Source organism: Prosthecobacter dejongeii (assembly GCF_014203045.1).
GTDB lineage: Bacteria > Verrucomicrobiota > Verrucomicrobiia > Verrucomicrobiales > Verrucomicrobiaceae > Prosthecobacter > Prosthecobacter dejongeii.
This window is the reverse complement of sequence record NZ_JACHIF010000003.1, coordinates 1-57,671: the sequence shown is the minus strand read 5'-3', so window position 1 is coordinate 57,671 and position 57,671 is coordinate 1. Positions and strand designations below refer to the sequence as shown.

48 protein-coding genes (1 of these 48 running past the window's edge) are annotated in these 57,671 nt (G+C 61.4%); 12 read left to right on the top strand and 36 right to left on the bottom strand.

Annotation, left to right across the window (positions count from 1 at the left end):
* From HNQ64_RS08230 to HNQ64_RS08215, 4 genes are all read left to right on the top strand, one after another.
* On the top strand, nt 1-513 hold the end of the coding sequence (locus HNQ64_RS08230; RefSeq protein ID WP_184207391.1) for a serine hydrolase domain-containing protein. 711 nt of this gene lie to the left of the window's left edge; only the last 513 of its 1,224 coding nucleotides appear in the window; its start codon lies off the left edge, out of view; it ends in the stop codon at nt 511-513.
* 939 nt (nt 514-1,452) lie between these two features.
* Nucleotides 1,453-1,635 carry a YezD family protein gene (locus HNQ64_RS08225; RefSeq protein WP_184207388.1) on the top strand — a complete coding sequence of 61 codons (183 nt, stop codon included), beginning with the start codon at nt 1,453-1,455 and terminating at the stop codon, nt 1,633-1,635.
* Between the two features lie 21 nt (nt 1,636-1,656).
* Nucleotides 1,657-2,424, top strand: coding sequence for a M14 family zinc carboxypeptidase (locus tag HNQ64_RS08220; RefSeq protein WP_184207386.1), 768 nt, complete (start codon nt 1,657-1,659; stop codon nt 2,422-2,424).
* Between the two features lie 220 nt (nt 2,425-2,644).
* Nucleotides 2,645-3,616 carry a CNNM domain-containing protein gene (locus HNQ64_RS08215; RefSeq protein WP_184207384.1) on the top strand — a complete coding sequence of 324 codons (972 nt, stop codon included), beginning with the start codon at nt 2,645-2,647 and terminating at the stop codon, nt 3,614-3,616.
* A 414-nt stretch (nt 3,617-4,030) separates the two neighbouring features.
* Here the strand turns inward: HNQ64_RS08215 and HNQ64_RS08210 are convergent, their stop codons facing one another.
* Complete coding sequence (locus HNQ64_RS08210) at nt 4,031-5,281, bottom strand: MgtC/SapB family protein (protein WP_184207376.1); 1,251 nt, start codon at nt 5,279-5,281, stop codon at nt 4,031-4,033.
* A gap of 895 nt (nt 5,282-6,176) precedes the next feature.
* On the opposite strand from HNQ64_RS08210, the gene HNQ64_RS08205 reads away from it, so the two are divergent.
* Complete coding sequence (locus tag HNQ64_RS08205; protein ID WP_184207374.1) at nt 6,177-6,863, top strand: FadR/GntR family transcriptional regulator; 687 nt, start codon at nt 6,177-6,179, stop codon at nt 6,861-6,863.
* Between the two features lie 17 nt (nt 6,864-6,880).
* Entirely contained in the window at nt 6,881-8,281 is a 1,401-nt protein-coding gene (locus tag HNQ64_RS08200; protein WP_184207372.1) for a DUF1501 domain-containing protein, read from the top strand.
* A 525-nt stretch (nt 8,282-8,806) separates the two neighbouring features.
* Here the strand turns inward: HNQ64_RS08200 and HNQ64_RS08195 are convergent.
* Nucleotides 8,807-9,145, bottom strand: a complete 339-nt coding sequence (locus HNQ64_RS08195; protein WP_184207370.1) for a type II toxin-antitoxin system RelE/ParE family toxin — start codon at nt 9,143-9,145, stop codon at nt 8,807-8,809.
* Complete coding sequence (locus tag HNQ64_RS08190; RefSeq protein ID WP_184207359.1) at nt 9,142-9,468, bottom strand: type II toxin-antitoxin system Phd/YefM family antitoxin; 327 nt, start codon at nt 9,466-9,468, stop codon at nt 9,142-9,144. Before HNQ64_RS08190 ends, HNQ64_RS08195 begins: the two co-directional genes overlap by 4 nt.
* A 37-nt stretch (nt 9,469-9,505) precedes the next feature.
* On the opposite strand from HNQ64_RS08190, the gene HNQ64_RS08185 reads away from it, so the two are divergent.
* The gene (locus HNQ64_RS08185; protein WP_184207357.1) at nt 9,506-12,376 is read left to right on the top strand and encodes a DUF1553 domain-containing protein; all 2,871 of its coding nucleotides are present in this window, start codon (nt 9,506-9,508) and stop codon (nt 12,374-12,376) included.
* Between the two features lie 1,117 nt (nt 12,377-13,493).
* The gene (locus HNQ64_RS08180; protein WP_221305389.1) at nt 13,494-14,471 is read left to right on the top strand and encodes a Gfo/Idh/MocA family protein; all 978 of its coding nucleotides are present in this window, start codon (nt 13,494-13,496) and stop codon (nt 14,469-14,471) included.
* Between the two features lie 251 nt (nt 14,472-14,722).
* Here the strand turns inward: HNQ64_RS08180 and HNQ64_RS08175 are convergent, their stop codons facing one another.
* The 17 genes from HNQ64_RS08175 to HNQ64_RS08095 form a co-directional block, all read right to left on the bottom strand.
* Complete coding sequence (locus HNQ64_RS08175; protein ID WP_184207355.1) at nt 14,723-15,523, bottom strand: FkbM family methyltransferase; 801 nt, start codon at nt 15,521-15,523, stop codon at nt 14,723-14,725.
* A 239-nt stretch (nt 15,524-15,762) separates the two neighbouring features.
* Complete coding sequence (gene tnpA, locus HNQ64_RS08170; RefSeq protein WP_184207353.1) at nt 15,763-16,209, bottom strand: IS200/IS605 family transposase; 447 nt, start codon at nt 16,207-16,209, stop codon at nt 15,763-15,765.
* Between the two features lie 327 nt (nt 16,210-16,536).
* Nucleotides 16,537-17,031, bottom strand: coding sequence for a CHAP domain-containing protein (locus tag HNQ64_RS08165; protein ID WP_184207351.1), 495 nt, complete (start codon nt 17,029-17,031; stop codon nt 16,537-16,539).
* Nucleotides 17,032-17,306: 275 nt separating this feature from the next.
* The gene (locus HNQ64_RS08160; protein WP_184207342.1) at nt 17,307-18,341 is read right to left on the bottom strand and encodes a hypothetical protein; all 1,035 of its coding nucleotides are present in this window, start codon (nt 18,339-18,341) and stop codon (nt 17,307-17,309) included.
* A gap of 30 nt (nt 18,342-18,371) precedes the next feature.
* Entirely contained in the window at nt 18,372-18,641 is a 270-nt protein-coding gene (locus HNQ64_RS08155) for a hypothetical protein (RefSeq protein WP_184207340.1), read from the bottom strand.
* 53 nt (nt 18,642-18,694) lie between these two features.
* Nucleotides 18,695-20,149, bottom strand: a complete 1,455-nt coding sequence (locus tag HNQ64_RS08150; protein ID WP_184207339.1) for a fibronectin type III domain-containing protein — start codon at nt 20,147-20,149, stop codon at nt 18,695-18,697.
* Between the two features lie 14 nt (nt 20,150-20,163).
* Nucleotides 20,164-20,547 (bottom strand): DUF1353 domain-containing protein, encoded by a 384-nt coding sequence (locus HNQ64_RS08145; protein WP_184207337.1) that lies wholly within the window; start codon nt 20,545-20,547, stop codon nt 20,164-20,166.
* A gap of 243 nt (nt 20,548-20,790) precedes the next feature.
* On the bottom strand, nt 20,791-20,979 hold the full coding sequence (locus HNQ64_RS08140; protein WP_184207335.1) for a hypothetical protein: 189 nt from the start codon (nt 20,977-20,979) through the stop codon (nt 20,791-20,793).
* The gene (locus HNQ64_RS08135; RefSeq protein WP_184207333.1) at nt 20,976-21,542 is read right to left on the bottom strand and encodes a 2OG-Fe(II) oxygenase; all 567 of its coding nucleotides are present in this window, start codon (nt 21,540-21,542) and stop codon (nt 20,976-20,978) included. Before HNQ64_RS08135 ends, HNQ64_RS08140 begins: the two co-directional genes overlap by 4 nt.
* Nucleotides 21,539-22,876: a hypothetical protein gene (locus HNQ64_RS08130; RefSeq protein ID WP_184207331.1), complete on the bottom strand. Its 1,338-nt coding sequence runs from the start codon at nt 22,874-22,876 to the stop codon at nt 21,539-21,541. The genes HNQ64_RS08135 and HNQ64_RS08130 overlap by 4 nt, the downstream gene beginning before the upstream one ends.
* Before the next feature lie 41 nt (nt 22,877-22,917).
* A complete protein-coding gene (locus tag HNQ64_RS08125; RefSeq protein WP_184207329.1) occupies nt 22,918-23,814 on the bottom strand; it encodes a hypothetical protein in 897 nt (298 codons plus the stop codon).
* 231 nt (nt 23,815-24,045) lie between these two features.
* Complete coding sequence (locus HNQ64_RS08120) at nt 24,046-24,285, bottom strand: hypothetical protein (protein ID WP_184207327.1); 240 nt, start codon at nt 24,283-24,285, stop codon at nt 24,046-24,048.
* Nucleotides 24,282-25,970, bottom strand: coding sequence for a portal protein (locus tag HNQ64_RS08115; protein WP_184207325.1), 1,689 nt, complete (start codon nt 25,968-25,970; stop codon nt 24,282-24,284). The genes HNQ64_RS08120 and HNQ64_RS08115 overlap by 4 nt, the downstream gene beginning before the upstream one ends.
* Entirely contained in the window at nt 25,967-26,314 is a 348-nt protein-coding gene (locus HNQ64_RS08110) for a hypothetical protein (protein WP_184207323.1), read from the bottom strand. Before HNQ64_RS08110 ends, HNQ64_RS08115 begins: the two co-directional genes overlap by 4 nt.
* Nucleotides 26,286-26,651: a hypothetical protein gene (locus HNQ64_RS08105; RefSeq protein WP_184207322.1), complete on the bottom strand. Its 366-nt coding sequence runs from the start codon at nt 26,649-26,651 to the stop codon at nt 26,286-26,288. Before HNQ64_RS08105 ends, HNQ64_RS08110 begins: the two co-directional genes overlap by 29 nt.
* A gap of 390 nt (nt 26,652-27,041) precedes the next feature.
* Nucleotides 27,042-28,703, bottom strand: coding sequence for an amidohydrolase family protein (locus HNQ64_RS08100; protein WP_184207320.1), 1,662 nt, complete (start codon nt 28,701-28,703; stop codon nt 27,042-27,044).
* Nucleotides 28,704-29,144: 441 nt separating this feature from the next.
* Nucleotides 29,145-30,122 (bottom strand): MBL fold metallo-hydrolase, encoded by a 978-nt coding sequence (locus HNQ64_RS08095; protein WP_184207318.1) that lies wholly within the window; start codon nt 30,120-30,122, stop codon nt 29,145-29,147.
* A gap of 968 nt (nt 30,123-31,090) precedes the next feature.
* Here HNQ64_RS08095 and tnpA (HNQ64_RS08090) point away from each other — a divergent pair.
* Nucleotides 31,091-31,537 (top strand): IS200/IS605 family transposase, encoded by a 447-nt coding sequence (tnpA, locus tag HNQ64_RS08090; RefSeq protein WP_184207316.1) that lies wholly within the window; start codon nt 31,091-31,093, stop codon nt 31,535-31,537.
* Nucleotides 31,538-32,612: 1,075 nt separating this feature from the next.
* Here the strand turns inward: tnpA (HNQ64_RS08090) and HNQ64_RS08085 are convergent.
* The 4 genes from HNQ64_RS08085 to HNQ64_RS08070 are packed head-to-tail and all read right to left on the bottom strand — an operon-like array spanning nt 32,613 to nt 38,135.
* Nucleotides 32,613-34,289 (bottom strand): ABC transporter permease, encoded by a 1,677-nt coding sequence (locus HNQ64_RS08085; protein ID WP_184207314.1) that lies wholly within the window; start codon nt 34,287-34,289, stop codon nt 32,613-32,615.
* On the bottom strand, nt 34,286-36,853 hold the full coding sequence (locus HNQ64_RS08080; protein ID WP_184207312.1) for a hypothetical protein: 2,568 nt from the start codon (nt 36,851-36,853) through the stop codon (nt 34,286-34,288). Before HNQ64_RS08080 ends, HNQ64_RS08085 begins: the two co-directional genes overlap by 4 nt.
* Complete coding sequence (locus HNQ64_RS08075) at nt 36,850-37,755, bottom strand: ABC transporter ATP-binding protein (protein WP_184207310.1); 906 nt, start codon at nt 37,753-37,755, stop codon at nt 36,850-36,852. Before HNQ64_RS08075 ends, HNQ64_RS08080 begins: the two co-directional genes overlap by 4 nt.
* Nucleotides 37,752-38,135, bottom strand: coding sequence for a GntR family transcriptional regulator (locus tag HNQ64_RS08070; protein ID WP_184207308.1), 384 nt, complete (start codon nt 38,133-38,135; stop codon nt 37,752-37,754). Before HNQ64_RS08070 ends, HNQ64_RS08075 begins: the two co-directional genes overlap by 4 nt.
* Before the next feature lie 1,614 nt (nt 38,136-39,749).
* On the opposite strand from HNQ64_RS08070, the gene HNQ64_RS08065 reads away from it, so the two are divergent.
* Nucleotides 39,750-43,601, top strand: coding sequence for a DEAD/DEAH box helicase (locus HNQ64_RS08065; RefSeq protein ID WP_184207306.1), 3,852 nt, complete (start codon nt 39,750-39,752; stop codon nt 43,599-43,601).
* A gap of 836 nt (nt 43,602-44,437) precedes the next feature.
* On the opposite strand, the gene HNQ64_RS24150 is transcribed toward HNQ64_RS08065, so the two are convergent.
* The 3 genes from HNQ64_RS24150 to HNQ64_RS08050 form a co-directional block, all read right to left on the bottom strand.
* Complete coding sequence (locus tag HNQ64_RS24150; protein WP_184207304.1) at nt 44,438-45,217, bottom strand: hypothetical protein; 780 nt, start codon at nt 45,215-45,217, stop codon at nt 44,438-44,440.
* Nucleotides 45,218-45,275: 58 nt separating this feature from the next.
* Nucleotides 45,276-45,890, bottom strand: coding sequence for a hypothetical protein (locus tag HNQ64_RS08055; protein ID WP_184207302.1), 615 nt, complete (start codon nt 45,888-45,890; stop codon nt 45,276-45,278).
* A 1,669-nt stretch (nt 45,891-47,559) separates the two neighbouring features.
* Nucleotides 47,560-48,582, bottom strand: a complete 1,023-nt coding sequence (locus tag HNQ64_RS08050) for a DUF4760 domain-containing protein (RefSeq protein ID WP_184207300.1) — start codon at nt 48,580-48,582, stop codon at nt 47,560-47,562.
* Nucleotides 48,583-48,741: 159 nt separating this feature from the next.
* On the opposite strand from HNQ64_RS08050, the gene HNQ64_RS08045 reads away from it, so the two are divergent.
* Nucleotides 48,742-49,761 carry a hypothetical protein gene (locus HNQ64_RS08045; protein ID WP_184207298.1) on the top strand — a complete coding sequence of 340 codons (1,020 nt, stop codon included), beginning with the start codon at nt 48,742-48,744 and terminating at the stop codon, nt 49,759-49,761.
* 394 nt (nt 49,762-50,155) lie between these two features.
* On the opposite strand, the gene HNQ64_RS23895 is transcribed toward HNQ64_RS08045, so the two are convergent.
* A complete protein-coding gene (locus HNQ64_RS23895; RefSeq protein WP_221305388.1) occupies nt 50,156-50,458 on the bottom strand; it encodes a dienelactone hydrolase family protein in 303 nt (100 codons plus the stop codon).
* A gap of 12 nt (nt 50,459-50,470) precedes the next feature.
* Between HNQ64_RS23895 and HNQ64_RS23790 the strand changes: the two genes are divergently transcribed.
* Entirely contained in the window at nt 50,471-51,193 is a 723-nt protein-coding gene (locus tag HNQ64_RS23790) for a leucine-rich repeat domain-containing protein (RefSeq protein WP_221305387.1), read from the top strand.
* Between the two features lie 193 nt (nt 51,194-51,386).
* On the opposite strand, the gene HNQ64_RS08030 is transcribed toward HNQ64_RS23790, so the two are convergent.
* From HNQ64_RS08030 to HNQ64_RS07995, 8 genes are all read right to left on the bottom strand, one after another.
* Nucleotides 51,387-51,602, bottom strand: a complete 216-nt coding sequence (locus tag HNQ64_RS08030; protein WP_184207295.1) for a DUF4926 domain-containing protein — start codon at nt 51,600-51,602, stop codon at nt 51,387-51,389.
* 404 nt (nt 51,603-52,006) lie between these two features.
* Nucleotides 52,007-52,216, bottom strand: a complete 210-nt coding sequence (locus tag HNQ64_RS08025) for a hypothetical protein (RefSeq protein ID WP_221305386.1) — start codon at nt 52,214-52,216, stop codon at nt 52,007-52,009.
* 39 nt (nt 52,217-52,255) lie between these two features.
* On the bottom strand, nt 52,256-54,436 hold the full coding sequence (locus tag HNQ64_RS08020; protein ID WP_184207292.1) for a hypothetical protein: 2,181 nt from the start codon (nt 54,434-54,436) through the stop codon (nt 52,256-52,258).
* A gap of 134 nt (nt 54,437-54,570) precedes the next feature.
* Nucleotides 54,571-54,834 (bottom strand): hypothetical protein, encoded by a 264-nt coding sequence (locus HNQ64_RS08015; protein WP_184207290.1) that lies wholly within the window; start codon nt 54,832-54,834, stop codon nt 54,571-54,573.
* Between the two features lie 116 nt (nt 54,835-54,950).
* A complete protein-coding gene (locus HNQ64_RS08010; protein WP_343075888.1) occupies nt 54,951-55,412 on the bottom strand; it encodes a zeta toxin family protein in 462 nt (153 codons plus the stop codon).
* Between the two features lie 13 nt (nt 55,413-55,425).
* Nucleotides 55,426-55,656, bottom strand: a complete 231-nt coding sequence (locus HNQ64_RS08005) for a DUF4926 domain-containing protein (RefSeq protein WP_184207286.1) — start codon at nt 55,654-55,656, stop codon at nt 55,426-55,428.
* 106 nt (nt 55,657-55,762) lie between these two features.
* Nucleotides 55,763-55,993 carry a DUF4926 domain-containing protein gene (locus HNQ64_RS08000; RefSeq protein ID WP_184207284.1) on the bottom strand — a complete coding sequence of 77 codons (231 nt, stop codon included), beginning with the start codon at nt 55,991-55,993 and terminating at the stop codon, nt 55,763-55,765.
* On the bottom strand, nt 55,986-57,671 hold a 1,686-nt coding region (locus HNQ64_RS07995; protein WP_221305385.1), incomplete at its 5' end, for a DUF6883 domain-containing protein. The genes HNQ64_RS07995 and HNQ64_RS08000, both read right to left, overlap by 8 nt.

Sequence of the window (57,671 nt, the reverse complement as noted above, 5' to 3'; positions counted from 1 at the left end):
CAGGGCTGGGGTGCGTGGAACTACTGCCTCTACCGGGGAGATACTGTCATGGCGCATGCCAATGGCGCGGGCAGCACCGCGCTGCATGCCACGGATGTCATGCGTTTTGGCTACTGCCTCGCGCAGAAAGGCCAGTGGCAGGGCCAACAGCTCGTGCCCGCCAGCTACATCGAAAAATGCCAGACCTGGAGCCCGTACAACCCCCACACCCCCTTCAGCCTCCAGTGGGAGCACAATGCCGATGGCCACGTGGCCGGGGCCCCGCGCGATGCCTTTTGGAAATCCGGTGCGGGCGGCTTTTGCCTGTATGTGGTGCCCTCGCTGGACCTGGTGGTGTACAAACTGGGCGGCAAAGACGGCCAGTATGATGAAAAGCTGACCCGCCTCCCCCAGCCCCCACCCACTAGCGACCGCACTGGCTGGCAGCCACCCGTGACGAATGCCTTCTTCGAAGGTCCCGGCGGCCTCGGTCGCCTGCTGGAAATGGTCTGCGCTGCCGTGCGCGTGGACTGAGGAGAAAACGTTTTTTTTAAGAGGATGGACAGGGTAGGGGCACGGCCCGCTGGCCGGAGGTTCGTGCCTTGTCGTCCCGTCCCGCATGCGGAACGGTCTGGGCAGCAGGGCGGACGGGAAGTGCGGGATATTGAGAGCGGGAGGGCGTTTCTCGCGCCCTTCCAGGGCGCATCTGGTGGGGGTGCGTTGTTGGTTAGGCGGGGGACCGGGGGTTTTCGGTGCTGCGCACCTTCACCCCCGGCTATGATTCTTTCGCCCCTCCAGGGCGGGGTGCAAGGGGCAAAGGTGGGGCGCAGGGTCCCCATACGCAGCGGGGTGAGGGGAAGGGCCAGGTCCGCAGGTACAGTATCCATCACTCTCCGAGTGATGCCGTCCGCCCCAGACAGGCCACGTCCGCCCCCTGGCACCGGCAAGGTGTGAGCACTTCCAGCCCTCTTCTTCCCCGCTCGATGAGGCCAGGATGGCCTCACTCCTTGAGCCTGCACACGTCCGCCAGTACAGTATCCATCACTCTCCGAGTGATGCCGTCCGCCCCAGAACGCATCGTCCGCCCCCTCAGTCCCCCGATGCCGGAGGCATCGCAGCGGGTAGCCCGGGGTCAAGTGAGTCCCGCCTGCGGGACGAACGCACCCCTGGTTGGGCAAAGACGTCGCCCCACCCAAGGTCGCATCCTGGAAGGCTGCCAGCGGTGTGGCCATCTCCGCCGACCTCGAAAGGGTGCAAGCGACCTTTCTCGCGCCCCTCCGGGACGAGGGGGAGGTGCTTTGGGGAGATCGGAATGAAGGAGCGAACGAAGTGGTTCGGTCCAGGAGGAACGAGGGCTGATTGAGAGCCGATGAAGGGGGGGCTGGGTCTGAGAGCGCGATGCTACGAATATTCGATTTTTGGTTTATATCCTACTTGACGGGTGTAGATATGAAAGATAGGAATTGGGCGTCTATGAGTCAAAACACCGCCGAAACAGAATCCGAAGCCTGGTTGGAAATCGTCCGTCAAAAGGTCGGCGCCATGCGTTTTGGCTCGGTGCAGATCATCGTCCATGAGGGGCGGGTGACGCAGGTGGAGAGCACGGAGAAGACCCGCCTTTCCTCTGAGACCACGCAGATCCCTGTGAAGAAGTAGTCCCTTGCCGCTCACGCTATCATGCCTACCTTTCCCCCTGTTCACCTCTCCCGCAGCCGTCACACGCCGCTGCGGCCAGCCCCTTCACGCCTCATTTTGGAAAGCCTGCCACCAGACCAGGGGATCTACATCCCTAAGATCATCAGCAAACCGCTGAAGAAGGGCCAGGGCTATAAGTTTGGCATCTTCGGCGGGATCCATGGCGATGAGGAAGCGGGCACGCTGGCCATCCAGGAGCTGATCCAGTGGGCGGCGGAAAAGCCGGAGGAGCTGCATGACTTTGAGCTGCACTTTTTCCCCATCTGCAATCCGACAGGCCGGAACCTGGGCATCCGCCACAATCAGAATGGGCTGGATCTGAATCGCGAATTTTGGTACGGGTCCATCGAGCCTGAAATCATCTACCTGGAAAGCGAGCTGCGCCGCGAGCGCTACGATGGCATCGTCTCTCTGCATGCCGATGACGACTCTGATGGCTGCTACGGCTTTGTCAGTGGGGCCCTCCTCAGTGAGCACCTGCTGGAGCCTGCGCTGACGGCGGCGGCGGAATCTCTGCCACGCAATGAGCTGCCCATCATTGATGGTTTCCTCGCCTCCCGCGGCATCATCAAAGAAGGGTATCACGGCATCCTCAGCGCGCCGCCGGAGCAGCATCCGAAGCCGCTGGAGATCGTCTTTGAAACGCCCGCGCTGGCCCCCATGCACCATCAGGTCAGCGCCACGGTGGCAGCGGTGAAGACCATCCTGGCGGAATACCGCCAGCTCCAGGCCTACGCGGCGAACTTGTAATCTTTCTCTCCCCCCCCCGGGGCGCGCCCTCGGCCGCCACTTTCGGTCTCGGGCCCGTTTTCTCGGTGCCCGCAAAAGGTCTTTCCCAGCCGAAGTGACTGAGGGCGCATGCCCTGCCTATGGGCGAGTCTGCACCTGAGCTCAGGCGTGCTTTTTTTAAGCGAGCATGCTGGGCGGGGTTTCTGCTCGTCTTGGGCTTCATCCCTCGTCCCCTCCCCCGATGCTGCTGCTGCTCCTCGCCATCTCTGCCACCGTTCTCGTCGTGTCCTTCACCTGCTCTTTGACGGAGGCGGTGCTGCTGAGCCTGAATCCTCTGGAGCTGAAGTTGCAGGAGAAAAAGGGCATCCGCAGTGCGGGGCGCTGGCTGGAGATGAAGAACGCCATCGAGCGGCCCATCTCCGCCATCCTGGTCTTTAATACCCTGGCAAATACGGGCCTGGCCACGCTGGCGGGTGCGCTTTTCACGGGCCTCTATGGGGCGGAGTGGCTGTGGGTCTTTTCCATCCTCATGTCCATCCTGGTTCTCTTCGGTGGGGAGATGGCGCCGAAGATCATCGGTGTGCATCATGCGGCGCGTTTTGCCCCCCGGCTCATCGGGCCGCTGACTCTCATGCTGCGCCTGTGCTACCCGCTGGTGCTGCTGATGGAAAAATTTTGCGAACGGCTGAAGAGCCGCACGTCCGATGGCCGCAGCCAGAGTGACCACATCATGGACATCATCACCCTGGTGCAGGCGGCGAAGGCGGAGCAACTGCTGCATAACCAGGAAGAGATCATCATGATCCACGCCGCCACCCTCAGCGCACGGCGGGTGAAGACGGCCATGGTGCCGAAGGAGGCGGTGCGTGTCTTCGATGCGCGCCTGTCTCTGCTGGAAAACGTCCAGGCGGTAGGGCCGAAGCTGCATCGCAGTTACCCCGTCAGCCTGGATGGCAGCCCGGACAGCTTGATCGGCTACATTCGCGTGCGCGAGCTGTTTGTGCAGAACCTCACCACGCCGGCCACGGCTGACTGGACGAAGCTGATCCGCCCGGCCCTGCACATGAATGGCCAGGCCTCCCTCACGCAGCTACTGGCACTGTTTTTGGAAAAGCAGGAAGTGGCTGCGCTGGTGGACGCCCCCGGTGGCCGCATGGCCGGGTGGATCACCCTGGATGACGTGATGAAAGTGCTGATGGGTGCGCGTGTGTAGCCGTGGGGTGGGAGGAGCAAGGGGGAAAGGTCGGGCGCAGGGTCCCCAGGCGCAGCGGGGTGGGGAAAGGGTCACGTTCGCAGGTACAGGATGAATCACTCTCCGAGTGATGCGTCCGCCCCAGCCAGGCTTCGTTCGCGAGGGGGCGAACGGCGGCGTGAGGGACTCCGGGCGCACCGGGAAAGTCAGGCGAATAGGATATTCGCGCTCCGTCGGCGGGCCTGCGATGTCGGAGGTGTGGAGGTGTGGAGGGGCGGATGGCTCGGTGCGAGCACCTTTCTCGCGCCCCTCCAGGGCGCTTTGGATTTGCCGCGTTTTTTGTTAGGCGTAGGTCCGGGGGTTATCGCTCGCCGAGCCTCGCTCCACCCCCGGCTACCGGCTTTCGCCCCTCCGGGGCGGGGGCGCAGCCCCCTTTTACCAAGGCCACAGCAGCAGCAAGGCCGTGCCCGCCGCCAGTGCCAAGCTAAAGGCCACCGCTGTGCGCAGCAGCAAAGCGCGTGAGCCCAACACCGCGACGGTGCCCAGTTTAAAAACAAAATTCGCCATGGCCGCAATCAGGATGGAGTGCCAGGCCAGGCGCGTGGTGATGCTGCCACTGGCCGCCATCTGCGTGGTGGAAAGCGTGATGGCATCCATGTCCGTGAGGCCAGAAATGGCGCTGATGGCGTAGAGCCCCGTTTCGCCAAAGCGCGCCTTCGCCTCTGCCACGCCATAGATCACCAGCGCATACAGGAGACCAAAAAACAGCGCTGACTTAAACTCTGCCGGGTTCTTTTGCTCCGCCATTTCCCCAGGGTGCCGACGACTGATGAGATACAGTGTGCCCGCGATGAGCAGGCAGGCCCCCAGCATGATCCCCAGCGGTGCAGCCAGCGCCTGCAAGATGCCGGGCGCCACCACTGCCACCTCCACCAAGACGCGCACCAGAGAGATGCACGAGGCCATCATGATGATGAACGCGCCCAGCGGGGCCAGATTCGCCTCCGCCGCGCAACGCCGGGCAAAGCTCACCGTCGTTGCCGTACTGGAAACCAGGCCGCCGATGAGTCCGCCCAGCAGTGCCCCCGCCTTTGCCCCAAAGAGTTTGTAGAGCACGTAACCGCTGAGGCTGATGCCGACGATGAAGACGACCATGAGCCAGATTTTAAAAGGATTCCACACCCCATACGGGCCGTAGGCTTCATTCGGCAGCACGGGTAAAATGATGATGCTGATGAGCACCAGTTGCATGATCGCGCGCATGTCATGTGGCCCCATGGCTGTGACGGCGCGGTGCATCGGCTCCTTGAGATGCAGCAAGATGACCATGATGCCGCCCAGCACCAGCGCAGGCCCGATGCTGCCGAGGACGATGTAGGCACCGACGGCATAGAGGAGCAGCGCAGCAAACTCAGTGGTCGTCCCCGCATCCGTCTCGCCACTGCGGATCTTCGTGTAGTTGGCAAAGACAACGATGGCCGTCACCGCTAGCAGGCCAGCCGCTAGCACCCACGCCGTGGTCACGCTGGAAAGCTGCGCACACACCGTGCCCAGCAGGGCGATGAAAGGAAACGTGCGGATGCCCGCGATGATGCTTTCAGATCTCTCCCTCTCCAGCCCCAGCAGCAAGCCCAACCCGAGGGAAATGACGAGTTGCTGCAGGCTGAGGAGTTCATTCGGATTCATGAGGGCAGGGAGGCGAGGTTATACAAGAGCGCTTTTGGTTAGGCGAGGATGCATTATGGAGGCGGGTGCACGGTGAGGCTCAAAGGATTCGGATGAGAGAGGGATTTTGAAGGTATGCCGTGTCTTCAAAAGGGGCCATCGCGAGACCAAGCACGTGAGGGGCATGGGATCGTCGCTAAGAGCCGGTGGCAGCAGGCCCGTAGCTGCCTGCGCCAGCAGGTGGAATGGGAAAAGGTGGCGTGGTGGATGACAACCGGAGGCCAAACGGTTCAAGGGGACGGGTGGGCCGTTAAAACGAAGTTCCGCGAGACGCGAAACTCAGCACGCAAGATGTCTGCGCGCCCCTCGCGAACGTGGCTTGGCTGGGGCGGACGCATCACTCGGAGAGTGATTCATCCTGTACCTGCGGACGTGGCCTTTCCCCCGCCCCGGAGGGGCGAAAGCGGGTAGCCGGGGGTGGAGCGAGGCTTGGCGAGCGGGAACCCCCGGACCTACGCCTAACAACACACGCGTCAAAGCCAAAGCGCCCTGGAGGGGCGCGAGAAGCGCACACGGAGCGAGACATCCACACCTCCGCCACCGAAGGCCCACCGACGGAGCGCGAATATCCTATTCGCCTCACCCTCCCAGCACGCCCGGAGTCCTCCACACCGCCGTTCGCCGTGCAGTATGCATCACTCTCCGAGTGATGCGTCCGCCCCCTGCCATCCTCGTCCGCTATCGAAGGTCTTCACCCCAGCATTCCCGCTTTTCCCCAAGACCGTCCCGCGAGCGTGACATGACGACCAGGCACGGGGTCCCAGCGGCGGGCTTATCCCCTACTCTATAAATTCCTTGAAATACTATTACCAAGGATTCCGTTCTAACCGTGGTCTGACCACCTGATCACCCTGCCATGATCCTTGATACCATCGCCCGCCCACCTTCTCTGGTGGAAAAAGTCTGTCAAAGCCTGGCTGCCATCGCGCGGCGGGATGTGGCGGAGGATGAAAACTGGCTGCCGACGGAGCGCGAACTGGCCACGCAACTGGGCGTGAGCCGCAGCGTGGTGCGCGAGGCGACAAAACGCCTGGAGCAGCAGGGTCTGCTGGAGATCCGCCAGGGGCTGGGCATCCGCACGGTGAATCACCTGCACAAGCCGCTCACCGGCGCGCTGGAACTGCTGGTGCCGGAGGCCACGGAAAGGCTGCGGCAACTCATCGAAGTGCGGCTGATGGTGGAGCCTGAGAATGCGCGACTGGCAGCGGAGCGTGCGACGCCGAAGCAGGTGAAGGCGCTGCGAGCGGTGCATGAGAAACTGGCGCTAGCGACCACGTTTGAGGAATCGGTCATGGCTGACATGGAGTTTCATCGCACACTGGCCGTGCTTTCGGGAAACCAGATCGCGGGGCTACTGATGCACTCACTTTCAGACCTGCTGCAGGCCAGCCTGAAGCATGGTTACCAGCGCGTGACGCCCGCCACCGCCATCCGCCAGCATGGGGCGGTGGTGAAGGCCATCGAGCAGGGGGATGGCGCTGCGGCTGCCCGCGCCATGCACAAGCACCTGGTCACTGCCCGTGAGGACCTGGGACTGAACTGAACCCATCCCGCCTAACCATGAATGCAACTTTTCTTTCTCGCCGTGCTTTTTTAGATCGCATGAGCACCGGACTCACGGGGGTGGCGCTGACACGCCTGATGGATGGTGCGCCTGTGCAGCAGCCCCACTTTGCGCCAAAGGCGAAGCAGGTGCTGCAGATCTTTTGCCCTGGCGCAGCCTCTCATGTGGATCTTTGGGATCACAAACCGCTGCTGGAAAAGTACCACGGCACCCCCATGCCCGGGGGTGAGGCCGAGGTGAGTTTCCAGGGAAAAAATGGCAACCTCATGCGCTCGCCCTGGGACTTTGTGCCTGCGGGCCAGAGTGGGAAGATGATCACCTCCCTGCTGCCGCACATGGCGCGGCATGTGGATGACATCGCCTTTATCCACAGCATGGCCTCCCGCACGAACACGCACGGGCCGGGCTGTGTGGCGATGAACTCCTGCTTCACCCGCGATGGTTTCCCCAGCGCGGGCTCCTGGGTGAGCTACGGCCTGGGCAGCCTGAATGAAAACCTGCCCACGTATGTTTCCATCCAGGATCTGCGTGGGGAGCCGCCTAACGGCAAGTCTAACTGGAGCCATGGCTTTCTCCCGGCGCAGCACCAGGCCGTGAGCATGGCCGCACAGCAGCCGCTGCGGAATCTGGCGCGTCCGGCAGCCATCTCGCCCACGGAGGAAAAGGCCACGCGGGAGTACCTGCACTTTCTCAATCAACAGCATGCCCAGGCCCACCCCGGCCAGGAGGAACTGCGGGCGCGCATGGCGGCCTATGAACTGGCGGCAAAGATGCAGCTCACCGCGCCGGAAGTGAGTGACCTTTCCCGCGAGCCGCAGCACATCCAGGATCTTTATGGGACCCATGATGCGAATCACCTGAAGGCCGCCTACGCACGCAACTGTTTGTTAGCCCGGCGCTTTCTAGAGCAGGGCGTGCGCTACGTAAGCCTGTACTGTGCCTCGCGCGCGAGCGCGGTGGATGGCCTGCTGAACTGGGATGCGCACAAGACGCTGAAGGCCGACTATGAACGCCACGGCCCCATCTTTGACCAACCCACCGCCGCCCTGCTCACAGACCTGAAACAGCGCGGCATGCTGAATGATGTGCTCATCATCTGGTGCACGGAGTTTGGCCGCATGCCCACCCACCAGCAGGGCACCTCTGGCCGCGACCATAACCCGGATGCCTACACGACCTGGATGATGGGCGCAGGCATCAAAGGCGGCGTGAGCCACGGGGCCACGGATGACTTTGGCCGCCGCAGCGTGCAGGACGTGACCAGCGTGTATGATTTTTACGCCACCATCCTTCACCTGTTAGGCCTGGATCACGAAAAACTCACCTATTACCACAACGGCACGAATCGCCGCCTCACGGATGTGCACGGGCACGTGCTGGCACCGATCTTAGCGTGAAGGGGCGGTTTTTTCAGGTCATGAGATCGCAAAACCAGCCTTTGAAAATCGTCTCTAAGCGGGAGATGGAGCGCGCCGAGGTTTTTCTCAGTGAGGCTTCACCGCGTCCCGGAGGGACGAAAGCCCTTAGCCGGGGGTGGAGGCGGCGTAGCCACCGGGAACCCCCGGATGAACAAGATGAGGGAGTCTCCCGTCAGCGGGGCCTCCTGAAGGGAGGCGAGAAAGATCCGATTCTAGAAGACCCCTTGTCCCTTCTCGCGTCCCTCCAGGACGCTTGGCGAACGAACACAATGGGCGTGTGCATCTCCGGGGGTTTTGCTCGTGCCTCGCGTTACCCCCGGCTAGGGTCTCTCGTCCTTCCAGGACGAAAGGCAGCGTATGACGAGGGAGGTTCTTATTTTCGAATGTGTTTACGGAGTACCCTCTCCGTTAGGCCAATGCCACACGATCAAATCTACCCGATGGATTTCACCCGCAGCCCCGGCGTAGATGAAGTTCGTTTCATAGCCACACGAGGAATGTCCTCTATTCAACCAGCCACGGGCGTTTTTCATGACGGACCTGCAAAAGCGTTAGCTGCTTGCGGTCTTCATCTAGCACGTACAGGAGACGCCAACCGGGCTTTGATTTCCAGGGGACGAAGCGCATCTGGCGCAGCTCTAGGTGAGGCTGCCAGCGGCCATTTTCTGGGGCGAATCCGTGCCGTTCAGGGTGCAGACTTAGTTTCAACAGAGCCTCCTCCAGCTTGCCTAACCAACGATCTGCCAGGCCTGACCCACCACGCTGGTCATCCTCCTCATACCAGAGCATCTGGTCTTCGATGCAGCGCACGGCCTCAGGTGCAAGGTGCAGAGTCCAGCTCATGGGACAGGCTGGCGGCGTGTGGCAGCACGACGGCGGATGCCCTCAAAAGCCTGGGTTGCTGGCTGGGTAGGGCGGCCTTTGGCATAGTCGTTCAGGGCAGTCTGCAAGCGCACATCCAGGCGGTGTTCCTCCGCCTCATGGGACAGTGCCTCAAAAGCGGCGACCGACATCACCACCACGGCGGCTTTGCCATTGTGCGTCAGCACCCGAGGGCGGTGGTTCTTTGCCAAGGCACGGGTGTGCTTCCGCGTGTTTCGCGAAAAATCCGTGAGGCTCACCACATCATCTTTCAAGGAAATCTCCATGCCCAGAAGTAAACACATGATTCTGTGTTTTAGCAATCAAATCCTCCCCTCCTTCATGAAGCATTCTTACCTCTTGGTCCTGGCTTTTCTGGGCAGCGCAGCACTCCCTCTAGGGGCAGCGGCAGATGTAGCCTTCTTTGAGCAGAAAGTCCGCCCGGTCTTGGTGGAGCACTGCTACGCCTGCCACAGCGCGGAGGCGAAGAAGCTGAAGGGGAATCTTTACCTGGACTCGAAGGCTGGCTGGGAAAAGGGCGGTGACAGTGGCCAGCCCGTGATCATCCCTGGCAAACCAGAAGCGAGCCTGCTGATCCGCACGCTGCAACATCTGGAGCCGGACCTGGAGATGCCGCCGAAGAAACCGAAGCTGCCAGAGGCGGTCATCGCGGATCTGATCACCTGGGTGAAAATGGGCGCGCCAGACCCGCGCACGGGCGTGAAGATGGAGGCGAAGCGGGCGGATAAAACCTGGTGGTCCCTGCAACCGCTGCGCGATGTTTCGAGCGACCTAACCAAGTTTAAAACAGGGGCGATTGACGGCTTCATCACTCAGGCCCTGGCGGAGAAAAAGCTGGTGCTGAATGGCCCGGCGGAGGCACGGGTACTGATCCGCCGCATGAGCTACGATGTCACGGGCCTGCCGCCCACGGCGGCTGAGGTGGCGGCTTTTGAGATGGCGTACACGGCCGATGCGGAGGCGGCCACGACGGCGCTGGTGGATCGCCTGCTAGCCAGCCCGCGCTATGGGGAGCAGTGGGGCCGCCACTGGCTGGACGTGGTGCGTTTTGGCGAGAGCAATGGCTTTGAACGAAACTTCGTCATTGATGATCTGTGGCCGTTTCGGGATTACGTCATTCGATCGCTCAATGCGGACAAGCCATTCAATCAATTCATCACCGAGCATCTGGCGGGCGATGTCATCGGCAAGGATGAACCGGAGGTGGAGGTGGGCAGCGCCTTCCTGGTGGCGGGGGCCTATGACGATGTGGGGAATCAAGACCCGGTGGCGCAGAAGAACATCCGCGCGGCCACGCTGGATGACATGATCACGGCCACGGGCGGGGCTTTCCTGGGCCTAACCATCAATTGCGCACGCTGTCACCATCACAAATTCGACCCCATCCCCACGGAGGATTATTACCGCCTTCGTGCGGCCTTTGAGGGGGTGACCCATGGGCGGCGAGTCATCGCCAGTGCGGAGCAGCGCGCGGCCCATGCAGCCGCGATGAAACCCCTAACCGCAAGGATGGCAAAACTCAATGAAACCAAGGCGGCACTGAATGCGCAGGTGGAGCAGCGAGCGAAGGCGGCCTATGCGCAGATGAAACCCACGCGCCCCAAGATAGACGTGCATGGCACGGAGGAAACCTTCCCACCTGTGGAGGCGCGGCAGGTGCGCTTCGTCATCCAGTCCCTGACCACCGAGCCAGGGGGCAAGGCGGGCGCGGGCAAGCTCACTGAATTTCAGGTGTGGAGCGCGGAGACCACGCCGCGCAATGTGGCGCTGGCCAGCCTGGGCACCCAGGCGGCAGGGGCGAAGTCTGCCACGGCGGAAGATTTCCCCGAGGCTTACGGGCCGCAACTGTGCATTGATGGCCAATTTGGCGAGCAGTGGTTCATCGGCCACCCAGCGGTGCTGACGCTGACTTTTCCCCAAGTTCAGAAGATTCAAGGCATCACCTTCATCAATGCGAAAGGCGGGCGCGAGATTGACGAAAGCAAGGTGCGCGGGGCCACACCGTGTGAGTATGAGGTGCAGGTCTCTCTGGATGGCCAGACGTGGCAAACGGTGGCCAGCGATGCCGGGCGCGAGGCCTGGAGTCCGGCGCATGGCATCGCCAAAGCACGCCGCACGGTGATCACCAAAGAGGAGACGGCGCAGCTCGCGAAGCTGGATCGCGACCTGGCGCAGGTGCAGCGTAAGGTGGCCGCTGTGCCCGCGCTGCCGCAGGTGTGGGCAGGCACGCATGCGCAGCCGAAGGAGGCCACCTTTGTCCATGTGGGTGGTGACCCGATGAAACCGGCGGCGGCTGTGCTGCCTAGCAGCCTGCAAGTGCTGGCAGATCTGACGCCCAAATTTGCCCTATCACAAGATGCACCCGAAGGGCAGCGGCGGCTGGAACTGGCCCGCTGGATAACCAACGATGCGAATGCGCTGACGGCTCGCGTTTTGGCAAATCGCGTGTGGCAGTACCACTTCGGCACGGGGCTGGTGGATACGCCCAGCGACTTTGGTTTCCTGGGCAGCCAGCCCACGCACCCGGCACTGCTGGATTACCTGGCGCGCCGACTCATCGCCCATGGGTGGCGGCTGAAGCCGCTGCATCGGGAGATCTTGCTATCACAAACGTATCGGCAGTCCGGGCAGCATCGCGCCGAGGCTGCACAGGTGGATCAAGAGGCGCGGCTGCTGTGGCGTTTTCCCCCGCGCCGACTCACCGCTGAGGAGGTGCGTGATACGCTGCTGACGGTGGCGGGAATGCTGAAGCTGGAGCCTGCGGGTGGGCCGGGCTTTCGCCTGTACAAGGCCATGCAAAACAACGTCACCACCTACACGCCGCTGGATGTGCATGGGCCGGAGACGTATCGCCGCGCAGTGTATCATCAAAATGCCCGCGCCAGTGTGGTGGATGTGCTGAATGACTTTGACCTGCCGGACATCTCCTTTGCCGCGCCGCGCCGGGCAAATACCACCACGCCCATGCAGGCGCTGACGCTGCTGAATCACGCCTTTACCCTGGACATGGCGGCGGCACTCGCCCAGCGCCTGGATGCGCGCGATCCCCTGCCCCAGGCCTATGAAATCCTCTTTCAACGGGCGCCGACGGAGGCGGAGAGGCAGGCCGGAGCACGCTTTCTAGAAACTCAAGGGCGCACCGCTCTGGCGCGTGCTTTGCTGAATGCGAATGAATTGATCTACCTGGAGTAGTGGGGGGTGTGATTTGTCTATTCCGCCTTTGCTCGGGAATGAGAACCCGCCCACTCGCACCGCTTTTTTACAGGATTAACAGGATGGCAGGATTAACAAGAGGTGTGTTTACGTTCCTGGCCTGAAACGAGGGGGGCCGTGCACTGTCGCCCCGTCCTGCACGTGGGACGGTCTGGGGGAAAAGCGGGAATGCTGTGGTGAAGACCTTCGATAGCGGACGAAGATGGCTGGGGGCGGACGCATCACTCGGAGAGTGATGAATACTGTACGGCGAACGGGAGTGTCTAGAACTCCGGGGCGCTGGGAAGGTGAGGCGAATAGGATATTCGCGCTCCGTCGGCGGGCCTGCGGTGTCGGAGGTGTGGACGTCTCGGTGCGAGTGCCTTTCTCGCGCCCCTTCAGGGCGCATCTCTTGCCACATCGTTGGTTATTCGCAAGTCCGGGGGTTCTCGCTCGCCAAGCCTCGCTCCGCCCCCGGCTACTCTTCTTTCGCCCCTCCGGGGCGGGGGACGGCGCAAGGGAAGGTAGGGCGCAGGGTCCCCATGCGTAGCGGGGTGGGGAAAGGGCCACGTCCGCCAGTACAGTATCCATCACTCTCCGAGTGATGCGTCCGCCCCAAAACGCATCGTCCGCCATGGAGCGCACGCGTCTCGCGTGCCGAGTTTTGCGTCCTCGCGGAACTCCCATCTCATGCCCCGTCCGCCCCCTTGCACCTTCCCGAGCGGAGCGCGGACATTCGCTTCGCACCTGTCCGCATCGTCCGCCAGTACAGTATCCATCACTCTCCGAGTGATGCGTCCGCCCCAAAACGCATCGTCCGCCAGTACAGTATCCATCACTCTCCGAGTGATGCCGTCCGCCCCAAGATGCATCGTTCGCCATGGAGCGCACATGCGCCTGTCCCGCGACTGCGGGATCACGCCCCCGTTCGGCCTTTGTGCCCCCCAAGGAATGAGGGCTTCCAGCCCTTTCCATCTCGCAATCGCAGTCCCTGGATCCTGCCCTCAGCCGCCAACAGACGCGAAGCGTAACCCAGCTCGTTCGGTCTTTTTTTCCGCGTACCCACGCGATTTTTCCTCGTCGGCTCGCGTTGGTTTGACGACTGTTTTTTATCCGCATGATTTCTTCTGACCGTGAACTGCGCCTGGCCATGCTGGGTATGATCGAGGGCAATGGCCACCCGTATTCCTGGAGCGCCATCGTCAATGGTTACGATCCCGTGGCCATGGCGGCGTGTCCGTATGCGGGCATCCCGGTGTACCTGGGCAAGCAGCCGCTGGAGACGGTGCGCATCCCCGGCGCGCGTGTGACGCATGTGTGGACGGATGATCCCACCGATGCGCCGAAGGTGGCCGCCGCCAGCCGCATCGCTCACGTGGTGGCGCAGCCGGAGGACGTCATCGGCCAGGTGGATGCCGTCATCGTGGCCACGGATGACGGCCAGGATCATGTGAGGCGTGTGCGCCCGTTCATTGAGGCTGGCTTGCCCGTGTTCATTGACAAACCCCTGGCCACCACCGTGGCTGATCTGCGGCAGTTTGTGCAGTGGCATGCTCAGGGTCACGTGCTGCTTTCCACCAGCGGCATGCGTTACATGCCCGAGATGCAGCTCCATGCCGCGCAGCAGGCCCACGTGGGGGACTTGCGCTGGATCACCAGCTTCACGTGCAAGACCTGGGAACGCTACGGCATCCATGCCCTGGAGGCTCTATCCCCTTTGTTAGGCCCAGGCTTTCAGACCGTGCAGGCGCACAGCGATGCCGGGGGCGATGTGATGCACCTCACCCATGCCAGCGGCGTGCGTGTGACGATCGGCGCCATTCACGATGCCTACGGCAGCTTCGGCGCCATCCACCTCTACGGCACCCGGGGAGATCTAGCCCTCAAACATGCCGATACCTACACCGCCTTTCGCGCGCAATTGGTGGCCTTTGTGGACCTCCTGCGCACCGGCGTGCGTCCCCTGCCCTTTGCCGAAACCGTGGAACTCATGGCCGTGATCATCGCCGGCCTCCGCAGCCGAGACCAAGGCGGAGCGACCGTGTCTGTGAGAGGCGTGTTGGAGGAGGTGGGGGGCGTGAGGGAGGTAGGCTAAGACTCGTTGGCTGAGCTCCCAGCTTCGCACTCCCTACTAGAAATCACGCGCTAGCACACTCCCAACAAATAAGTTTCCGCCAACTGGAAGTCCCCCCATTCATTTTCAGGAATCGCCCTGGAAGGGCGAGAGCCATTAGCCGGGGATGGAGGTGCGAAGCACCGGAACGCCCGGACCTTCGAGATCTAAATGCACCCCATTTTCAAATACACAAGCAGATAAGCCTAACAAACAGCATGACATTCACCATTCTAATGCTTCATCACCAAGGCCAACCGTGCGCAGCCAGCGTGATCAAGTGTGGACTTCACCGCTTGCTCAAAGCTACTTCCATCCACAGGTTGATAACCTAGACGATTTAAAAAGTTCACCACTTCTTGAGCATCTTTCCCACGCTGTTTCAGCAAAGTAAAATGAAGCTCCAGAAAAATCCTGGGGCGATGCTGACGCAGCCATACTTCTGACGCCAAGAGAGCCTCATACTCATAAGACTCAATATCCATCTTCAACAAATCAGGCACATAAGATTCGGCTGCACAAAGACTCGAGAGCGTATGTCCTTGAACGCTCTCCCCCTCAGCACTGATATCTCCGCCAAATCCAGTGGAAGTGAATTTGAAGAGGCCCGTTTCATGGCTGATCACTGAAGGCGAAAAGCGCCAGCAAGCACTCTCTGGAGAGTTCAAAGCAGCCGTTTCATTGAGCAACTTAAAACTCGGCACATCAGGCTCGACTGCAAGAATCTCAGCCTTGGAACGAGTGTTGGCAAACAAGGCACTGAAAATACCCGCCGAGGCACCGACATCCAGTAGGCGTGTGCAGCCTTTGGCTAGTTTTAAGAAGCTAAAAAGTTCAGCACGTCCACCGAGCGTAAAGGCGTGAAACCGCCACACCCAGGTGGCCAGCACGTCGCTAGGGCAGCAAAAGCGAATATCCTGATTCAGATAAATCCAGCGATATGCATCTTTGTGCTGGTTCGCGTAAGTCAGTTGTTCGGACTGTTCCTCTCTGAATCTTCGAGGGATGTTTTTAATGAGTCGAATCCAGTCCATAAAATAGGGGCAAAGTCCAAATTGGGAGCAGGCGCTCTGATACTCAAGAAAATAAGTTTCCGCAAACTGGAAGTCCCCCCATTCATTTTCAGGAATCGCCCTGGAAGGGCGAGAGCCATTAGCCGGGGGTGGAGGTGCGAAGCACCGGGAACCCCCGGACGGCATACATCACACGAGAGTTAATGCAAAGCGCCCTGGAGGGGCGCGAGAAAGGTGCCCTCGCTTCAAGGGTACGCTCTTTACCAAAGATGAGCTTCTTGATAGGGCACCATCCCAAGCTGTAACATCTTGACGTATTCTTCCTGGAAAGTTTTGACCCGGTGATGTTGCTCTTGGTTCAAGACATAATTTCGCACGGACTCAATGTTCGAAGCACTGACAGTAAAAGCACCATATCCTTCCTGCCATGCAAAGCCTGCTAGACGGAGTTCTTTATGGATCCAACGAGATGATTCACTTTTCAGTTCCCGCATGACATCGGCAATCGAGTGAGTCGCACGCAGTCCCGCAAACACATGGATATGATCAGCGGTGCCACCCACTGCATGAGGAAACCCATCCACGCCATGAATGATGCCACCCACGTATTCATGTACACGGTCTCGAATGCTCGGAGGAAACCACGGATGACGATTTTTTGTGCAGAACACAAAATGATAGTGGAGTGAGAGGTGTGTGGAAGCCACGCGAGTTTAGCTCAATCCTAGCTGGGAAAGAAGGCATGCAAGGAGGAATTGAAGACTCGGCGGAATCGAGATAACGGCGACCTTTCTCGCCTCCCTCCAGGAGGCCACGCTGGCGGGGTGTATTTGAGTCTCGAAGGTCCGGGGGTTCCCGGTGCTACGCACCTCCACCCCCGGCTAATGGCTCTCGCCCTTCCAGGGCGAAGAAGGGAGAGCGATGGTGGTCTGAATGTGACCACGCTATCCCGGTTGATAGCTCTCGTCTTTCTGGGACAAAGAAGGAGACATGGAAGATAACAGAGCTTGTTCCTTCAATGAAGAACTTGGCTCTTAAACTCGAAAGCGAATTCGGCTGCGAATTTGGGAGAGCTTGCGGCGTTTGCGAAAGACGCCGCCTCCTTCGCGACTGCCAGCGGCGTCCGTGTTCCCTTCGATGGTCCATAGGGTGCCGTCAGGAAGGGGGGCGCTCTGGGCGATGCCGATGTGTGAAAAGGTGAAGATGATGATGTCACCCGGTAGAATATCGCCGCCATGGGGCTTCTTGGTCCACGTGGTGGTGTCTTGTTTTTTGGACCAGGTTTCAAAGTCCCAAGCACCCGCTGTTTGAGGTCGCTGGAAGGTCGGTGTTTCTGGTATTCCGGTGACCTTCAAGGCTTGTTGAATGACCCAACAGACAAAGGCTGCGCACCAGGGCCAAGGTTTATCGGCAGGCAGCCAGGTGGCGGCTTTATAGGAGTTCACTCGGGGTCCGCAGTTGCTTCCGTTTTCCTCTTCTACGCCGATTTCTGCGGTGGCAATTTCAATGATTTTTCCGGGTAGGTTCATATGATTCGGTCTCTCTTGTTATTCTATTCACTTCATTGTTTGATGCCTTTCGTCCTGGAAGGACGCGAGAAGGGGGGATCCTATCTCGTAATCCGCAGGCCGAAGTGTGGCTTTCTCGCGTCCTTCCAGGACGCACTTTTAGTCACACGTTTTGTTATCCGAGTATCCGGGGGTTCTCGGCTCTTCGCGCCTTCACTGCCCTGCTATTGGCTTTCGTCCTTCCAGGATGAGGAAAGGCTTTTGACGGCTTATTTTTTTGTCAGATCAACGGTGCTTCAGCGTGGCATCAAATTCTGGATATAGGGCTCAATCAACAAGCGATCTGAGATATGACTGGATAGGACTAAGGCTACCATCCAGCCATCCAACGCCTTATTAATTAAGACCACCGGATTGGTCGAACCTGATGATCCAATACCAAGATTTGCGCCTGCTAGGAAATTACCGCTTTGCACACCTTGTGACACACTATCAATAAAGACTTCATATTGAACTCCTGAAGCCACAGAAAGCACCATTGGGTGCTTTGGCATGAACGTAGGATAGCCTGACAAACGATCTCCACGAAACACACCAAAAGAGCCGATTTGAGGTGTGGTGTAAGTCTCTCTCCACCATGTATCTGTGCTCGGCTGTTGTTCGGCGACACAATAAGCCTTGTTGACCGATTCATCTGAATAACCAGCGGTGAGAACGCATTCTGTGAACGACCATGGACTAGTCACAAAGAGATAATCATCTACACCATCGAATTCGACGGTAGGAAAACCATTTCGAAAGCGCAACACAGGTTGGAATTCCCCCTCCGCCTGAACAGCGATCAGGCCGCTGGGGGAGAGTTCGTCGCGCCAGGCGGCGATGGGGTCGCCTTCGATGGTGGCGGGCACGGTGCAGGCGAGGTCTTGATAGAGGCCCAGGGGGGCGTAGTTGGGCACGAGCTGCAAGACGGGATCGCCGCAGACGCTGTAGGGGGCGGCTTCGGCGGGATTCGCGGCCAGCGGCGTGGCGCCGTAACCGCGCAGGGTGTCGCTGGCATCGAAGAGGCCCCACCAGTCGTTCACGCCATCCACCACCTGGGTGAAATACCACCCGGTGAGTTGATTGCGATGACGCACGCCGCCCACGTGCCATTCATACCGATACTGCCCCACGGCCCCATCCCCGGCCGTTAGGACGTAGGCGCCTTCTTCTGAAACGGCCACGCCGTTGTGGGTCTGCAGGCGCAGGGCGAAGTCCACCCGGTGAAGGGGATCTTCGCTGAGGCTGCGACGACAGGGGCTAACGAGACTGTGACCGTGACCGAGGTGCATAACAAAGGATGGATTCAGATTTTTTCAAACTCAGTCGAGCCAGCCGATGAAGCTGCCGCTGGTGAGGGTGCAACCGGTGAGCGGGAGGGGGTAATAGACGCCTTCCAAAAAGGTGTCTCCCACCAGGGAAGCGGCGACGCCGGTGTAACTGGCGGAACCGCGTGTGGCGGGCAGGGTGAGGGCGGCGAAGACGACGTCGCCATTGATGGGGGTGAAGCCTTGCAGCGGGCTGCTGGCGAGGTTGATAGGGCTGGTGCCGGAGCACTTTTTAAAGCCGCGATTGGCATGGGCATCGTTCATAGGGTGGTCGTGTTTTTGGTTAGGTTGGGGTATTTCTCTGAGGAGAAAGGGGCTCATCCTTCGATGAGGTAAGGGGCGATGCCGTTGTACCAGTCGGTGCTGCCGTAGGCGTTGTAGGCGGTGACTTTGAGGTGGTACGGGGTCTGCGGTGAGAGCACGCCCAGGAAGGCGCTGGTGACTTCAAAGGCGTAGCCCACATCCAGCGTGGTCATCTCTGTCACTGCGGCATCGTAGAGGGTGATGTAAAAGCCGCTGGCGTTGCTGGAGTATTCCCAGCTCAGGTCCAGGCCGGGGCTGCCTTCGCTGCCGTAATTGCCCGCGATGGTGATGGCATTAAAAAGGCCAGGGGGATCACCCGGGGGTGGTTCGTAATAGCAGGTGCCATCGTCCGTATTGGCGGAGGGGTCATAGTTGGTGGCGGAGGAATTTGTGCAGCCAAAGACGTAGCCGTAGTAGTAGATGTGGGCCGCGCTACCGCCCATGGGAAAGGTGGAGGGATGATACACGCTGGCGGTGCCTGCGATGTCACCGTAGTTCTGTGCATTCCCCTGCAATTCGAGGTTCCCGGTGATGCTGCCGTAGTTGATGCTGTCGTCATTGAACTGGGCATCGCCATTGATGGGCTGGCTATTGCTCACGCTGCCGTAAAAGGCGGCATAACCGATGATGCTACCATGATTGTAACTCCCGAACTGGAAGGTGAGGCTGCCTTCAGTGCTGCCGTTGTTGCTGCATTCGATGCCGAAGGTGGCATTGCCTGTGAGGTTGCCGTTTTGCCCGCTGCTATCGCTGAAGGTGACATGATCTGTGATGAAAGCGACGCCCTGGAGGGTGGAATTCGCGTGGAAGGTGGCGGTGGGGGCGCTGAGCTCTCCGGCCATGATGGCGCTGTTTTCAAAGAGCGCGTGACCCGTCACGGTGATCATGCCGCAGGCGGTGCCACCCTGGACCACGAGTTGACGGCAGGTGATGCCGGTGAGCCAGACTTCCGCATTTTCAATGAGGACGTGGTCCAGCAGCAGGCCTTCGGGCTGGCCTTCATTGAGGAGTTGGTTGATGACCACGCGGTCATGCGTGGCGGGGTCGGTAGATTCGGTGATGCCTTCGCTTTCCAGGAACCAGTCACCGCCGAACCAGTCGCTGGAGATTTCGCTTTTATAATAAAGCGTGCGGTGCAGAGGGCGCGGGCTGCTGTCACTGAAAGTGCTGCCCGTGGCACTGGTGGCGGTGACGCGGCAGGTGAGGGCCTGGGTGGCAGGGATGCCGCTGGGGATGGCGTAGCTGCTGCTGGTGGCCCCTGGGATGGGGCTGCCATTGATGCGCCATTGATACGCATAGGCGGTGGGTGCGCCTGCCCAGGTGCCGGGGGTGGCAGTGGCGGTATCTCCCGCGTAGCCACGCGGCTGACTGCTGCTGAAGCTGATCTGCGGTGGGGTGAGATTCACCAGCACAGGCCCGGAGGCGCTGCGCGGTGGGGTGAGGAGGGCGATGCCGTGTCCGAGCTGCATAACCAGAGGTGTGTTTACTTTTTCACGGGCATTTTCCAGCGCGGGCCAAAGAGCTGCACAGCCCGCCCCATCATCCAGGCCTGGCCTGGGCGCAGGCCGTCTTCCTGCAGGCGGCGGTAAAAGTGGGCATGGGCGGCGGTGTGTGGGATCACCCGGGTATCACACAGCCAGTCATGCTCCAGCGCCGCGCCGATGTGCACGCCGAAGGGGGTGTAACCGAAGGGGAAACCCCACAGGACCTGCGGCACGCTGGCACCATCAAACCGATAGCCGGAGGGGATGGTGAAGCTGCCGTGGCCTGCCACGGTGAAGGTCCAGTCCCCCTCCAGGGCATACAGGGGCCGCCCAAAGAACAGGCCGGGATTTTCTAAGGCAGAGATTTGCGGCTGACGTGGCATTTTGAGTGAATGGTTTGTTAGGCGGTGGCTTAAGTTGGGCGTAGGCCGGATGTGTTTGGCGGGAGTGGCTTCGAGTTTTTTTGCGGGAACTTGGCCAAACTATCCGGCTGCTCGGTGGCGGGACGGACATCCCCAGGGCTGCGGGCGCTCAGGGGCCAGCCGGATAGTTCGGCGGAGGTGGCAGCAGATGTCTGCGAGGTCTTTTGCGCCGAACACATCCGGCCTACGGATCTCTCGCGGCTTTCACTCGCGCTTGCGCAGCAGGGAGCGGATGGTGAGGGCGCAGACCACTAGCCCGCCCGTGAGGGAGGCGATGCGCAGCCATTGTTCGATCTCGGCCAGGGCAGAGACGGTGACGCCCAGCACAGGGGCGGTGATGCCGACGATGCCGCGGCACACATCGGTGATTTGTTCTTGGGCGTGGGCAGTCATCGGAAGGCAGGGCCAGTGAACCAGGTCACCAGGGAGTACCGACGGCCACGGGTGACGGGCGTGACGCGGTGCCGATTGAAGGCAGGGAAAAACAGGACATCGCCCCGGCGGGTGAATTGCTCTGGGCCTAACGGATCGTTTTGCAGCTCCAGCCGCCCGCCTTCGTAGTCCGCAGGGTCGCTGAGCTGGATGACCATGGACATCTTGCGTTCCACCTCCAGCCCGGCCTTCCACGCATTGTCCTCATGCCAGCCGTAGTGGCCTTCATCACCGGCATCGTACTCGGTGAATTGCAGCTCGCGAAACTGCCGCAGGTCAAAGCCGAAGGCGTGATTGTTCGCTCGCTCGGCCATGTCAGCGATGCGGGCATAGAAGGGGAAGAGCTTCGCATCCTGGCGGCCTAACCAGCGAACTTTAGAACGCCGGATGTTCGGATTGACCTTATTGGCACCGCCATGGCCGATGCTGCCCTGCTGCACCGGATGAGTGAGCGCGTAGTCGATCAGCCCCTGGCATTCCGCCGGGGTGAAGGCTTCAGAAAAAAGTTGCCACCAGGCTTTCATCGTCCGGACAGGTGCCTCCAGCGTTGATTGTTTAACTGCATCTGCGCCAGCGTGCGCGGCTCAAACCGCCGGCCCTCGCAGCCTTGACGAATGCCCGCCAGCGTCAGCGTGACATGGCCCGTGCCCGCAGGCAGGTGCAGCACGCCTTCACTCAACTGCACTGGAACAGGCGGATATGCGGCCAGGAGGCAGAGCGTGTGCGGGGCGATGACCTCCATGAACAATGGGTCCACCGGCACACCACCGGGCTGCGTGCCCAGGGCCACGCGCAGGATGTCAAAGAACCAGACCTCCGGTGACTCCATGCAATACAGGGCGCGTGGACCCTGCGTGGTGGGGACGATGGCCTCCTTCGTCCCAGCGGGGCCGGTGGGGCCATCTGCACCGGGCGGGCCAGCGGGGCCTGCAGGGCCTGGTGGACCCTCCGGCCCTGGCGGCCCAGGGCCACCGTCTGAGCCAGGCGAACCATCGCTTCCGGCACTGCCGGGGAAGCCTTCGCCACCGGGCAGGCCCGGCATACCAGGAATACCGTCGAGGCCGTTAAGCCCATCCACACCGTCTTTGCCGTCTTTACCATCCTTGCCGTCAAGACCATCCTCGCCTGCCGGACCCGTGGGCCCAGGAGGTCCAGGCGGCCCACCGGATGGCCCCACGGGACCCACCGGGCCGATAGGCCCTATAGGACCGGTGAAACCCCGCGCACCCGGCGGGCCCTCAGGTCCCACCGGCCCTGGCACCTGCGAATGCAGAGACAGGTCCCACGCGTGGTAGCTGCCCATGAAACCCTGCGTCACCGCCAGTTCATACGCAGAAAGCCCCGGCACACCCTGGGCGCCGGTGAGCCCCACAGGACCCACGGGCCCGATGAAGCTGCTGCGCGGGATGAGGCCGAAGACGCCTTCATCATCAAAGCCGATGACCGTCTCCGGCTCTGGCAACAAGGCCTGCAGGGGATCTTGGATCTCGCTGATCTTCACGCCCAGATTCGTCATGCGATCCAGATCCTGAGCAATCATGGTTAGGCGATCCAGCGCGCGCTCATGCGACTTGGCCGGGAAGGCATCCTGGTCCTCGTAACTCGTCGGCTGCAAAAGAGCCGTCTCTCGGTAGATCGTCAGCGTGTGGGTTTCATCCCACGGCTCCAGGGTGAAAAGGCTGCCCTCCTCCCCTTCCCCGCCCTCCACGGTGTAGCCCACGCCCAGCACCAGCAGCGTTTCATCCGCCAGCACGCGCAGGTCTGAGGCCTCCAGGAAAGGGAATGTCACGGGGTAAGCTGTGACCGTGCTGCCATTGCCCACATACTGGACTTTGGAATGGGTAGATTGGATGGCCATAGAATGCTCTTTTTGTTAGGCTCGTAACTAGACCCTTTAAATCACTGACCGTTTTGTTGCAGGAGATTCAGCACCAGGCTGCGCGTGGCGCGGTGGTTCGGGTGCTGGGGGTTGTGATAAGCCGCGTAGTGGGGGTGGGCGGCATCCGTCTGGATTTGGTTCGCCTGCGTGCGTGGGTCCCCTGTCAGCGGGCTGGGCATGCCAGGGACCAGGCGGCCTTCACCCGTGGCCACGGCCAGTTTGTGCAGGGCCTTCACCACGTCCTTATCCGTCAGCGCATAGTGATCTGCCGAGAGGCCTGCGGTGGCGGCCGCGCGGCGGGCCAGCGAAAGATTCCGCCCGTAGTCATCTCCCCACTCACGCTTCAGCGCCACCTCATCTGCCTGCACGGTGGCCAGGGAATGATCCATGAACTTGTCATAAGCCGCCTTGCTCTGCGTGCCGGTGAGGTTGTTAAACGTCTCCACCAGCTTCCCCACGGCCTGCGGGGGGATGTGGTGCGTGCGCGCCCACTGGGACACCCCCTTGGCCAGGTCTTCATTCCACTCCACCCCCGTGGGCAGCGTGTCTGGCCGGGCGATGTCCCACGCGTGTTCATCCTCCGGCAGGCCCACGTAGTCACGATACGCACGGATCTGCTCAGGCGTGGATTTCTCATTCGGCACCTGAGGCCGCGCCTGGGAAAGCTGGCGCTGGCCATGCAGCAGGCTCTTCACCACATCGGGGAACGTCTTGAAGCGCGAGAGCTGCGCCCCGGCATCTTTAAACTCGCCGCCCAGGTGAGCGTGCCAGCCAGGGGTGAGTTGGCCATCCGATTGCAGAATTTGTTCGCGCAGCGCTGGGGCTGCACCGCTTGGGTTGGCAGGCGCTGCTGGGGCTGCTGCACCACCACCACTCAGGCCAGCATCGGCCGCTTCTTGAAAGAGGGAAAAAAACATCGTCATAGGTCAGGTTCGTCGTCGCAGGGTTAATCAGGAAAAATCGAGGTGAAGCCACGTGACATCGCACGCTGCCCCTGCATGAGGGGGCTTCACCATCCACAGGCCCATCGGGCCCATCGCGTGCCGTGAGGTCACGCTTCACACCGCATCACTCGTTAGGCCACATCCGGCCACGCACGCTCCCAGCGGCTGGGTTTGCCCCAGGCCGAGAGTCGGCTCTAAACATCGTCATCCATCGTCACGCGGAGCTACCAGCTCCCCATGCTTGATCAGGTACTGGATCACCTCCAGCCGCCCGCGCATTTGGTCGCCCGAGATGGGGGCCTGCTGCGTGGGTGCATCGCCAAAGACGCGCTGGAGATGATCCACCAGCCAGCGGCCATCGGGCCCCTCCAGGCTGCGTTTCAGGCGCTCACGCGTCTGGCTCAGCCGTTCATCCATCGGGGTTACAGAGGGTTTTGTCTTCATGCGGCACCGGTCAGTTGTTGCAGGGTTTCAGGGTCCACCTTACTCGCATTCGCCGCGGCTTTGCTGGCCTGCTCAGCCATGGCCAGTTGCTGCTGCTGGGCCTGCTGCTCCGCCCGCTGGCTGCGCAGTCCATCGCGATCCCGCACCGGGCGCAGGTAGCTGTGAGGCAGGCCATTGCCAGCAGCCAGGGCGCGGGCAGGTTCGTCAAAGTTGACATTGTCCAGCGTGGCGGGATCAAAGCTGGCGATGGCCTGGAGCTGGCCCAGGTACCGCTCAAAGGCGGCATCGCCCATGCTGCGGAGTTCGATGTCCAGCCGCGACTGATACGCCAGCATGGGGCTGGCCACCTCGCCCACGGTTTCACTCACGCGCTGCACCATCTCCGCCGGGGGCTGCGGCAGGTAGCCGCCCTCCAGGCACAAGGAGAAAACGCGCTGCAACAGGGGATTGAGCAACTCAGTGGTTAGGCGGGCAAAGGAGGGGGAAATCTGCACCACCTTTTCTCGCACCCGCGCATTCACCTCCGTGGCCGTCATCTGCTTCCCCTGCATGCCGAACATCTCAAACAGGTCCACGTGGAAGTGTTTGCGGATGGCGTTTTGCCGCTCCTGGATGCGCTGCAGGCCCGCATTGAAATCCCCCGCCAGGCCAAACTCACGCGGCACCGCTGCATTCGGCCCCAGGCTGTCATCATACTCCGTGATACCCCCGGCGGAGAGGTCAATCTCACCCTCCATGGAGGCGGGTTTCAGCACAGGCGGAAAGGCCTTTTTCTCCGCCAGCGCATCCATCCACATTTGCAGCAGATTCAGCTGCCGTGCCTCGGGCAGCGCGGCCCAGGCTGGCGACCACCCATACATGCCGCCTAACCCATTGTTCCACTCCAAAAAGCGCGACACCATGGCCGGCATGGAGGAGTAACCACTGTGCAGCAGCACGGCGCGGGAAGAGGCCTCGATGTAAACGGAAGCCACCGGCATGCCCAGCGGCCCGCCCTCTGGCCGCATCTCCTCCGGCGTGCGGGGAAAGATGGCGTGGATGATCTTGAACCGATCATTCACCCGCGCCGCATCCTTGCTGGCCAGGCAGTCCAGTATCTTCTTTGGCAGGGCCTCGCGGCCAAAGCGCAGCTCACATTGCCGCGCCGTCATTTCCATCTCGCGAAAGACGGTGTCCACGTGGCCTTCATCGTCTTCATCAATGCAGAAGGAGCCCACCGGAAACACGCGGAAATTCAGCGCCTGGCGTTTGCCCGCCTCCACATACATGGCCGCTGTGCCGAAGCAGGAACGATCCAGGTAAAACTCATGCACCACGGTGTAAAAGTTCGACGAATTCGCCAGGAGATCCCGCACGATGTCTGTGCACTCTTGCAGCCACTGTTTCACCGTCTCGCTCTTCTTAAAGGGCGCGGGCGGCGCAAAGGAAAACCAGTTCCCCCCTAGCGGCGTGATCCAGGCCAGTTGACCATTCGCCAGCACCGTATTTGCATGGATGCCGGTGGTGTCAAACAGCCGCGCCTCCCGCCCCGTGCCCGGCGCGGTGGCCGCCCGACCGCCGAACTTGCGCGGCATCAGGTAATCCCCCAGCTCCTGCCACAGGCTGACCCACGGCGCACGCGCTGCATGCAGCGCACCGTAGCGCTCCAGCAAGTGATTGCACAATTCTTGGTTAGGCGCATTCATCCCAGGAGAGTCTTTTTCCCTCCCAGTGTGGATTCACCCGCCAGGATGGCGGCCCGCTCGCCACGTCGGCGTGCAGCATCTCGGCGGGCCTGATCTTCCGCCTCGGCGATGTCGGCACGCGATTGGTTAGGCGCAGCGGCCGAGGGATCGAACTTCGGTGCCGTGGGCACGTTCTTGTTCGCCTGTTCACGCATGAGCGCGAGCTGCTGCTGAAAGTGACGCTCATTCTGCGCCATCATCCTTTTTAGCCCGCCATCGCCGCCCCCTCCCTTGTGAAAGCGTGCCAACCGACCGTTGGGGCCAACCAGGCCCGGTTCAAAGTGAGGTCCGAATTCGTGGTGCATATCGTTCTAGGAACTGGAACCCATAATAACGGAGTTTGTTAGTCCGTTCAAATCCTATTTTCGGTAAAATGAAAGGAAAATACACGCGCGCCTTTTCCATATCCCCCGCCATGAGGTAGATCCACCACGCGTCCCACCGCTCGGGCGGAAAGGTCACCCACGGGTCCGTCACCTGCGCATAACTAGCGGCGGAATCCACCGGCCGCAGCATGACAAAAAAGTCTGGCGTGCTGAAGACGTAACCATTCAGCAAATGCGCCTCCAGATCCTCCCGAAACGAGCGCGCACACACCTCCCGCTCATACACCGCCGCTGCCGCTTCCACTGGGGTCTTCATGCGCGAAACTAGCACAGAAAACGCCGGGTTCTAGTTCCGATTTTCGATTCGTCTTTCATGATCACTTCATCATTGCTTTGCCGGGGGTGTGCGTGGGCTGAGGTAGGCAGGGCCTTGTGATTGCATTCAAGGCTCTTCTCCACACTGGATTCCCCCATCATGCGTGTCGCTTTCGCCCTCCCAGGCGAGTATTCCAGGCAAAGATAACACCGCCAGATGGGAACCCACAGAGAATCGTTTTGGGACAGCGTTCTCTGTGGTCTTCCTACCTAGCGGTGCGGATGAGAGAGAGGCCTCACACCCTGAATGAAGGAGACCGTAGTCTTTTTCGAATCAGAATGTGGACCTCATGGTCGGCCTTGACAAACAAAGCGCCGTTGCTCAAAAAGATCATTCTGTTCCAGACGCCGGGCCGGCTGCGCTGTCGGTCATCAGTTGCTGCCAGTATTTTTTTTGGTCCTTCGTCACCCAAGGCTTTTCGATCACCTTCTTGAACTCTAAATAGTCCAGCGCATTCCGCGCAAAAAAAGCTCTCTGCCACCGCTTGAGAGGAGCGTCAGTGAAGAGGCCATTAAAGGCCTGAGGATACTCCTTATGGCGCGGCTCTTTATGAATCATGTGCCAGTCAGACCCATACATCAGCTTGTTACCAAATTTCCAAGTACCGTCCTTAGACGGCTTATCAATCACGCTCGCCAGTTTGGCTTTGAATGCCGTCTTTCCAGCCTCGCTGAGGATTTGATCCAAGTAGGCCACTTCACAATAAACATGAGGGTACTCGAGGCAGAGATTAACCACTTGTTCGCCAAAATCGGCTTCCGCCTTTTCCACCACGTTAGGAGTCGCTGCCGGGAACCAATACGAATGACCGCCCGCATGGCCAAAGCATAGCCGGAGTTTTTTATGCTTCTTCAGCACCACCGCCCAGTATTTTGGATTGGCCATTCCCCCGTAACCATCATCGGCTTCAAACCCGCTCGGCGTGCAGTGCGTGAAAATCGGGATGCTGTGGGTTTCGCAGTAGGCAAAGAGCTTTTCATTCAGGCTATCCAGTTGGGCAGCATCGAGGTTTTCATAACGTGAAAACCAGCGTTTGCGAGATCCCGGTTTGAAGCGTGAAGGCTTCGGAGGGAGCTGGTTATTAACAGCGCTGTAGCCACTCGGCGGATAAAATTTTACCCCGATCGCTCCCGCTTTGAGCCCACGTATCACGCTGGGGAGGGCATCTTCACCGCGGAAAGGATCATAGGCAGTGAAATGCAGAAACTTACCGCCAAACCGTCGATCCAACTTGGCCATGCGTGTGACCTGCTGGGAGAAAGGCACCACAGGCTTTGCGGCGTAGGCCTTTTCCATGTCCATCATGTGATGGATAAAAAGATCCACCGCCGGATATTCCGTGGACTCGAGCTGACGCGCGATGCGGAGATTGCCATTCATCATCACACCCAAAAAGGAAAGATAACCGGGCAGGTTGGCCTTTAAGGATAGCTCGTCGGATTTTTTCTCTCCATGTTCTTCAGGTGGGAAGCCTATCTTGGCCATCGCGCGAGTCAGCACCTCCACTTCCAGTTCCACCCCTTTGAGTGCATTTAGCTTCTCCAATTCGGGGTCGCTGGATTCTCCGACGAATTCAAACAGTTGGTCTCTCTCCTCCGGACGTAGCACCGCAAAGAGCGAGCTTAGATCTGGATCTCCCGAACGGGACTGAGCATTTTTCAAAAACTCCTCGCCCATCCCCTCACTCGTCAGAGTCAGGGGCGAAACCACATTGGGCATCGGCCCATCCAGGTCATCCACCGTTGCTGCATTGATGACCTTGGCCAAAGCCACATTTACGCCGAGGGGAGCACCCAGCGCATTTAATAGCCCTGCGAGTGGTAAATCATGGGCATTGAAGACGTGGGCATGAAGGTCGATCACTGTAACGGGAGCTTCTCCCGGAGGACCAGGCAGTGTACCTTGAGCGACCGTGGCTAAAAACAGACTGGTGAGGCCAAGGGCCTGGACACAGCAAAACCGCATTTTAGGAGATAAGGGTATCTTGAGCATGGTGAGTTTATCTGGAGAAGTAGTAAACTGAGAAACCAAAGATCCTATGCCTATAAGCACAGAGTCGATGCTAAAACCACGCTTTCACATTTAGGTTATAGATCAATTATAATTAAATTAATTGTCTAAAATAATATTACCGTAAATCCTGATCTTTTTATGGAAAATACTTTCATTGGCTGACAGCCCTCCTTTCTTCATCTCCACCTCCGGCCGCCAAAAATGATGAAGGCATTCCGCTTTGCACCTTGCCTGCACTAGATCACCCTGCGCAGGAAGAGGGTAGAAACATGACGGGCAAAATCATTTCTTGTTAGGCCACCGCCATGAGCCATCACGTAAAACCTCAGGCCAACTTCGATAACCATGATTTTATCTTCTCATGATTTTACCCCTTCCCCTTGTGCCCCGGATTGAAGCCAATCAAAGCCTCCCCCTCCCTCAATACAGCGCGGATTCGCCTTCGTGGAGGATGCGGACGCGGTCTTGGAGTTGGCGGGCGGCGGTGGCGGCCAGGAGGCGGGCGGCGGGCTCGTGGATGGGCTCGCCACCGAGTGGGAAGGTATCGTGGTGCATGGGCACCATGTTTTGCGCGCGCAGCATGGCAAAGGCGTCCAGCGCTTCCTCGGGATTCATGTGCACGGGGCGGCCGCTGGGGGCCTGATAGGCGCCGATGGGCATGAGGGCCAGGTCAATATCGGCCCGCTGACCGATCTCCTGAAAGCCATCAAACAAGCTGCTGTCCCCACAGTGAAAGAGGCTGCGGGTGGGGGAGCTGATCAAGTAACCGCCGAAACCGCGATGCGTGTCATGGATCATCCGCGCGCCCCAGTGGCGGGCCGGGGTGAGGGTGATGCGGAGGTCGCGGAACTTCGCCCGCTGCCATGTTTCCAGCTCCACCACCTGGCCGAAACCGGCGCGTTTGACGATGCTGCCCACGCCTTTCGGCACGATGATGGGCTGCCCCCGGGCCACGCGGCGCAGGCTGGGCAGGTGCAGGTGGTCATAGTGCGCGTGCGTGACCAGCACGAGGTCAATGGGCGGCAGGTCACTGGCCCACACGCTGGGGTGGCGCAGGCGCTTGATGGGGCCGTGCCACAGGGCCCAGTTGGGGTCGATCAAGAGATTCACGCCGTCAATCTGGGCAAAAAACCCGGCATGCCCCAGCCAGGTGATGCCGATCTCCCGCGCGGTCACCAGCGGCACGCCATCCACGATGCGGCCCGGCTTGCGCGCGGCCAGCAGGGAGGGGATGAGCACCTCGCCAAAGTATTGCAGGTTGCGCTTTCGCCAGCCCTCCGTGGGCATGAGGCCGATGCGGTTGGTCTGCCGCGCCGCCTGGATGAGAGGGGGATGCGGCTGCCCTGAGCTGCCCAAAAGAGCAGGCCCACCGTGGTCCGGTGCAGGATCGTGAATCATGGAAAAGCGGTTCGCGGGTGAAACTAGGGGACGTGGAGGAGTCTGACAACCTTGAAGATGAAAGCGTTGGCTCTTCCTGCCCAAAAGCTTTTCCTTGCACAAAGAGTGCCAAAAACGGCCAGCAGGGGACAAAGGAGGCGAAAGGTGCCCCCGCACGCGCCAGTTCCCCTCGAGAACGTGGGGCTAAATCCGAACCCCGCCCCGCCTCCCCCATCGCCCGCAGACCGCGCCAGGCCCCTAAGATCCATCGCCCGAAAAGGCCTGAGAGCGGTACAGGCAGGCGTGTGGAGATGGTGTGGGCAAGCGCACACCGCTGGCATCCCTCCAGGATGCGCCCTTGAGGGTGGGTGCGTTTTTCCGCTGCCCCAGGGGTGCGTTCGTCCCGCAAGCGGGACTCACTTTACCCCTGGCTACCGGCTGGGATGCCTCCGGCATCGGGGGAAGGAGCGAACGGGGGTGAGCGGGGCGGGTGTTGGGGCCGCGGGGGCCGAGCGAGGGCGGCGGGCGTTCGCACACCGCTGGCATCCTTCCAGGATGCACCCTTGAGGAGGAGGCGTGTTTTCGTTGCCCCAGGGGTGCGTTCGTCCCGCAAGCGGGACTCACTTTACCCCTGGCTACCGGCTGGGATGCCTCCGGCATCCAAGACCTCAACATCAGCCATAAGACATCGCTCAAGATTCTCCCTCCGATGCCGGAGGCATCACAGCGGGTAGCCAGGGGTGAGTGAAACGCACCCCTGGTTAGGCCAAAGACGTGACCCCACTCTAGGGCGCATCCTGGAGGGATGCCAGCGGTCCGCGTCCACCCCTTGTCACACCACGCACTTTCTCGCGTAGGTCACCCGTCGGGGTGGGAGCAGTCGCGCAAAGGGCGCTCCATCTCACTCTTCTGCTTCCCCCCTCAATTCGAAACAGGGAGTTGACTCCGCCGTTGTCTTGGCTGGAATCCTAGTCGGGTTTCCCCTCGCTATGCCGTCCACTTACAGCTCGTTGCATTATCACCTGATATTTTCCACCAAGAACCGGGAACCGCTCATCCAAACTGCTTGGCGGGCTCGTCTGCATGAATACCTCGGCGGCATGGTGCGGGGTTTGGGAGGCGTCAGTTTAGGGGTGGGTGGGGTGAGTGATCACGTCCATCTTCTCGTGGGTTTGAAGCCCACGCATTGCCTCGCGGATGTGATGCGGGATTTGAAAAAGGATGCCACTCACTGGGTGCAGACCACCGTGGGTGAAAGAGGCTTCTTTTGGCAAGAAGGTTACGCCGCCATCACCGTGAGTCCTCCTGGCCTGCCAGGCGTGCGCAACTACATCGCCCATCAAGAGGAACACCATCGCCAGCGAGGGTTTCGGGAAGAGTTGAAGGAGATTTTGACCCAAGCGGGCATTCCGTTCGACGAGCGTTATCTGGATTGAAGAGAGCGAACGAGGGCGGTGGGTGTTCGTGCACTGCTGGCATCCCTCCAGGATGCGCCCTTGGGTGAATGGGTGTTTTGGGCGTAACCAGGGGTGCGTTCGCTAGGGCTCACTTACCCCTGGCTACCGGCTGGGATGCCTCCGGCATCCGGGGAAATCTTGAGGCGATGCCTTGAGTAAATCGTTCCGTGAGAGCTGTCGTTTGATGTAACCGCAGGAGCGAGCGTATGCGATCATCGCGAAGAGGCGTGGGTGCCAAACGAGCTCGTTCGCTAAAGGCAACCAAACCCCCACCTTTTCACAATCGCCTTTCACCAAGGGTCTCCGATGCCGGAGGCATCACAGCGGGTAGCCAGGGGTGAGTGAAACGCACCCCTGGTTAGGCCAAAGACGCACCCACTCACCGTCGCATCCTGGAGGGATGCCAGCGGCGCGGGGTTGCCTAACGACCTCTTTCGCTAAAGGCCCCCCAAGCACCCCGCGCCACCATTTCACACGCGCCTCGGCTCAAGAATCTCCGATGCCGGAGGCATCGAAGCAGGTAGCCAGGGGTGAGTGAAACGCACCCCTGGTTAGGCCAGACCTCACACTCACTCAGGGGCGCATCCTGGAGGGATGCTAGCGGCGCGGGGTTGCCTAACGACCTCTTTCGCTAAAGGCCCCCCAAGCACCCCGCGCCACCATTTCATACGCGCCTCGGATCAAGAATCCCCGATGCCGGAGGCATCACAGCGGATAGCCAGGGGTAAGTGAAACGCACCCCTGGTTAGGCCAGACCTCGCACTCACTCAGGGGCGCATCCTGGAGGGATGCTAGCTGTGTGGGGTTACCTAACGATCTCTTTCGCTAAAGGCCCCCCAAGCACCCCGCGCCACCATTTCACACGCCCCTCGGCTCAAGAATCTCCGATGCCGGAGGCATCGAAGCAGGTAGCCAGGGGTAAGTGAAACGCACCCCTGGTTAGGCCAGACCGCACACTCACTCAGGGGCGCATCCTGGAGGGATGCCAGCGGTCCGCGTCCGCCCCTGGTCACACCACGTTCTTTCTGGCACTGGCGGTTGCTGTCATGCCCCCTCACTTCACCATCTGCTGCATCTGTTCCGGTGTCACGTCCACGTCCGTGAGGCCACGGAGTTCGGGCAGCCAGATCTCCACGCGCACCTTTTTCATCCAGGTGTCCAGGGTGAGGCCGGTCAGGGCCTGGCGATCCTGGGGTTTCGGCAGGTGAAATTGGTAGCCGTAGGTCACGTCATCGTGAAACTGACCGCTGCGCTGGGCATGGCCACGCCCTTGCTGGGTGGGCAGGAGATGATTTTCCCCTACGGCCCCATCCCGCAGCACGGCCCAGGCCCCGCCCACACCGCCTTCGCCAAAGCGCGGCAGGTCATCCATCGACAAAAGCGGTGCGGGCAGCAGGCGACTGGTCTGAAAGCGAGCGGTCCAGGGCAGCAGGTAGCTGCTGCGTGTCTCCTGCAGCGGCTGGAATTCCAGGCGGCGACCACTCTTCAGCAGGAAGCTGGGCGGGCTGTGGAGAAAATCGGCCAAGGGCAGGTCCACCAGCTTGCGCATCTCATACACCGCCAGGCGCAGTTGCCAGGGCTGGGTGGGCAGCGTGGGGCCAAGGACCTGGCTCAAAGGCGAACGTCTAACCTGGCCAAAGTAGGGGCTGGTGTAGGAGAGCTGGGTGCTGGGGTACTGGCCTAACAAAATCTTCGCCCGGTCATGCTGCCGCTGCGTCATGTTTTCATCCATCCAGAAGTAGGGGTCCTGGTTTTTGCGCCAGTTCACCCGCGCCTTGTTCAGATCCAGCCCGGCTGGGGCAAAGTGGACCACCATGGCCATGTGCCGAGGGGGCAGGCCAGATAGGTGCAGCGTGGGCCACAGGGGCTGCGGGGCCTGGCCAGCCACCGGGGCGGGGGCAGGACCGGGGGTAATGGTCAGCGCGCTTCCCGTGTAGGCAGGCAGGGGCAGCTCCAGCCACTTCAGGCCTAACCAAAACTGCGGCACGGCCAAGCCTAGCGTGACGCCCAGCGCCAGCAGGGCACCCGCGAGCCAGCGCCGCCGCCCGATGGCCTGCACGAGGAGGACCGCCAGAAAGAGGAGGCTGGGCACCAGGTAAGCCAGCGAATGTAAAAACGCACTGGCCTGACCAAAGGGTGGACCTGTCCGGCCCGCCTGGTTCCAGCGGATGAAGGTGCGCAGCTCCGTCAGCCCGATGTCCATGCCGACGTAAAAGGCCACCAGGCCTAACAAAAGGAACGACAACTGCGCCACCGACGTGGTCAGACTGGCCAGCGCGCCGAACAGCAGCGCCAGCATCAGCCCCGCCTGCGCACTGCCCAGCAGCAGCGCCACCCAGGTGCCCGGGCTGTGGCCAAAACCGCGCCACTGCCACGCATCTGCCAGTATCCAGGGCAGCAGCACCGCCAGCGTGAGAAAGACCCCTTTGCCCACCACCAGCGCCCAGCGGCTGAGCGGACGCGTGAGGGTGCCCAGGTCCGTGCTGGCCAGCGGCTCTGCCATGACCACGCGCATGAAGAGGATGGCAGGGAAAAACAGGGCCAGGTACTGCAGCCAGTAGGGCTCACCTTTGTAGCCCGCAAAGGCGTGCCAAAAGGGCTGCGTGAGGTAGGCCGCGCGCAGGGCGATGAAGCCCACCAGGGCCAGGGCCCACAGGCGGTGCTGCTGCCACTCGCGGCGGAGCTGGTGCCGCACCTGGTCGGTGAAAGAGAGCGTGGGGGCGGGTGTCATGGTTTTTTCCTCCAGGTGCGCAGGGCAGGCTGGTAGTGGAACTGGGCGGCACGCAGGCCGCGAAACAGCGGGGGATATTCCTTCAGCCCCCCCTGAGGCGGCGGCAGGCCTAGGCGCACGGCCAGCCCCTGGGCGAAGGGCAGCAGCGCGGGAGCATCCCCCGCACGGTCCGTGGGATGCAGCGCAGCCACCCAGGCCAGGGCCACGTCCAGCGCGGGGGCACTGCCCTGGGCGACGGCGATCTCTAGCCGCGAGCGCATGTAGGCGCCACAGCCCCTCATGGGTTGCAGCTCCGCCTCCAGCACGCGGGCCACGGCATCCAGCGCTGGGCGCAGAGCAGGCACGGCGTAGAGCGTTTCAAAAGTATCCGCCTCAGGGAAAAAGCGCAGCTCCTCCACCTGCCGCCGCTGCACGGTGGGGTCCTGCCAGCTCAGCATCAGCGTGCGCAGGTACTTTTCATGCCGGGGCACGGCCAGGATGGCGGGCAGCATGCGTTCCCGCACCGCCTCGCCCCAGCCCTTTGTCTGCGCCAGTGCTGCCATCCAGTCCGCCTCTAAAACCCGTGACACCACATAGTCGCGATGCGTATCATTGCATAGTTGGTTAGCCAGACGAAAGACCGGGCTCGTCGGCCCTGCTACGGCACTGGCAGGCAGGGCCAGCAGCACGTCCAGATGAGCCTCGGCAAAGGGGCGCAGCTTCGCCACCACCAGGTCATACTGCTCCTTTTTATTCGCCTCCTTGCGCAGGGCGTGAAAGCTGCGCAGCACGGCCAGCACGTAGTCGCGCTGGGCCTCCACTGGGGCCTCCGGGCCAGGGGCTGTCAGCGCGGCCAGGCGATGCGCCAGTTGCGTCACGGGATCTCCCAGCGTCCAGCTGCCGGTGGCAAAGTACCAGTCTCGTGCGCCCGGCACGTGCTGCTGGAGATCCAGCGGTGGCGACTGCCAAGTCCACTCACTGCGGCCCAGGCAGCGGCGTTTCATCACCCGCAGGCGCAGTTTGCCCATGGCCGCTGCAGGCTGCCCATCCTCATAGCGCAGCACCTCTTGTTGAGAAAACCTGGTTAGGCTGCGCTGCCAGCCCGTGTGGGTAGCGCGGCGGGAGTGGGGGCGGTATTCATCCACCCCACTGTGACCGCCCAGGGCCCAGGCCAGCCGCCGCTCTGGACTGTACAGCACCAGTTGCAGGCCCACATCTGCCCGGCTCTGGTGGATGCGGCATTCCAGCGTCATCGCGCCCGGCTCCCCGCCACGTTTGGCCTGCGCCCAGCCCCCCGTATCCGGCAGCAGATCCGTCAGCATCAGCTCCACCTCCGCATCCACCGCCCGCGCGCCCACCTCCAGCGGCAGATCCGCCAGCGTCGTCCATTCATACCAGGTGGTTTCAAACTGGCTGCTCAGCACCAGCGGCCCCGCGCGTCCATCCGTCACTGCATTTTCCACCCGACCCAGCTCGTGCTCCAGCGGATCCCCGCCGAAGCGGTAACTCAGCGACGTGGGCGGCAGCAGCACCGTGCCAGCGGGCAGCGCATGCAGCACCGGCCCTGGGAAAAAAACCGGGCTCTCACTCACCAGCCGCACCTCATCATCCTGCGTCACGTGAGCGGGCACCGGCTGCCCTGCCAGCGTGGCCGTCACCCCTTTCAGTCGGTTCTGCACCTCCACCTGCGGCGGCAGATTTTGCGGGCGAAGTTGCCCGTAAAACAGCGTCGCTGGCCGCCCCTGATACGTCGCCTTCAGCAGCGGGCGCAGCTTCTCACGCGGCAGGCGCATCTCCATCGCTTGCTCCAGCGTCGCCACGCGGGCGCGGTCCTCCCGCAGCCACGGGGCCACCGTCAGATCCCAGGCCACCAGGCCCGCATACAGCAGCGGTGCCAGCGCCAGCAGCACGCCCAGCCGCCGTCCCAGGGCCAGCCCCGCCCGCTGGTGCCACAGTGCCAGCAGCCCCCACAGACCCAGCCCACCCCACGCCACTGCCACCCACGCCCCTTTGGAAAAGCTAGCCACCTCACTCACCCACCGCTGATGAGACAGCCCCTCCACCACCACCCAGTCACACAGCCACAGACCCACCAGCGGCAGCAGCAGGCCCAGCAGCGCCTGCCACCACGCCTTCCACAGGGCCGCGCCCGGCACCGCCCACAACAGCCACGCCCCCGCCACCGCTGCGGCACCGCCCATGCCCTGGAAGAGGGCAAACCCAGGCCGCCCCGAGAGCGCCAGATACGCCCCCTCTTGCAGTACCAGCGGCAGCATGAAAAGCAGCCCCACCAGCAACCCCCGCGCTAGGAAATAACTGCGCCGGGGCAGTGGCCGCGTGGCGATGAACGCCGCCTCATTCGAGGGCCGATCCTCCGCACAGCCCACCAGCGCCAGCAGCAGCGCCGTGGCCAGCACCGCCGCATGCAGCCACCAGGAAAGATCGCGGTTCTCCTCAGCTATCTGCATGGGCTGCAGCCACTCCAGTTGCATCGCCAGATCCAGCCCTAGCAGGCCTAACCAAAAGCACCACCGCCCCTGGATGCAGCGCGCCTCCTTTTTAAAATGATGCCACGTCAGGTTCATGACCGTGCCTCCAGCCGATAGGCCCGTGCCAGTGAAACAAAGATCTCCCGCAGGCTCATCGCCCGCACCTCTGGGTGCTGCACGCCAGGGAAGACCTGCCGCACCACCGCCCCCAGCGCCGCCTCTTCCTGAAACCCACCCGTGATGAACCGCAGCGTGCGCCCGGCCTGCTCCGCATGCATCCACCCCGCCGGCAGCGTGGCAGGCACCGGCACGGCCTCTGGCAGCACCACCTCCACCGCGCGAAACCGCGCCTGCAGGGACTCGCGACTCTCCGCCAGCGCCAGCTTCCCGCGATGGATGATGGCGATGCGATCCGCCAGCCGCTGCACTTCCTCAATGTCATGCGAAGACACCAGCACCGTCCACCCCTCCTGCTCCGTCAGCTCCAGCAGCCCCCGGATGAACTCATCCCGCACCAGCGGATCCAGCCCGCTGAAGGGCTCATCCAGCACCACCAACTTCGGCCGATACGCCAGGCTGCTCAGCAGCGCCGCCTTCATCCGCATGCCGCGTGAAAGATCCTTCAACTTCGTCTGCAACGGCAGGTCAAACTGGCGCAAAAGCTGCCGCTCAAAGTCCCGGTCCCACTGCGGGTACAGCGGCCGGCAATAGTCCAGAAACTGCCCCACCGTCATCCACAGCGGCAGCTCCATGTTCTCCGAAACGTAGCCCAACTGCGCGAACTGCGCCGGGCCTAACTGCCGCGAATCCACGCCCAGCACCGTGATGTTTCCCTGGTCTGGCCGGTGCAGATTCAGCAGGCACTTGATGGTGGTGCTTTTACCCGCGCCATTCGGCCCTAAAAAGGCCGTCACCTGGCCCGCAGGCACACTCAGGCTTAAACCGGCGACGGCTTCCGTCTGGCGGAAACGTTTGTGGAGTTCGTGGATCTCAATCATGGCTTCGGTTCGGTGGAAATGAGACTGCGCAGATGCTTCAGCACCTGTTCCGGGGAAAGATTCAGCTCTGCCGCCTCCTGCAGCAGCGCCCGGCACTGCGGGGTGATCTGCGCCAGGCGATCTGCCACGCCCGGCTGCTCCGGCACCGTCACCACCATGCCGATGCCTGGGCGCGAGGCCAGCCATCCCGCCGCCTTCAGTTGCAGCACCACCTTGTGGGCCGTGGTGGGGCTGATGCGCAGCTCCACACTCAGCGTGCGCACACTGGGGAACTCATCGCCCGCCCGCATCTGCCCCGTCATCATCGCCTTGCGCACGGCCAGAAGGATCTGGTCCGACACCGGGATGCCATCTTGAAGGGTGAGGGAAAAAGGAAGCATGATCGTTGCGTGTATTTAGTGTAACAGCACAACTGTTACAGTGGCAAATGTTTTTTATGAATCGGTTCACTTCGACGCAGAACTCCGTGCCTTGCAGGCCCGTTCCGCACGCGGGACGGGCTGGGAGGACAACCACGGAAGGAGCGGAACACACGGAAAGGGTAGAATCATGATTGGTTAGGCGGCGAGAGGGGCGAACAGTGATAATAGGGTGTGGGGCACCGTTTTTTTTGACAGGATTGACAGGATTGACAGGAGAGGGCTTTGGGGGTCGGTGATTGGGGTTCGTGCATTGTCTTCTCGTCCCGCACGCGGGGCGAACGGCCACGTCCGCAAGTACAGTATCCATCACTCTCCGAGTGATGCGTCCGCCCCAGCACGTGTCGTCCGCCCCCTCTGTCCCCCGATGCCGGAGGCATCGCAGACGGTAGCCAGGGGTAAAGTGAGTCCCGCGTGCGGGACGAACGCACCCCTGGTCAGGCCAAAACACCCACTCACCCAAGGGCGCATCCTGGAGGGATGCCAGCAGCGTGGCCATCTCCACCGACCTCGAAAGGGTGCAAGCGACACTTCTCGCGCCCCTCCAGGGCGCACCCTTGGCCGCATCGTTGGTTATTCCACCCATACCGGGGGTTCCCGCTCGCCAAGCCTCGCTCCACCCCCGGCTACTCATCTTTCGCCCCTCCAGGGCGGGGAAACGGCCACGTCCGCAGGTACAGTATCCACCACGCCACCTTCCCCCCTCCCACCTGCTGGCGCAGGCAGCTACGGGCCAGCATCGTCCGCCATGGAGCGCACGCGTCTCGCGTGCTGAGTTCTGCGTCCTCGCGGAACTCCGTTCTTATGCACGCGTTCGCCCCATTGCTCCTTTCCCAAACTGACGGCGGGATCGCTGTCGCCCCTTGAACCTCACGGCCTCCGTTGGTTATCCACCACGCCACCTTTCCCCCTCCCACCTGCTGGCGCAGGCAGCTACGGGCCAGCCCCGTCCGCCCCCTCCCCCGCGCCCTGGAGGGGTGCAAGCCATTAGCCGGGGGTGAAAGGAGCGCAGCGACTGAGAACCCCCGGATCGGCAGAATAACCAACGATGCCGCAAAGGGTGCGCCCTGGAGGGGCGCGAGAAGCCCACCCCCACTTTCCCGCCCGCCCCTCCACTCCCACAGCGCCGAAGGCCATTCGACGGAGCGCGAATATCCTATTCGCCTAACCTTCCCAGCGCGCACAGACCTCTCCCCCGCCGTCGTTCGCCTCACTTGCCCCACGCTTTCAGATCTCGTTCGGATGGGGGCGGACGGGGCTGCCTTGGGGCGAACGCATCACTCGGAGAGTGATGAATACTGTACTCCCGCAGACGCACACTCCCCACTTGACTCGCATTATGCACCCATCCTCGCCTAACCAATCATGATTCTACCCTCTCCCAGAAACACCCCAACTGTCAATCCTGTCAATCCTGTCGAAAAAAACCGCACCCCACACGCCCCCACCCCCGTTCGCCCCAAACAAGCCCCCTCAAAACACCCCCACTTCCTCCTTCCAACTTCCCCTTTCTCGGCTTACCTCCCCGCCCCCTTTTCCGCTTCCCGCTTCCCGCTTTCTGCCCCCCTCCCCCTTATGTCTGTGGCCGCCTCCATCCCCCTCACGGTGAACCAACGCGCCACGTTGGAAGCCTTTCTCCAGGAGGTGCCCTCACACATCGCCACCCGCGCCATCGGCCTCATGCGGGAGCGCGCCTTGCGCAGCGTGCAGGCCACCCCGCTGGGTCTCATCGCCAAGGTGCAGGGGGATCAGCTTTTCAATGTCACCTTGCGCTTCACCGACATCGGCCTGACCCCGGCCTGCTCCTGCGACAGCGGCCCGCGCTGCGCCCACACCGTCACCCTCATGATGGAGCTGCGCAAACACGCCCCCACCCTCACCCCCGCCGCGCCGAAGCCCGTCCCACACAGCACCAGCAGCCCCACTGCAGATCGCGACCGCAGCCCTCTCCCCACCACCACCGCCACCCCGCGGCCCGATAGCCCCGCACGCACCGCAGGCGGGGCAGGCGGGTCGCCCCACGGATCCACCCCGAGCCCAGACGGAGAGTCCACGGCCACGTCTGCCCCTGCGCGCACGCTCGGCAGTGCCCCCAGTGACCCGCCCACCGCGCCCAGCCTGGCCGCCCAGGTCACCGCCTTGCTCAGCCAGCCGCTCACTGCCGCCGCGCGCACCGCCCTGCTCACCGTGGAGCCGTGGTGGGTGAACCGCGTGCCGAAGATCGAGCAAGCCACCCTCCTCCAGGCCTGCGGCCGCACCGCCTGGGGTTACCAAAAGATCACCCTCTGGCCCACCGGCCTGCCGCCAGGCACCGTGGCAGAGTTCCTCACCTGCCTAGCCCTGGCGCTGAAAAAACACGGCGCGCAGTTGCCAGATCCCCTGCCCACCCTCGTCACCCCCGCGCTGGAAAAGCAGCTCACCACCCGCTGGCAGCAGCAGCAGGCCGTGCAGGAGTGGAAAACCTTGTTAGGCCAGTGGCAGGAGGTGGAGCTGGAGGATGACCTGCCCGAGCCCGGACCCGAATTGCGCCTGATGCTCCACCGCGCCGGCGCCAGCATCCAGGCCCGCCAGCCCGATGAGGCCGACTACGGAAAGATCAGCCTGAAGGCCCTGCGCGAGCTCTGCCAGCCCCCGCCCAGCCGCAGCGGCCCTGGCAGCAGCAGTGCGGACACCCCCCCGCGTCTCAGCCCCGGCTCCGCCCTCGTCCTCAAAGCCTTCCAGGACCCCTACGGCAAGCTCACCGGGCCCGAGATCCCACCCCTCAGCGAAGCGCTGAACCGCTGCCTCACCCACCTGGCGAAAAACCCCGACCTGCTGCGCGAACACGCCGCCACGGAGGAAGGCCACCCCCTCCACCATGTGGAGGAGGCCCTCACCTGGCAGCTCACCGGCCCCCACACCCCCACCGGCCACTACCACCTGCACCTGCGCACCGCCGCCGGCACCGTGCCAGAGCCCCCCGTGGCCCTACTGCCCGGCAGCCCCACACGCTACATCACCGCCCAGGCCATCTACCCCCTGGCCTACTGGCCCTTTAAAAATGAGCGCCCCGCCTGGCCCATGGCCATCCCCGCCGCCGCGCTGGAAAGCCGCGAAGGCGTGAACGCCCTGGCCAAACTGGGCGTGGCCCTGCCCCCCACCCTGGCCCCCCGCGTGCAGCGCGTGGAGGCCCACATCCACCTCCAGGCCCAGATCCACCGCCCCAGCAGCAGCGCGGGGGATCACCTCCGCCTCCAGGCCCTGGCCACCTTTGACCAGGCCGAAATCCCCTGCACCTGGAATGGCCGCCGCTGGGTGCCCCACTACCGCGCCGCCGCCCACGCGCCCGATGCCCCCACCCCCGGGGCCGACACGCTCATCCAGGTGGATAAATCCGCCCTGTCCCCCGCCGCCGCCTGGCTGCGCCAGATGCCCCTGCGCCCCAGCGCCGATGCCCCCGGCCAGGTGGAGCAAAAACTCACCGGCCGCGACTGGCCAGAAACGGTGGCCGCCTGGCTCACCCGCCGCCCGCCCGGCCTCACCGTCCAGCTCGATGCCGAACTGGCCAGCCTGCGCGACGGCCACCTCAGCGGCCACCTGCGCCTAGACCTCGAACAAGCCTCCACCGGGCTCGATTGGTTTGACATCACCGTCGCCCTCGACGTAGGCGCCCACACCCTCACCCCCGAGGAGCGGGACCTCCTCCTCCGCGCCCAGGGCAGGTGGGTCAAACTCCCCACCCAGGGCTGGCGGCGGCTGGATCTCCACCTCACCGCCGCGCAGGAGGCCGACCTAGCCACCCTCGGCCTCAGCGCCCGCGACTTCACCGGCCAGCCCCAGCGCCTGCACGCCCTCCAGCTCCAGGCCCTCGCCCACGCCCCCACCGCCCTCCTTCCAGCCGAGGCCACCACCCGCATCCAGCGCCGGCTCGAGGACCTGCACACCCGCGTCACCCCCGCCCAGCCCGCCACCATCCAGGCCACCCTCCGCCCCTACCAGACCCAGGGTTTCCACTTCCTCGCCTACCTCTCCACCAACCACTTCGGCGGCGTGCTGGCCGATGACATGGGCCTTGGCAAAACCCTCCAAGCCCTCACCTGGATCGCCTGGCTGCGTGCCGAACAAAAAGCATCGCACCCCATCCTCGTCATCTGCCCCAAGTCCGTGCAGGACAACTGGCGCGCCGAAGCCCACCGCTTCTACCCCGACCTCCGCGTCACCGTGTGGGACCGCCGCAGCGCTGGCAAAACCGGGCTGGATGATACCACCGACCTCCTCGTCATCCACTACGCCCAGCTCCGCCAGCATGAGGCCGCCCTCACCGCCCGCCCCTGGGGAGCCGCCATCCTGGATGAAGCCCAGGCCATCAAAAACCCCACCTCCCAGAGCGCCCGCGCCGCCTGCGCCCTCCAGGCCCAGCACCGCCTGGCCCTCACCGGCACCCCCATTGAAAACCGCCTGCTGGATCTCTGGTCCATCTTCACCTTCGCCATGCCCGGCATCCTCGGGAACCGCGCCAGCTTCACCCGCCACTTCGATGCCAGCGAAGACCCCCTCGCCCGCCGCCGCCTCGCCGCACGCACGCGCCCCTTCCTGCTACGCCGCACCAAAAAAGAAGTCGCCCCCGACCTCCCCGACCGCATCGAGGAAGACCTCCTCATCGAAATGGAAGGCCCCCAGGCCCGCCTCTACCAGGCCGAGCTGAAACGCGCCCGCGCCCAGCTCCTGAAGGTCGAAACCACCCGCCAGCTCGACCAGGCCCGCTTCAGCGTCCTCACCAGCCTCCTCCGCCTCCGCCAGATCTGCTGCCACCCCCGCCTCATCGGCCTCAACCCCGAGGGCGACCCCGCACCCCGGCCTAACCGCAAGTCCAGCAAAAAGGCCATCGCCGCAGCCCCCTTAGACACCGACCCCGCCGCCGAACCCGCCGAACCCGAAAGCGCCAAACTCCAGGCCCTGCTCGAGCAGCTCGAACCCATCATCGAAGAAGGTCAAAAAGCCCTCGTCTTCTCCCAGTTCGTCCAGATGCTGCACCTCATCCAGGAGCAGACCGAAGCCCAGGGCTGGACCACGTTTATTCTCACCGGCGACACCGAAGATCGCGGTGCCCTCGTCGCCGCCTTCCAGGCCCACGAAGGCCCCGCCGTCTTCCTCATCAGCCTCAAAGCCGGCGGCTCCGGGCTCAATCTCACCGCCGCCAGCTACGTCATCCTCTATGATCCCTGGTGGAACCCCGCCGTCGAAGCCCAGGCCATCGACCGCACCCACCGCATCGGCCAGCAGCAGACCGTCATCGCCTACCGCCTGCTCATGAAAGGCAGCCTGGAGGAAAAAATACGCCTCCTCCAGCAGCAAAAAGGCGCCCTCGCCCAAGACCTCCTCGGCGAAGAAACCTTCGCCCAAACCCTCACCCTCCAAGACTTCCACTTCCTCCTCAGCGAAGGCTAAAGCCCCCAAGGAGTGAGGCCATCCTGGCCTCATCGCCAGCCCCCTCGTAGCCGCCTGCGCCAGCAGGTGGTCCCTGAAGCTCGAAACCACGCCAACACCCCGTCCGCCCCACCCGTCTCGAAAGGAGCGCGGACACTCCTGTCCGCAACGTTCGCCCCAACCAAGCCCCGTCCGCCATGGAGCGCACGCATCTTGCGTGCTGAGTTCTGCGTCCTCGCAGAACTCCCATCTAACGCCCCGTCCGCCCCCTTGCACACCTCCCCAATCGCCCTGGAAGGGCGAGAGCCATTAGCCGGGGGTGAAAGGAGCGTAGCGACTGAGAACCCTCGGACACCCGCCTAACTAAAAACGCGTCCACACTCCGCCGCGCCCTGGAGGGGCGCGAGAAGCCCACCCCCACTCTCCCGTCCACCCCTCAACTCCCACAGCGTCGAAGGCCATTCGACGGAGCGAGAATATCCTATTCGCCAAGCCTTCCCAGCGCCCCCGGATACCTCCTCCGCCGTCGTTCGCCTCGCCTGCCTCCCGCTTTCAGGGCTCGTTCGGATGGGGGCGGACGACACGCACTGCGGCGAACGGCATCACTCGGAGAGTGATGAATACTGTACTGCCACAGACGAGTCCACCCAGCCTGACTCGCTCAATGCACCGGGCTTTGAGCCTAACCAATCATGATTCCACCATTTCCATCATCGTCCTCGACCCGCTAAACCAAGAAACCCCATTGATTTCCCTAACCACCACGGCCACCTTCCCCCACGCGCCTCTGACTGTGGTGATGAAGTCGGGCTCCCCTGCTGTCAGCGTCATCACACTTCCTTTTAGAGGCGCCCCCCTCACCGCGCCACCTGCGGCTGGCTATTCACCATGTTCATGAGGCGTTCCTGCTGGCGATCCGTCGGCGGGATCAGGATCACATCCACCGGGTGCACGTAGCCCGCTGCATCGCGCAGAAAGTTCTTCGGCAGCGCATCGCTGGCCACCAGATCCCGAAACTCATGCAGGTAGGCCCCATCGTAGGCCTTCAAAAAACCGTGCGCACGCATCACGTGATCGATCTCCTCCTGGCTCGGGTGCGGTCCCGGCGTGGGGTGCGTGCGGTACCACGGCTGAGTCGTCAGCACCCGCGGCCCCACCTCCCCCGGCAACTGCACCTGGCCGAGAAACCGCCACGCATCGGCAAACAATTCGTTAGACCACGCCAGCCGCTGCGCATACCCGCGCAGGCCCAGCTTCTCCGCCCCGTGCTGCCCCGGCCAGGTCGCCTTCACCGCCAGGTTCGGCCCCGCCAGGAACCACGCGTGATGCTCCGTCCCATGCAGGCGCGGCAGCCCCGCCAGCGTTTGGCAGACGGCCCGCGCAGACAGCAGCGGCAGGGGGCGCCCGTCCAGGCATTCACGCGGATCCAGCGCCCCGGCCCAGTCCACCTCGCCCGCGCTACCCACACCCTTTGTCACACCTTCGGTTAGGTAAAAACCCACCTCCAGAGCCGCCAGCGCCGGGTCCACCACCGTCGGCTGCCCCGCCTGCACCCCCAGCGCCTGCAGCGCCACCTCCAGAGCCACCCCCTGGGAGGCCGCCAGCCGCTGCGATAAGCTGCCCATAGAAACCTTCATATCCCCCTCCCCTACAGGCACTTCCGCCACCCTTCAAGGCCAACCCACCGGGAACTCCTCACGGCCACACCCCCACATGGCAGGGGATGCCGCGCTGCACCAGCGGAGGACTCATCAACTGCGCATCGTTATGATGCGTCTGGCACTTCGCCGCCAGGTGGATCAGCGCCGCGTGGTCATGGCGCACCCGCCGCACCTCCTCCGGCGTCAGGCGATAGCACTCACTCACCGTCATCCCACTCGCCCCCGTCGGCAGCAGCACCACGATGTCCAGATAAAACTCCCGCGAGATCAGATCGCACGCCAGAGAGAACTGCTCGTTCCAAAACACCTTCAGCACTCGCGCATCCCGCAGCCCATCCCGGCTGGGGTAGTGGTTGATCAACGCCCCGCCCCGAAACCCCTCCGGCAGGCAGGGCTCCCCCCGGGGTAACACCGGCGGCTCCGCCAGACGCGCATCCTCCAGCCGCGCGCGACACCGCCCCGCCATCGCCTCCCGCGCCGCCGCATCCACCGTCAAAAGATCAAACTCCTCCGCCGTTAGCGCGTAATGCTCGCTCGACTGTACATTCCCATCGAACACCGGAATGCAAAGGTACCGCAGCCCCGTCTCCAGATCCCGATCCAGCGAAAGCATCTCATCTTTAAACGTGTGAAGCGGGCGAAAAAACATGCCCCTCACCGTAACCCGCCCACCCCCACTGTCCAGCCCCATGGGCCAGTACAGTATTCATCACTCTCCGAGTGATGCGTCCGCCCCAGCCAAGCCTGTCCGCCATGGAGCGCACGCGTCTCGCGTGCTGAGTTTCGCGTCCTCGCGGAACTCCGTTCTAACGACCTCTCTCTCCCCCTTGCCCGGTCCCTGAGAAGAGCGCGGAGATTCGCTTCGCGGCTTCGTAACTTCTCCGCATCGTCCGCCGCCACCAAGCCCTTCCGCGCCCACCCCCACCCCCACACCCGCGTCCGCCCCCTCTCCCGCCCCGGAGGGGCGAAAGCCATGAGCCGGAGGTGAAAGGAGCGCAGCGACTGAGAACCCCCGGACACCCGCCTAACAAAAGACACGTCCAAAAGCGTAGCGCCCTGGAAGGGCGCGAGAAGCCCGCTCCCACTCTACCGTCCACCCTCAACTCCCACGACTCCGCAGGCCTACAAACGGAGCGCGAATATCCTATTCGCCTCACCTTCCCAGCTCCCACAAACACCTCCCCCCGCCCTCGTTCGCCTCACCAACCGCCCGCATTCAACGCTCGTTCGCATGGGGGCGGACGAAGCCGCACTAGGCCGAACGGCCTCACTCGGAGAGTGATGAATACTGTACTCCCTCAGACGCGCGCTCCCCCACCTGACTCACGTCATGCACCAGGCTTTGAGCCTAACCAACCATGATTCTACCCCTTTCCGCCCCTTCCGTGGTTGTCCTCCCTGACCATCCCGCGTCCGGGATGGGACGACAATGCACGAACCCCCAGCGAGCGGACATCTTCTTGCCCCACGTTCGCTCTGTCCCCCGATGCCGGAGGCATCGCAGCGGGTAGCCGGGGGTAAGTGAGCCCCGGCGACCGCACCCCTGGTAAGTCCAAAAAGCACCCGCACTCAAAGTCGCATCCTGGAGGGATGCCAGCGGTGCGCCCTCGGTCTAAACCCCCCCAGGGAAATCGGGGATAGATCGGCCTTTCTCGCGCCCCTCACGGACTCCCCCAATTGCGACGTGTTGTTTCGACGTGTTGTTTGTTAGGCGCGAGTCCAGGGTGTCCCGCTCACCAAGCCTCGCTCCACCCCCGGCTACCCTCTTTCGCCCCTCCAGGGCGCACCTTGGGCGTGGGTGTCCTGGAGGCCCCGTTCGCCGTACAGTATTCATCACTCTCCGAGTGATGCGTCCGCCCCCACCCAACCCCTCGCCCGCCTCTTGCACATCCCCGTGTCCTGGAAGGGCGCGAGAAAGCCGCGTCCGCAGATCCCGCATAAGCACCTCTCACCTCACACCCACCGCCGCAGCACCGCCCACATTTCCATCCCCACCGGGTCCACCACCTGCAGCAGATCCCTCCGCCCCTTCATCCCCGGGCGACTCGCCGGCCGCTTCGCATCCGTACTGCGCGTATACGGCGCACAGGCGACTAACAATAAGCATGGCAACAACCTCAGGACGAGATTTTTAAAAAGCATGCCAGACAGGAGGACCACACCCAGCCACCTGTCAATGCCCGCCCGCCAAGCAGCGTGAGCACACGCCTCATTCATCCCCGCTGAAAATCAAAGGTCCTGCGGAGCATCCGCACCGGGTTTTACACCCCCGGTCGCAGGTCTCCGCAGGACTGGACGCTTAGCGCCACAAGGGATCTTTACCGCACAGCGAATTCCTGGCTCTTGCGCTGGATAGATAATTGGGGGGCGATCAGCTTTTTCTCACCCTCCTTTTCCATGAGATGCACGGGAGGGAGAGGCTGTGGGGCCACCAACGGCTCTTGCGGCTTGGTCGGCGTCGCCCTGATGTTGTCCCCCTGCGGGGCGATCAGCTTCTCGACCCGCTTGGTCCGCATGCCATTGACGGGCTCCATCTGCGGAGCCAGAAGCTTCTGGGGGCTGCCTTTCGGCGATACCGAAGCCCGCCTCTTCAGCGAGCCTGATTGCGCCTCCAGTGCGTGCTGCAGGACATCTGCCTGCATCGTTTTGACCGCAGGCTGGTTATCGACATGCCAGGCACCGCCCGGTGCATTGACCATGTCCGTGATGGCCTGCCAGGCATCTGGGATGCCACGTCCGTCCTCTGACCGCCAAACCTGGATGAAGAGGTGCGCATCAGCGGTCATATTGACCACGGCACCCCGGAAAGCGTAATCCAGGATTTCACGATCAGCCATGCCATAGATATAGGCGACACAGATTTTCTCGGTCAGATTCAAACAGGCCAGCGTGGAGCGGCGGACACGCTCGATCTCGGCGATCGTCAGCGTGGCTTTCTTGTCCTTCGGCAGGAATGCCTGGCGCACATGGCCCGGAATGTTTGCCAGCAGTTTTTCGTAGCTGTGGGTGTCGAGGGAGCTGGCGGTGATGAACAGCTTCAGCCAGTCAGCGTAGCTCTGGCGTTCCTCTGGCGAGGCATTGGACCACTGGGCAGGATAAGAGCTGAGCCACTTCATCAGGCGTTTGAAGTCATGATTGACCTCCGCAGTCAAGACACGCTCCCAGTCATCCCAGAGCGAGTGAGCGCGTTCGCGCTGAGCTTGGAGGGTCTGCGCTTTCAGTTCAGCGACCCATTGGACCTGTGTCATCTGGAAGGTGCGCACCTCCAGACCAAAGGCAGCAATGGCCACCAGGAGAGTCAGATGCGGCAACAGACGGTGGATTTTCAGGAGCTTTTTCATCACGATCACGGTTTTTGATTTACGATTTTTGATCTCGTCAGTCCGGGCGGCTGGAAGGCATACCCGGTTGCTGACACCGGAGTAAATCGGCAGCAAATTCTTAAGTGGTAGCGAAATGCGATTGCCTTCGGATTCGCCGAATCCCAGATTCGGATTCGCATGCCTACCGACAAATTGCTTGACCTATCCCCGCTTCAAATCCGGGCCTTTCTCCTATGCGCTTCGGGTGTCAGCCAGAAAGAAGTGGCCAAAAGATTGGACCGGACACCTGCAACCATCTGTGAATTGCTGCAGGATCTGGCGGAAACCTTCCTCCCCAAATCTGACTTCGTCAACCAACCTGGAGCGACAAACAAAAAGAAACGCAACCCTTTGTTTAAAAGAGACTCGGCACTATCCAAAAAGGGAGAATGGGTGCGCGAGATCCTCCATGAGGTGGATACCGCGTTTCGCAATCTGGAAAATCAGGTCTCTCCAAACCGCCTGTCGCTCGGCTTTACCAAATCATGCACCGGGCTGATGGATGCTGCGTTGCCAGCCCTAGCCCAAGCCCTGCCTAACATTCAGTATGAACTGATTTCCGATAGCAGCCAGGTGCTGGCAAAGGCGGTGGTGTCCGCCCGGATTGACGCCGCCATCGTGCTGGATGAGGTGCTCAAACGCGAAAGCGCCGAAGCCAAGCAGAAATGGGGGTATGATCCGCTTCTCAGCGCCGGGGGTTTTGCTCAGAAATCACGTCTTTATGTATCAGCTCTCGCGGATCCGCTCGGCAAAGATTCATCCACGGACAGGCAGCTCAACAATGACCAAACGCGCAAATTGTTCAGCGATAAGACGATCAAGTGGGCCTGGTATCATCACAAGTACCTGCCCGACTTGTTCGGCCAGATCACCCAATACAGCACGAACCTACAGGGCAAAGGCTTTGCCATCGCCTACCCCCTCCATGATCAGGAGAGCCTGTACGGCTGCATCATCGCCAACAAGGGTATGGCCATCCTGCCTGAGGCTGTCGCCCTGAGCAGGTACCCCGGGATCGTGGGCTATGACCTGCCCAACAATTTTCCCGTGTGGTCCTACAATGTCATCCGGCACCGGAGCAATGCCCACCCTCATGTTCTGAGCACCTGCGACACCCTGGTGCAATGCGGCAAGGGCAATTCATCCGCGACTCAATAACTAGGCTCTAGCGCCTTGCTGAATCCAGGCATCATCCCCCCAAAAAAAACGGCAAAGGTTTCATGACCTGCGCCACATTTCGGCGGGAGGATAGCTCATGGAAATCCCATGTGGTCTGTGCCCCGCCTTGCCCTGTTTGTGCGTCCACCAGAGGAGGCAGGCCATAGATGCAGGACAATGAGCTTCTTCCAGATCCCCCTCAATCGCCGACAGCTCAGTCAACCAAAAGCGTCTGTAGAATGGAGCTCCGCACCGGACGGGTCAAACGCACCCAACCTAACAAAAAGCATCATAACAGTATTTCAAAGAACACAGATCACAGCAGGCCGCCCAACCCCATCTAGAAGCGAACGGCCATGAATCCAGCATGATCAAAAAAACCTCCCCCGCGAACTCATTCAGCCGCAGCCGCCACGAAGATCTCATCCAAAAAAGTCCGCATCGCCTTCCAAGATCTCGCGTCCGCCAGCGCATGGTAAGCACTCCCCGTCGAAGCATCATTCCCCGCCTTCTTTTGAGTAAAGCTATGCACCGGCCCACTGTAAGAGACCAACTGCCAGTCCACCTGCGCCGCATTCATTTCCTTCTCAAAATCCGCCACCTGCGCCAGCGGCACCACCGGATCCACTCCCCGCGCTGTCTCTCCACCCCGCCTTTTCGTTGCGGTCGGTGATGCGTTCTTTATCTTGAGCGTCACCTTCCCCCCACCATGACGGATCCATCCATGACACCTGAGGCGCGGGGGGCGTATGAGGAGGCGCGGCGGCGGATGGAGGTCTGCCGGGGGCTGGGGGAACGGGGGACGAATCTGAATCTCGACTCGCTGGGGCTCACGGAGTTGCCGACGGAGATCGGCCAGCTCACGGCGCTGAAGTTTTTTTCGGCGAACGGAAACCGCCTCGCCTGCCTGCCGCGCGAGATCGGCCTGCTCACAGACCTGGAGGTGATCTTCTTGCTCAAAAATCGGCTGACCACGCTGCCGCCAGAGATCGGGCGGCTGACGAAGGTGGATCAGCTCTACCTGGGCGAGAATGCGCTGACGGAGCTGCCGCCAGAGATTGGCCAGCTCACGCGCCTGTGGCGGCTGCACCTGTGGGGAAATCAGCTCACGCGGCTACCGCCCGAGATCGGCCAACTGAAACGGCTCATGGAGCTGAGCCTCAATGACAATCCCCTCACCGACCTGCCAGCGGAACTCTGGGGACTGACCGGGCTACGCACCCTGTTCCTGGACAACATCGGCCTGGAGCACCTGCCGCCCGAGATTGGAAACCTGACCTCGCTGGTGAAGCTGTACCTGAAGCGCAATCGCCTCACCACCCTGCCGCCCGAGGTGGGCCAGCTACCAGAGCTGCGGAGGCTCATCCTCACCGGCAACCCACTGACCTCCGTGCCCGAGGAGCTTCACCAGATACCCGGTCTGCAACTGTAAGCCGCGACTGGCCAGGCCCCGCTAAGGTCACCTGACGGATGGAAAGGCGATCCGGCCTAACCAAAAGAAATGAACGCTTGAGGGGAGAGGCCGAAGAGCCAAACTTTGAGCGGTCTTAAAAACGATCCTAGAGGGCGACTCATCGCCCCAAGCTCTGCAAGCAGGCCCCTGGGCCTCGCCGCTGCCTCTCCACTCAGGGGATCACCTCCAGGTCTTCCTCCATGAGGGTAAAGGTGAATTGACGCGTTTGCGGGTCTTGTATCGTCTGGCCCTCATTGTCGAAGAACTCCACCTCATACCCAGGTGGGTCTGCATCGTAAACCATGACGACCGCTCCCGTGGTGCCCACAGGAATGGGATAAGGGGCGATGCTTCTCTTCAGCCGCACGCAGGCTAGGTCTTCGATCATCGGTCACGTGGTGTAAAAAGGTTATCGCCCACCGCAAAGGAACCTAGGGGTACTGACTCCAGAAGCGTGGCACGTCAAAATAGGGTTCGCCTCTTCATTCGCAAGGGCGCAAACAGCCCCTCAAAAAATACCCTCATCGCCCCCAGCCTCATCTCAGGCTGCGTTTAGCTTGCCCCCCTTTCTAGAAGCCACCCACGCGCACCGGCTGCATCCCCTTTCATTTTCATCCCTTTTGTTAGGCGTAGGTTTCTTCATTGACCTTCCTCGCGGCATCGGTAGGGTCTTCTTGCGCCATCCGTAAGCGGGGTTCCACGCTCTGTCTCCCCAGGAGGTATCGTGAACCAACAGCCCTGCGGGTGGCGCACTACCCTTGCCCCGTCCTGGCTGCGTGGGGAAAAGCCCCTTCACCTTTGCCAGTACTCCGCCACCGCCGCCACCCACGGCTCCCAGGTCAGCTCCGCCGTACCGGGTGCAGAGGTCCAGGGCAGTTCTTGGTCTGGAGACAGGATCTTTCCCTCACGCCCCATCAACCACAGTTGGGAGTCATCCCACACGAGCGGCATGGACTCCACCGTGAAAAACCGAGCTTCACGACTGAACATGGAACGAGTCATTTTTAAATTCATGGAAGGGATGAAAGCATCAGGCCTAACTCAAGGTGTGTCTTCGTGCGTGGCCGTGCTGCTAGCGCTGAACATGAGCACGCTGCCAATCTGCTGCCGCTGGGGCGAAGCTGCCCCTGTGGGCAAAGAATAGGTGATGCGGTCTAATCCGCCCCATTTTTTTCCTCTAACTTCCGAATCATAAATAATGCCTTCCAACTCTCCTCGCTCTGATTTTTCAATCGCGGATGCTGTGAGCACTGCTCGGCGTAAAGTCGATACTCCGACGCCAGATGTTCCGGGATCTCCCAGAACGACCGCTTGATCGAAGTCGTCTCGGGTAAGTTCCCTTCCAGTGGCGTCAATGAATCGCTCATGGGCAAAATCATACCGCCAATCCCGGGCCTGGGCAACGGCTTTGAAAGCGTTGGCCATCTCCACCTTCGCCATCGCGGTCAGGTTCGCTTCATGGTTGCCTTCTGCCCAGGGCACTCCTTGGTCAGGATGCACGCTGAGGTGCTGGGTGGTGCCCCAGCGCAGGGCGCTAGCCATCAGATTAGACGTGCGCCGGGTGTCATTGATCCAGGTCAGGCCAGAGGGGTCGCTGCGTACTTTTTTGCCGTTGTTATGAATCCAGTCCAAGGCGGCCTGGTAGAGCTGAGAGCCGCCACCCCTGACCTCCCCAGCCGAATCCGCATCCATGGAGCTGATGTAGGGCGTCGCTGTCTTCACTTCACGAATGTCCAGAAACCCGTTTTTACCTTGGAGGCGGATGTAGCTGCCGTAGTCATGGGCCGTGACTTTCATGCCTGGCTCAGACACGGCTTGGGCGATGTCATGAAGGTCCGCACTGCTGGTGCGGCCATACTGGAAAGCATCGTCAAATTGGGTAAACGCCTTCCAGGCTCTAGCCAGGCTATTGCCATGGGGCTGGAGGTTATGGGTGTCCGCTCTCTGGCTGTAGCTTGTAGTCCCTAGAGTCTGTTCACTCACAGGGCGGAGGGCGGCGTTACGAGCGCGGATTTTCAGATCATTGACCTGGGTTTCAAAGCTGCGGCCCAGCGTCGGGTTCAGGCCCACATGGGCCATGACGTCCATCACCATCTCGCGAAAGGCATCCCACATCTGCCGGGGCAGGCTGTCTTTCTCCAGCAGGCTGGCGTCCTTTTCCGTACGGCGGGCGAACCATTCATAGGCCAGGGCGCTGCGGTCTCCCGCCAGTTTTTGATACTCGGCCTGTCCGGCGATGGCATCCAGCTCGGCCTGGGGGATCTGCGCGCTGAGGGCGGCCCAGCGGCGGGCACGGGGGCTTTCGGCACTGCCTAACAAGATTTGCAATCCGGCGTGACCCACGCGCTCATGCAGCACCACACGGGTGAGGGCCTGCTGGGGATTTTCGCCCGGTAGCAGGCGGGTGTTTTCGGCGATGACGATGCTGTGCCCGGTCTTCCCGTCATGGAAGCCTTCGGCGGTGCGCAGGCTGGCGATTTGCTCTGCGGTGAAGGGATGCTGGCGGGCGTAGTCAGAGGCTAGCAGCTCCTCCACCGTGGTGAAGAGATGCGTGTGCTCATTGACCAGGCCGGGCTGTTTCTGATTTAGAAACCGGGCCGTCTCGGCAAGGGCGGCGGCGAGCCCACCGGACCCTCCGGATACGGCGTCACCCACTCGCCTTTGCGGTAGGCCTCCAGCGCTTTCCGATGGTCGGCTATAGTAAAGACGCCGTGCCACCGACACCAGCCGCTCATCTGGTTTCCCACTTTGCGCCCTTCCGGTGTGTCCTCCCGGATCCGTGTGTAGAGATCGAACGCGCTCCCCGGATCGTCCTCGCTGTAACGCGGATCCGGTGACAAGGGCCCTAAGAAGTGTAGTCGCGCCAACTCCACTAGCTCCGGGTTCCAATCGGTCCACGAGAGATTCGAGAGTTGTGTCGGTAATGGGGGTCCCGGTATGGCCATCAAGAATATTATCCGTCGCCAGATCGTGTGTCAAATGGCTGAGGTCAATGCCCCGAGCCTGGGCCTCCTGCATGACGTAGGCGTGCTCGGCCCTGAGAAGAAGGGCCAGGTTATGATCGTGGTCTCCAGGTTTCCAGCCAGGGACTTCGGTCTTGATCGCCCGAGTGGCTGCGTCCTTATAAGTAGCTAGGCCATTGAGGTGCTGGGTGGTGCCATGGCGCAGGGCGCTGGGCAGGTGGGCCTGGGCGTTTGAGCTGGCCCAGGGTGCCCAGCACACCACGCACGCGGGTGCCTACGGTAGCCAGCCGGAATTAGCCTAACTACTGATTGCTCAATGACGAGAAGGCTGGCAGTTTAACATGAAGCCAGACCAAAGGAGAAATGAAGATGCCTCCACTTCCCCCAGCCGTTTCACATGCTGCAATAATCCATGATGGGGTCGTACTCCATCGGCTCGTTTAGCTTGTTCTCGCGAGCTTTTTTGAGAGCTTCCCTGATTTCTTCCAACGTCATTTCCACGGGGCTTCCCTGAGGCCCTTTGAATGGTTCAAAATTATTGGCGGCTAGCGCGTCATGCAACTTTTTCATCCTTTCATCCGCTAAGCGTTCGCGTTCTGGATCAATGCCAGAGGGGAGCTTTTCCCAAGGTTCGCGTTGTGGTTCTTCTTCAGACATAACAAGGAGAGGGTTGAGTTAAATTTCGTTAGGCCATTTTATCACACCTGTTTTGGCAGAGCAAGTGGTGGAAATAGCTTTCATGCGCAGGTTGGGATGGCTGGGATGAAGATGCTTCATTTCCCCTCAGACAGTTCCAGGATGCGGGATTTCAGGTCGTCCGTCAGGGTGGTTTGGTGTGACTGGGTTTCGAGGTACTGGCGGGCATGCTTCACGGCCTGCTGCTGCAGCTCCTCCATGGATTGGGTGTAGCGTTTGCTCTTGAGCTCGGCCAAGCTGCTGGGGCGTGCGGCGAAGTTTTCATGGTCAATGACCTTCACGCTCACTCGTGGGTCTGCGGCGTAGTGGGCCGCCAGTTCGTAGAGGGCCTGCTGGGCGCGCAGGTGAGTGGCTGCCACGACGGCGGCAGGGACGATGCGGCCATTGTCCTTATCCATGGCCCGCGTGATGCTGTTTTCCACGGCCTTCATCAGCGGCTGGTGGATGTACTGGAGGGTCACCCGATGCCCTTTAGCGAGGGCTTGATTCATCAGCTTAATGCCCCGTTTCGAATCTGCCATGACGGTGTCAAAGACGATTCGTCACCTTTTGTTAGGCATTCAACTTCTCCGGCCAGATCTCCAGGTCAATTTCACTCACAGTAAAAACAAACAATTCACTATGCGGGTCCACGAGGGTCTTTCCGTTTGCGTCCGTGAACTCCACTTCGTAAGCCGGAGGAGAGGAATCGTGAACCATCAAAATCGTGCCAACTGACCCTACAGGAACCGCTGGGCTGGAGATGGGTCGAATGAGTTTAACCAATGAAAGCTCTTCAATCATGTTTTTATGGGGCCGATCCAATGATTCCATCAGGTTATCTGATCTAGCAGACAGTTACTGAAATGATTCTTCGATAACAATATCAAAGACGACTCGCCACCTCTTGTTAGGCCTCTAATTTTTCCAACCAAGGCTCCACATCATCCTCACTCACAGTGAAGGTGGATTCATCAGTTTCAGGGTCTTCCAGTGTTGTCCCTTCTACGTCTATAAACTCTACCTCGTAGGCGGGAGGCGTATCTTCATAAACAATAAGCACCGTGCCAATTGATCCCACCGGAATTGCTGGACTGGATATAGGCCTAATAAGCCTAACTAATGAAAGTTCTTCAATCATGTTTTTTATTTTTTGGCGTGATGGTTACTAACCTAATAACACCGTCTGGATTTTTTATCCAGGTAACTTTGAGAGAAATGATCTTCCCATTGGCTCCCTGAAGGGGGGTCATCTGATCAAACTTTTGTCCATACTTAGTTTTTTCTTTTTCATAAGCAGTGCGAGTATCAAAGATCAACTGGCGGGCCAAGTCATCCGCATTGCTTTGGGTAAAGCCTAACGCGCCTTTGAACCAAACCGATTTGGGACCGCCTACGGCATGCAAAGGATTGCGAAGGTAGGTTTGTAACTTGTGGTTAATGCTGTCCTCGGTCGTACCAGTGAGATGTTTTTTGTCAGCATCGGTTTTTTTGACGGTCAGTTCTTCGCTTCGGTCTTGAGCCTGCTCATTCGTTGGTTTGGCCGGTGACGGCTTAGCAGGTGCGGGAGCGGCGGCTTTAGCGACCAGCACGGGCTGGGCACTGGCATCTCCGGCACGCAGGGCGCGGAGCTGGTCAGTCGTGAGGCCTGTAATAGCAGCGGTCTGGGTTTCACTAAAGTCGTGCGTGGTCCCGTTAATCTTGATGCTGTAAGCTCCGCTGTCCTGACGACTGAGGATGACGACAATCTTTGGGTTTCCGCGTCTGTCGTAACCTGTGATGCCATTCCACAGAGGAGCTTGGGCAGAGTTTTTTCCTACACCTTCAGACAGTGCCTGAGCTCCAGCTTGTTCGATTCCACCCCTCAGGTTAGGCAAAGAATAGGTGATGCGGTCTAATCCGCTCCCAACTCTTCCTCGAGTCTCCGCCTGATGAACAATGCCTTCCAACTCTCCTCGCTCTGATTTTTCAATCGCGGATGCTGTAAACACTGCTCTCTGTAGAGTTGATAGTCCGATGCCAGATGTTCCGGGATCTCCCAAAACGACCGCTCTGTGGAAGTCGTCTCGGGTAAGTTCCCTTCCGGTGGCGTCAATGAATCGCTCATGGGCAAAATCATACCGCCAATCCCGGGCCTGGGCAACGGCTTTGAAAGCGTTGGCCATCTCCACCTTCGCCATCGCGGTCAGGTTCGCTTCATGGTTGCCTTCTGCCCAGGGCACTCCTTGGTCAGGATGCACGCTGAGGTGCTGGGTGGTGCCCCAGCGCAGGGCGCTAGCCATCAGATTAGACGTGCGCCGGGTGTCATTGATCCAGGTCAGGCCAGAGGGGTCGCTGCGTACTTTTTTGCCGTTGTTATGAATCCAGTCCAAGGCGGCCTGGTAGAGCTGAGAGCCGCCACCCCTGACCTCCCCAGCGGAATCCGCATCCATGGAGCTGATGTAGGGCGTCGCTGTCTTCACTTCACGAATGTCCAGAAACCCGTTTTTACCTTGGAGGCGGATGTAGCTGCCGTAGTCATGGGCCGTGACTTTCATGCCTGGCTCAGACACGGCTTGGGCGATGTCATGAAGGTCCGCACTGCTGGTGCGGCCATACTGGAAAGCATCGTCAAATTGGGTAAACGCCTTCCAGGCTCTAGCCAGGCTATTGCCATGGGGCTGGAGGTTATGGGTGTCCGCTTTCTGGCTGTAGCTTGTAGTCCCTAGAGTCTGTTCACTCACAGGGCGGAGGGCGGCGTCGCGGGCGCGGCGTTGCAGGTCTTTGACCTGGGTTTCAAAGCTGCGGCCGAGCGTCGGCTTCAGGCCCACACGGGCCAT

Bases quoted from the DNA above. Each gene is read 5' to 3' on its own strand.
- HNQ64_RS08055 (WP_184207302.1), bottom strand. From the start codon at position 45,890: ATGTTTTTTCGCCCGCTTCACACGTTTAAAGATGAGATGCTTTCGCTG.
- HNQ64_RS08160 (WP_184207342.1), bottom strand. From the start codon at position 18,341: ATGCACCTCGGTCACGGTCACAGTCTCGTTAGCCCCTGTCGTCGCAGC.
- HNQ64_RS08185 (WP_184207357.1), top strand. From the start codon at position 9,506: ATGAAGCATTCTTACCTCTTGGTCCTGGCTTTTCTGGGCAGCGCAGCA.
- HNQ64_RS08225 (WP_184207388.1), top strand. From the start codon at position 1,453: ATGAGTCAAAACACCGCCGAAACAGAATCCGAAGCCTGGTTGGAAATC.
- HNQ64_RS08075 (WP_184207310.1), bottom strand. From the start codon at position 37,755: ATGATTGAGATCCACGAACTCCACAAACGTTTCCGCCAGACGGAAGCC.
- HNQ64_RS08050 (WP_184207300.1), bottom strand. From the start codon at position 48,582: ATGAAAAAGCTCCTGAAAATCCACCGTCTGTTGCCGCATCTGACTCTC.
- HNQ64_RS08175 (WP_184207355.1), bottom strand. From the start codon at position 15,523: ATGGACTGGATTCGACTCATTAAAAACATCCCTCGAAGATTCAGAGAG.
- HNQ64_RS08095 (WP_184207318.1), bottom strand. From the start codon at position 30,122: ATGATTCACGATCCTGCACCGGACCACGGTGGGCCTGCTCTTTTGGGC.
- HNQ64_RS08200 (WP_184207372.1), top strand. From the start codon at position 6,881: ATGAATGCAACTTTTCTTTCTCGCCGTGCTTTTTTAGATCGCATGAGC.
- HNQ64_RS08105 (WP_184207322.1), bottom strand. From the start codon at position 26,651: ATGAAGACCCCAGTGGAAGCGGCAGCGGCGGTGTATGAGCGGGAGGTG.
- HNQ64_RS08115 (WP_184207325.1), bottom strand. From the start codon at position 25,970: ATGAATGCGCCTAACCAAGAATTGTGCAATCACTTGCTGGAGCGCTAC.
- HNQ64_RS08150 (WP_184207339.1), bottom strand. From the start codon at position 20,149: ATGCAGCTCGGACACGGCATCGCCCTCCTCACCCCACCGCGCAGCGCC.
- HNQ64_RS08085 (WP_184207314.1), bottom strand. From the start codon at position 34,289: ATGACACCCGCCCCCACGCTCTCTTTCACCGACCAGGTGCGGCACCAG.
- HNQ64_RS08005 (WP_184207286.1), bottom strand. From the start codon at position 55,656: ATGATTGAAGAGCTTTCATTGGTTAAACTCATTCGACCCATCTCCAGC.
- tnpA (WP_184207316.1), top strand. From the start codon at position 31,091: ATGCCGTCCACTTACAGCTCGTTGCATTATCACCTGATATTTTCCACC.
- HNQ64_RS08110 (WP_184207323.1), bottom strand. From the start codon at position 26,314: ATGCACCACGAATTCGGACCTCACTTTGAACCGGGCCTGGTTGGCCCC.
- HNQ64_RS08190 (WP_184207359.1), bottom strand. From the start codon at position 9,468: ATGTGTTTACTTCTGGGCATGGAGATTTCCTTGAAAGATGATGTGGTG.
- HNQ64_RS08155 (WP_184207340.1), bottom strand. From the start codon at position 18,641: ATGAACGATGCCCATGCCAATCGCGGCTTTAAAAAGTGCTCCGGCACC.
- HNQ64_RS08070 (WP_184207308.1), bottom strand. From the start codon at position 38,135: ATGCTTCCTTTTTCCCTCACCCTTCAAGATGGCATCCCGGTGTCGGAC.
- HNQ64_RS08015 (WP_184207290.1), bottom strand. From the start codon at position 54,834: ATGTCTGAAGAAGAACCACAACGCGAACCTTGGGAAAAGCTCCCCTCT.
- HNQ64_RS08065 (WP_184207306.1), top strand. From the start codon at position 39,750: ATGTCTGTGGCCGCCTCCATCCCCCTCACGGTGAACCAACGCGCCACG.
- HNQ64_RS08215 (WP_184207384.1), top strand. From the start codon at position 2,645: ATGCTGCTGCTGCTCCTCGCCATCTCTGCCACCGTTCTCGTCGTGTCC.
- HNQ64_RS08145 (WP_184207337.1), bottom strand. From the start codon at position 20,547: ATGCCACGTCAGCCGCAAATCTCTGCCTTAGAAAATCCCGGCCTGTTC.
- HNQ64_RS08125 (WP_184207329.1), bottom strand. From the start codon at position 23,814: ATGTTTTTTTCCCTCTTTCAAGAAGCGGCCGATGCTGGCCTGAGTGGT.
- HNQ64_RS24150 (WP_184207304.1), bottom strand. From the start codon at position 45,217: ATGAAGGTTTCTATGGGCAGCTTATCGCAGCGGCTGGCGGCCTCCCAG.
- HNQ64_RS08030 (WP_184207295.1), bottom strand. From the start codon at position 51,602: ATGATCGAAGACCTAGCCTGCGTGCGGCTGAAGAGAAGCATCGCCCCT.
- HNQ64_RS08210 (WP_184207376.1), bottom strand. From the start codon at position 5,281: ATGAATCCGAATGAACTCCTCAGCCTGCAGCAACTCGTCATTTCCCTC.
- HNQ64_RS08180 (WP_221305389.1), top strand. From the start codon at position 13,494: ATGATTTCTTCTGACCGTGAACTGCGCCTGGCCATGCTGGGTATGATC.
- HNQ64_RS08165 (WP_184207351.1), bottom strand. From the start codon at position 17,031: ATGAACCTACCCGGAAAAATCATTGAAATTGCCACCGCAGAAATCGGC.
- HNQ64_RS08025 (WP_221305386.1), bottom strand. From the start codon at position 52,216: ATGACTCGTTCCATGTTCAGTCGTGAAGCTCGGTTTTTCACGGTGGAG.
- HNQ64_RS08080 (WP_184207312.1), bottom strand. From the start codon at position 36,853: ATGAACCTGACGTGGCATCATTTTAAAAAGGAGGCGCGCTGCATCCAG.
- HNQ64_RS08140 (WP_184207335.1), bottom strand. From the start codon at position 20,979: ATGACTGCCCACGCCCAAGAACAAATCACCGATGTGTGCCGCGGCATC.
- HNQ64_RS08045 (WP_184207298.1), top strand. From the start codon at position 48,742: ATGCCTACCGACAAATTGCTTGACCTATCCCCGCTTCAAATCCGGGCC.
- HNQ64_RS08195 (WP_184207370.1), bottom strand. From the start codon at position 9,145: ATGAGCTGGACTCTGCACCTTGCACCTGAGGCCGTGCGCTGCATCGAA.
- HNQ64_RS08135 (WP_184207333.1), bottom strand. From the start codon at position 21,542: ATGAAAGCCTGGTGGCAACTTTTTTCTGAAGCCTTCACCCCGGCGGAA.
- HNQ64_RS08100 (WP_184207320.1), bottom strand. From the start codon at position 28,703: ATGCTCAAGATACCCTTATCTCCTAAAATGCGGTTTTGCTGTGTCCAG.
- HNQ64_RS08120 (WP_184207327.1), bottom strand. From the start codon at position 24,285: ATGAAGACAAAACCCTCTGTAACCCCGATGGATGAACGGCTGAGCCAG.
- HNQ64_RS08205 (WP_184207374.1), top strand. From the start codon at position 6,177: ATGATCCTTGATACCATCGCCCGCCCACCTTCTCTGGTGGAAAAAGTC.
- HNQ64_RS08000 (WP_184207284.1), bottom strand. From the start codon at position 55,993: ATGATTGAAGAACTTTCATTAGTTAGGCTTATTAGGCCTATATCCAGT.
- HNQ64_RS08130 (WP_184207331.1), bottom strand. From the start codon at position 22,876: ATGGCCATCCAATCTACCCATTCCAAAGTCCAGTATGTGGGCAATGGC.
- HNQ64_RS23790 (WP_221305387.1), top strand. From the start codon at position 50,471: ATGACGGATCCATCCATGACACCTGAGGCGCGGGGGGCGTATGAGGAG.
- HNQ64_RS08220 (WP_184207386.1), top strand. From the start codon at position 1,657: ATGCCTACCTTTCCCCCTGTTCACCTCTCCCGCAGCCGTCACACGCCG.